Source organism: Meiothermus sp. (genome assembly GCF_026004115.1).
In the GTDB taxonomy this organism is placed as follows: Bacteria; Deinococcota; Deinococci; order Deinococcales; family Thermaceae; genus Meiothermus.
Window position 1 is genome coordinate 1,573,282 of the sequence record NZ_BPIM01000001.1, and the last position, 52,468, is coordinate 1,625,749.

At 60.7% G+C, this 52,468-nt stretch carries 66 protein-coding genes and 2 tRNA genes (2 of these 68 running past the window's edge); 24 read left to right on the forward strand and 44 right to left on the reverse strand.

The window, feature by feature from the left end; all coding sequences use genetic code 11:
* Positions 1–3: the final stretch of a DUF3422 family protein gene (locus tag Q0X23_RS07515; protein WP_297859731.1), read on the forward strand. It extends 1,326 nt beyond the left edge of the window; only the last 3 of its 1,329 coding nucleotides appear in the window; its start codon lies beyond the left edge, outside the window; the stop codon is at positions 1–3.
* Between the two features lie 120 nt (positions 4–123).
* Here the strand turns inward: Q0X23_RS07515 and Q0X23_RS07520 are convergent, their stop codons facing one another.
* From Q0X23_RS07520 to Q0X23_RS07535, 4 genes are all read right to left on the reverse strand, one after another.
* Entirely contained in the window at positions 124–558 is a 435-nt protein-coding gene (locus Q0X23_RS07520; protein WP_297859732.1) for a hypothetical protein, read from the reverse strand.
* A 40-nt stretch (positions 559–598) separates the two neighbouring features.
* A complete protein-coding gene (locus tag Q0X23_RS07525; RefSeq protein ID WP_297859733.1) occupies positions 599–1,129 on the reverse strand; it encodes a type II toxin-antitoxin system HicB family antitoxin in 531 nt (176 codons plus the stop codon).
* Positions 1,126–1,365: a type II toxin-antitoxin system HicA family toxin gene (locus tag Q0X23_RS07530; RefSeq protein ID WP_297859734.1), complete on the reverse strand. Its 240-nt coding sequence runs from the start codon at positions 1,363–1,365 to the stop codon at positions 1,126–1,128. The genes Q0X23_RS07525 and Q0X23_RS07530 overlap by 4 nt, the downstream gene beginning before the upstream one ends.
* Positions 1,366–1,487: 122 nt before the next feature.
* Positions 1,488–2,381, reverse strand: a complete 894-nt coding sequence (locus Q0X23_RS07535) for a LysR family transcriptional regulator (RefSeq protein ID WP_297859735.1) — start codon at positions 2,379–2,381, stop codon at positions 1,488–1,490.
* 85 nt (positions 2,382–2,466) lie between these two features.
* Here Q0X23_RS07535 and glpX point away from each other — a divergent pair, with 85 nt between their 5' ends.
* The 9 genes from glpX (at position 2,467) to Q0X23_RS07580 (ending at position 10,125) form a co-directional block, all read left to right on the forward strand.
* The gene (glpX, locus tag Q0X23_RS07540) at positions 2,467–3,456 is read left to right on the forward strand and encodes a class II fructose-bisphosphatase (RefSeq protein WP_297859736.1); all 990 of its coding nucleotides are present in this window, start codon (positions 2,467–2,469) and stop codon (positions 3,454–3,456) included.
* Positions 3,457–3,469: 13 nt separating this feature from the next.
* Positions 3,470–4,924: a form I ribulose bisphosphate carboxylase large subunit gene (locus tag Q0X23_RS07545; RefSeq protein WP_297859737.1), complete on the forward strand. Its 1,455-nt coding sequence runs from the start codon at positions 3,470–3,472 to the stop codon at positions 4,922–4,924.
* 15 nt (positions 4,925–4,939) lie between these two features.
* Positions 4,940–5,362 carry a ribulose bisphosphate carboxylase small subunit gene (locus Q0X23_RS07550; protein ID WP_297859738.1) on the forward strand — a complete coding sequence of 141 codons (423 nt, stop codon included), beginning with the start codon at positions 4,940–4,942 and terminating at the stop codon, positions 5,360–5,362.
* Positions 5,363–5,423: 61 nt separating this feature from the next.
* Positions 5,424–6,335, forward strand: coding sequence for a CbbX protein (cbbX, locus tag Q0X23_RS07555; protein WP_297859739.1), 912 nt, complete (start codon positions 5,424–5,426; stop codon positions 6,333–6,335).
* Positions 6,325–7,293 (forward strand): phosphoribulokinase, encoded by a 969-nt coding sequence (locus tag Q0X23_RS07560; protein ID WP_297859740.1) that lies wholly within the window; start codon positions 6,325–6,327, stop codon positions 7,291–7,293. Before cbbX ends, Q0X23_RS07560 begins: the two co-directional genes overlap by 11 nt.
* On the forward strand, positions 7,286–7,960 hold the full coding sequence (gene rpe, locus Q0X23_RS07565) for a ribulose-phosphate 3-epimerase (RefSeq protein ID WP_297859741.1): 675 nt from the start codon (positions 7,286–7,288) through the stop codon (positions 7,958–7,960). Before Q0X23_RS07560 ends, rpe begins: the two co-directional genes overlap by 8 nt.
* Positions 7,941–8,864: a class II fructose-1,6-bisphosphate aldolase gene (fba, locus tag Q0X23_RS07570; protein WP_297859742.1), complete on the forward strand. Its 924-nt coding sequence runs from the start codon at positions 7,941–7,943 to the stop codon at positions 8,862–8,864. Before rpe ends, fba begins: the two co-directional genes overlap by 20 nt.
* A gap of 225 nt (positions 8,865–9,089) precedes the next feature.
* Entirely contained in the window at positions 9,090–9,569 is a 480-nt protein-coding gene (locus Q0X23_RS07575; RefSeq protein WP_119340045.1) for a YqhA family protein, read from the forward strand.
* Between the two features lie 130 nt (positions 9,570–9,699).
* The gene (locus Q0X23_RS07580) at positions 9,700–10,125 is read left to right on the forward strand and encodes a cytochrome c (protein ID WP_374707471.1); all 426 of its coding nucleotides are present in this window, start codon (positions 9,700–9,702) and stop codon (positions 10,123–10,125) included.
* A gap of 73 nt (positions 10,126–10,198) precedes the next feature.
* Here the strand turns inward: Q0X23_RS07580 and Q0X23_RS07585 are convergent, their stop codons facing one another.
* The 18 genes from Q0X23_RS07585 to Q0X23_RS07670 all read right to left on the reverse strand — a co-directional run bounded on the left by Q0X23_RS07585 (position 10,199) and on the right by Q0X23_RS07670 (position 24,289).
* A complete protein-coding gene (locus tag Q0X23_RS07585; RefSeq protein ID WP_297859744.1) occupies positions 10,199–10,717 on the reverse strand; it encodes a DsrE family protein in 519 nt (172 codons plus the stop codon).
* 142 nt (positions 10,718–10,859) lie between these two features.
* Positions 10,860–11,156 carry a metal-sensitive transcriptional regulator gene (locus tag Q0X23_RS07590; RefSeq protein ID WP_297859745.1) on the reverse strand — a complete coding sequence of 99 codons (297 nt, stop codon included), beginning with the start codon at positions 11,154–11,156 and terminating at the stop codon, positions 10,860–10,862.
* Between the two features lie 13 nt (positions 11,157–11,169).
* Positions 11,170–11,838, reverse strand: coding sequence for a cytochrome c biogenesis CcdA family protein (locus tag Q0X23_RS07595; RefSeq protein WP_297859746.1), 669 nt, complete (start codon positions 11,836–11,838; stop codon positions 11,170–11,172).
* Between the two features lie 3 nt (positions 11,839–11,841).
* Entirely contained in the window at positions 11,842–13,089 is a 1,248-nt protein-coding gene (locus Q0X23_RS07600) for a hypothetical protein (RefSeq protein ID WP_297859747.1), read from the reverse strand.
* A 51-nt stretch (positions 13,090–13,140) separates the two neighbouring features.
* On the reverse strand, positions 13,141–13,866 hold the full coding sequence (locus Q0X23_RS07605) for a Rieske 2Fe-2S domain-containing protein (protein ID WP_297859748.1): 726 nt from the start codon (positions 13,864–13,866) through the stop codon (positions 13,141–13,143).
* A 10-nt stretch (positions 13,867–13,876) separates the two neighbouring features.
* Positions 13,877–14,440 (reverse strand): c-type cytochrome, encoded by a 564-nt coding sequence (locus Q0X23_RS07610; protein ID WP_297859749.1) that lies wholly within the window; start codon positions 14,438–14,440, stop codon positions 13,877–13,879.
* The gene (gene soxC, locus Q0X23_RS07615) at positions 14,440–15,735 is read right to left on the reverse strand and encodes a sulfite dehydrogenase (RefSeq protein WP_297859750.1); all 1,296 of its coding nucleotides are present in this window, start codon (positions 15,733–15,735) and stop codon (positions 14,440–14,442) included. Before soxC ends, Q0X23_RS07610 begins: the two co-directional genes overlap by 1 nt.
* Positions 15,736–15,793: 58 nt before the next feature.
* The gene (locus tag Q0X23_RS07620) at positions 15,794–17,074 is read right to left on the reverse strand and encodes an FAD-dependent oxidoreductase (RefSeq protein WP_297859751.1); all 1,281 of its coding nucleotides are present in this window, start codon (positions 17,072–17,074) and stop codon (positions 15,794–15,796) included.
* Positions 17,075–17,201: 127 nt separating this feature from the next.
* Positions 17,202–18,068: a DUF302 domain-containing protein gene (locus Q0X23_RS07625; RefSeq protein WP_297859752.1), complete on the reverse strand. Its 867-nt coding sequence runs from the start codon at positions 18,066–18,068 to the stop codon at positions 17,202–17,204.
* 9 nt (positions 18,069–18,077) lie between these two features.
* Positions 18,078–18,509, reverse strand: coding sequence for a rhodanese-like domain-containing protein (locus Q0X23_RS07630; RefSeq protein ID WP_297859753.1), 432 nt, complete (start codon positions 18,507–18,509; stop codon positions 18,078–18,080).
* 9 nt (positions 18,510–18,518) lie between these two features.
* Positions 18,519–19,316: a sulfur oxidation c-type cytochrome SoxA gene (soxA, locus tag Q0X23_RS07635; RefSeq protein WP_297859754.1), complete on the reverse strand. Its 798-nt coding sequence runs from the start codon at positions 19,314–19,316 to the stop codon at positions 18,519–18,521.
* Between the two features lie 4 nt (positions 19,317–19,320).
* Positions 19,321–19,851: a sulfur oxidation c-type cytochrome SoxX gene (soxX, locus tag Q0X23_RS07640; RefSeq protein ID WP_374707472.1), complete on the reverse strand. Its 531-nt coding sequence runs from the start codon at positions 19,849–19,851 to the stop codon at positions 19,321–19,323.
* A 60-nt stretch (positions 19,852–19,911) separates the two neighbouring features.
* The gene (gene soxB, locus Q0X23_RS07645; protein ID WP_297859756.1) at positions 19,912–21,618 is read right to left on the reverse strand and encodes a thiosulfohydrolase SoxB; all 1,707 of its coding nucleotides are present in this window, start codon (positions 21,616–21,618) and stop codon (positions 19,912–19,914) included.
* Between the two features lie 55 nt (positions 21,619–21,673).
* A complete protein-coding gene (soxX, locus tag Q0X23_RS07650) occupies positions 21,674–22,252 on the reverse strand; it encodes a sulfur oxidation c-type cytochrome SoxX (RefSeq protein WP_297859757.1) in 579 nt (192 codons plus the stop codon).
* Positions 22,253–22,261: 9 nt separating this feature from the next.
* Positions 22,262–23,053, reverse strand: coding sequence for a sulfur oxidation c-type cytochrome SoxA (gene soxA, locus Q0X23_RS07655; RefSeq protein ID WP_297859758.1), 792 nt, complete (start codon positions 23,051–23,053; stop codon positions 22,262–22,264).
* Positions 23,054–23,062: 9 nt separating this feature from the next.
* Positions 23,063–23,389 carry a thiosulfate oxidation carrier complex protein SoxZ gene (gene soxZ, locus Q0X23_RS07660; protein WP_297859759.1) on the reverse strand — a complete coding sequence of 109 codons (327 nt, stop codon included), beginning with the start codon at positions 23,387–23,389 and terminating at the stop codon, positions 23,063–23,065.
* An 11-nt stretch (positions 23,390–23,400) separates the two neighbouring features.
* Positions 23,401–23,862, reverse strand: coding sequence for a thiosulfate oxidation carrier protein SoxY (gene soxY / locus Q0X23_RS07665; RefSeq protein ID WP_297859760.1), 462 nt, complete (start codon positions 23,860–23,862; stop codon positions 23,401–23,403).
* Complete coding sequence (locus Q0X23_RS07670) at positions 23,855–24,289, reverse strand: thioredoxin fold domain-containing protein (RefSeq protein WP_297859761.1); 435 nt, start codon at positions 24,287–24,289, stop codon at positions 23,855–23,857. Before Q0X23_RS07670 ends, soxY begins: the two co-directional genes overlap by 8 nt.
* A gap of 460 nt (positions 24,290–24,749) precedes the next feature.
* Between Q0X23_RS07670 and Q0X23_RS07675 the strand changes: the two genes are divergently transcribed.
* Positions 24,750–25,229, forward strand: a complete 480-nt coding sequence (locus Q0X23_RS07675) for a TlpA disulfide reductase family protein (RefSeq protein WP_297859762.1) — start codon at positions 24,750–24,752, stop codon at positions 25,227–25,229.
* Positions 25,230–25,331: 102 nt separating this feature from the next.
* Here Q0X23_RS07675 and Q0X23_RS07680 read toward each other — a convergent pair whose 3' ends face one another.
* The 8 genes from Q0X23_RS07680 to Q0X23_RS07715 all read right to left on the reverse strand — a co-directional run bounded on the left by Q0X23_RS07680 (position 25,332) and on the right by Q0X23_RS07715 (position 31,241).
* On the reverse strand, positions 25,332–25,784 hold the full coding sequence (locus Q0X23_RS07680; RefSeq protein WP_297859763.1) for a CZB domain-containing protein: 453 nt from the start codon (positions 25,782–25,784) through the stop codon (positions 25,332–25,334).
* Between the two features lie 165 nt (positions 25,785–25,949).
* A complete protein-coding gene (locus tag Q0X23_RS07685; RefSeq protein WP_297859764.1) occupies positions 25,950–26,714 on the reverse strand; it encodes a sulfite exporter TauE/SafE family protein in 765 nt (254 codons plus the stop codon).
* Positions 26,705–27,070 (reverse strand): rhodanese-like domain-containing protein, encoded by a 366-nt coding sequence (locus Q0X23_RS07690; RefSeq protein ID WP_297859765.1) that lies wholly within the window; start codon positions 27,068–27,070, stop codon positions 26,705–26,707. The genes Q0X23_RS07685 and Q0X23_RS07690 overlap by 10 nt, the downstream gene beginning before the upstream one ends.
* Positions 27,070–27,411 carry a rhodanese-like domain-containing protein gene (locus Q0X23_RS07695; protein WP_297859766.1) on the reverse strand — a complete coding sequence of 114 codons (342 nt, stop codon included), beginning with the start codon at positions 27,409–27,411 and terminating at the stop codon, positions 27,070–27,072. The genes Q0X23_RS07690 and Q0X23_RS07695 overlap by 1 nt, the downstream gene beginning before the upstream one ends.
* Complete coding sequence (locus tag Q0X23_RS07700) at positions 27,408–28,070, reverse strand: rhodanese-like domain-containing protein (protein ID WP_297859767.1); 663 nt, start codon at positions 28,068–28,070, stop codon at positions 27,408–27,410. Before Q0X23_RS07700 ends, Q0X23_RS07695 begins: the two co-directional genes overlap by 4 nt.
* A gap of 11 nt (positions 28,071–28,081) precedes the next feature.
* Positions 28,082–28,390, reverse strand: coding sequence for a rhodanese-like domain-containing protein (locus tag Q0X23_RS07705; RefSeq protein ID WP_297859768.1), 309 nt, complete (start codon positions 28,388–28,390; stop codon positions 28,082–28,084).
* A gap of 66 nt (positions 28,391–28,456) precedes the next feature.
* Entirely contained in the window at positions 28,457–29,899 is a 1,443-nt protein-coding gene (locus Q0X23_RS07710; protein ID WP_297859769.1) for a rhodanese-like domain-containing protein, read from the reverse strand.
* A 67-nt stretch (positions 29,900–29,966) separates the two neighbouring features.
* The gene (locus Q0X23_RS07715) at positions 29,967–31,241 is read right to left on the reverse strand and encodes an FAD/NAD(P)-binding oxidoreductase (protein ID WP_297859770.1); all 1,275 of its coding nucleotides are present in this window, start codon (positions 31,239–31,241) and stop codon (positions 29,967–29,969) included.
* A gap of 119 nt (positions 31,242–31,360) precedes the next feature.
* Here Q0X23_RS07715 and Q0X23_RS07720 point away from each other — a divergent pair, with 119 nt between their 5' ends.
* Positions 31,361–32,281, forward strand: coding sequence for a LysR family transcriptional regulator (locus Q0X23_RS07720; RefSeq protein ID WP_297859771.1), 921 nt, complete (start codon positions 31,361–31,363; stop codon positions 32,279–32,281).
* A gap of 153 nt (positions 32,282–32,434) precedes the next feature.
* Here the strand turns inward: Q0X23_RS07720 and Q0X23_RS07725 are convergent.
* Both Q0X23_RS07725 and Q0X23_RS07730 read right to left on the reverse strand, forming a co-directional pair.
* A tRNA-Phe gene (locus tag Q0X23_RS07725) sits at positions 32,435–32,510 on the reverse strand.
* Positions 32,511–32,535: 25 nt separating this feature from the next.
* A tRNA-Asp gene (locus Q0X23_RS07730) sits at positions 32,536–32,612 on the reverse strand.
* A gap of 74 nt (positions 32,613–32,686) precedes the next feature.
* Here Q0X23_RS07730 and Q0X23_RS07735 point away from each other — a divergent pair.
* Positions 32,687–33,037: a hypothetical protein gene (locus Q0X23_RS07735; protein WP_297859772.1), complete on the forward strand. Its 351-nt coding sequence runs from the start codon at positions 32,687–32,689 to the stop codon at positions 33,035–33,037.
* On the opposite strand, the gene Q0X23_RS07740 is transcribed toward Q0X23_RS07735, so the two are convergent.
* The 3 genes from Q0X23_RS07740 to Q0X23_RS07750 form a co-directional block, all read right to left on the reverse strand.
* Positions 33,001–33,618, reverse strand: a complete 618-nt coding sequence (locus tag Q0X23_RS07740) for a phosphoribosylanthranilate isomerase (protein ID WP_297859773.1) — start codon at positions 33,616–33,618, stop codon at positions 33,001–33,003. The two genes, Q0X23_RS07735 and Q0X23_RS07740, sit on opposite strands and share 37 nt — an antisense overlap.
* A 242-nt stretch (positions 33,619–33,860) precedes the next feature.
* Positions 33,861–35,255, reverse strand: coding sequence for a LutB/LldF family L-lactate oxidation iron-sulfur protein (locus Q0X23_RS07745; protein ID WP_297859774.1), 1,395 nt, complete (start codon positions 35,253–35,255; stop codon positions 33,861–33,863).
* A complete protein-coding gene (locus Q0X23_RS07750) occupies positions 35,252–35,980 on the reverse strand; it encodes a (Fe-S)-binding protein (protein WP_297859775.1) in 729 nt (242 codons plus the stop codon). The genes Q0X23_RS07745 and Q0X23_RS07750 overlap by 4 nt, the downstream gene beginning before the upstream one ends.
* 304 nt (positions 35,981–36,284) lie before the next feature.
* Here Q0X23_RS07750 and Q0X23_RS07755 point away from each other — a divergent pair, with 304 nt between their 5' ends.
* Positions 36,285–36,623, forward strand: a complete 339-nt coding sequence (locus tag Q0X23_RS07755) for a heavy metal-binding domain-containing protein (protein ID WP_297859776.1) — start codon at positions 36,285–36,287, stop codon at positions 36,621–36,623.
* A 171-nt stretch (positions 36,624–36,794) separates the two neighbouring features.
* On the opposite strand, the gene Q0X23_RS07760 is transcribed toward Q0X23_RS07755, so the two are convergent.
* Complete coding sequence (locus tag Q0X23_RS07760) at positions 36,795–37,877, reverse strand: DUF418 domain-containing protein (protein ID WP_297859777.1); 1,083 nt, start codon at positions 37,875–37,877, stop codon at positions 36,795–36,797.
* A 37-nt stretch (positions 37,878–37,914) separates the two neighbouring features.
* Here Q0X23_RS07760 and Q0X23_RS07765 point away from each other — a divergent pair, with 37 nt between their 5' ends.
* Both Q0X23_RS07765 and Q0X23_RS07770 read left to right on the forward strand, forming a co-directional pair.
* A complete protein-coding gene (locus tag Q0X23_RS07765; protein ID WP_297859778.1) occupies positions 37,915–38,421 on the forward strand; it encodes a DinB family protein in 507 nt (168 codons plus the stop codon).
* Positions 38,422–38,577: 156 nt separating this feature from the next.
* Positions 38,578–39,753: a M28 family peptidase gene (locus tag Q0X23_RS07770; RefSeq protein ID WP_297859779.1), complete on the forward strand. Its 1,176-nt coding sequence runs from the start codon at positions 38,578–38,580 to the stop codon at positions 39,751–39,753.
* A gap of 23 nt (positions 39,754–39,776) precedes the next feature.
* Here the strand turns inward: Q0X23_RS07770 and Q0X23_RS07775 are convergent, their stop codons facing one another.
* Positions 39,777–40,691, reverse strand: coding sequence for a threonine/serine dehydratase (locus Q0X23_RS07775; RefSeq protein WP_297859780.1), 915 nt, complete (start codon positions 40,689–40,691; stop codon positions 39,777–39,779).
* A gap of 94 nt (positions 40,692–40,785) precedes the next feature.
* Here Q0X23_RS07775 and Q0X23_RS07780 point away from each other — a divergent pair, with 94 nt between their 5' ends.
* The gene (locus Q0X23_RS07780) at positions 40,786–41,262 is read left to right on the forward strand and encodes a hypothetical protein (RefSeq protein ID WP_297859781.1); all 477 of its coding nucleotides are present in this window, start codon (positions 40,786–40,788) and stop codon (positions 41,260–41,262) included.
* Between the two features lie 42 nt (positions 41,263–41,304).
* Positions 41,305–42,609 carry a MiaB/RimO family radical SAM methylthiotransferase gene (locus Q0X23_RS07785; RefSeq protein WP_297861183.1) on the forward strand — a complete coding sequence of 435 codons (1,305 nt, stop codon included), beginning with the start codon at positions 41,305–41,307 and terminating at the stop codon, positions 42,607–42,609.
* On the opposite strand, the gene Q0X23_RS07790 is transcribed toward Q0X23_RS07785, so the two are convergent.
* Entirely contained in the window at positions 42,606–42,971 is a 366-nt protein-coding gene (locus tag Q0X23_RS07790; RefSeq protein ID WP_297859782.1) for a hypothetical protein, read from the reverse strand. The two genes, Q0X23_RS07785 and Q0X23_RS07790, sit on opposite strands and share 4 nt — an antisense overlap.
* Before the next feature lie 115 nt (positions 42,972–43,086).
* Between Q0X23_RS07790 and Q0X23_RS07795 the strand changes: the two genes are divergently transcribed.
* Complete coding sequence (locus Q0X23_RS07795; RefSeq protein WP_297859783.1) at positions 43,087–43,413, forward strand: HIT domain-containing protein; 327 nt, start codon at positions 43,087–43,089, stop codon at positions 43,411–43,413.
* A gap of 30 nt (positions 43,414–43,443) precedes the next feature.
* Here the strand turns inward: Q0X23_RS07795 and Q0X23_RS07800 are convergent, their stop codons facing one another.
* Complete coding sequence (locus Q0X23_RS07800) at positions 43,444–44,205, reverse strand: metallophosphoesterase (RefSeq protein WP_297859784.1); 762 nt, start codon at positions 44,203–44,205, stop codon at positions 43,444–43,446.
* Positions 44,206–44,218: 13 nt separating this feature from the next.
* Positions 44,219–44,650, reverse strand: a complete 432-nt coding sequence (locus Q0X23_RS07805; RefSeq protein ID WP_297859785.1) for a bifunctional nuclease family protein — start codon at positions 44,648–44,650, stop codon at positions 44,219–44,221.
* Positions 44,651–44,725: 75 nt separating this feature from the next.
* Between Q0X23_RS07805 and Q0X23_RS07810 the strand changes: the two genes are divergently transcribed.
* The gene (locus Q0X23_RS07810; protein WP_297859786.1) at positions 44,726–45,268 is read left to right on the forward strand and encodes a phosphoribosyltransferase family protein; all 543 of its coding nucleotides are present in this window, start codon (positions 44,726–44,728) and stop codon (positions 45,266–45,268) included.
* Between the two features lie 137 nt (positions 45,269–45,405).
* Positions 45,406–45,942 carry a phosphoribosyltransferase family protein gene (locus Q0X23_RS07815; protein ID WP_297859787.1) on the forward strand — a complete coding sequence of 179 codons (537 nt, stop codon included), beginning with the start codon at positions 45,406–45,408 and terminating at the stop codon, positions 45,940–45,942.
* A gap of 13 nt (positions 45,943–45,955) precedes the next feature.
* On the opposite strand, the gene Q0X23_RS07820 is transcribed toward Q0X23_RS07815, so the two are convergent.
* From Q0X23_RS07820 to Q0X23_RS07835, 4 genes are all read right to left on the reverse strand, one after another.
* Positions 45,956–46,603 (reverse strand): alpha/beta fold hydrolase, encoded by a 648-nt coding sequence (locus Q0X23_RS07820; RefSeq protein ID WP_297859788.1) that lies wholly within the window; start codon positions 46,601–46,603, stop codon positions 45,956–45,958.
* 6 nt (positions 46,604–46,609) lie between these two features.
* On the reverse strand, positions 46,610–48,265 hold the full coding sequence (locus tag Q0X23_RS07825) for a methylmalonyl-CoA mutase (RefSeq protein WP_297859789.1): 1,656 nt from the start codon (positions 48,263–48,265) through the stop codon (positions 46,610–46,612).
* Between the two features lie 289 nt (positions 48,266–48,554).
* Complete coding sequence (locus tag Q0X23_RS07830; protein ID WP_297859790.1) at positions 48,555–50,036, reverse strand: SpoIID/LytB domain-containing protein; 1,482 nt, start codon at positions 50,034–50,036, stop codon at positions 48,555–48,557.
* Positions 50,037–50,047: 11 nt separating this feature from the next.
* Complete coding sequence (locus tag Q0X23_RS07835; RefSeq protein WP_297861184.1) at positions 50,048–50,746, reverse strand: DNA repair protein RecO; 699 nt, start codon at positions 50,744–50,746, stop codon at positions 50,048–50,050.
* A 190-nt stretch (positions 50,747–50,936) separates the two neighbouring features.
* On the opposite strand from Q0X23_RS07835, the gene Q0X23_RS07840 reads away from it, so the two are divergent.
* The 3 genes from Q0X23_RS07840 to Q0X23_RS07850 form a co-directional block, all read left to right on the forward strand.
* A complete protein-coding gene (locus Q0X23_RS07840; protein ID WP_119340102.1) occupies positions 50,937–51,173 on the forward strand; it encodes a hypothetical protein in 237 nt (78 codons plus the stop codon).
* 91 nt (positions 51,174–51,264) lie between these two features.
* Positions 51,265–52,260 (forward strand): P1 family peptidase, encoded by a 996-nt coding sequence (locus Q0X23_RS07845; protein WP_297859791.1) that lies wholly within the window; start codon positions 51,265–51,267, stop codon positions 52,258–52,260.
* Between the two features lie 98 nt (positions 52,261–52,358).
* Positions 52,359–52,468, forward strand: partial view of a M20 family metallopeptidase gene (locus tag Q0X23_RS07850; protein ID WP_297859792.1) — the start only. It continues 1,081 nt past the right edge of the window; 110 of the gene's 1,191 nt are visible here — the first part of the coding sequence; its start codon is at positions 52,359–52,361; its stop codon lies beyond the right edge, outside the window.

The following is a 52,468-nucleotide window of genomic DNA, read 5'->3' on the forward strand; positions in this document are numbered from 1 at the left end:
TAGAGCGCGCTTCGCCTATTTTGAGCCATCTGGCTTTAAGAAAGCTCTGTACTAGACAGAACAGTGGCCGCCCATCCAGAAGGATTCTCAACCCCGCATAGCTCAATCTTTATGAAACGCACTCTACTTTGAGCGGGTTTTTGAGGGGGCTTTCCTGTGGCTTTCTGGTGCCTGCTTTCGCAAGGGCAGGGTGAACGGCGGCCAGTCCATGCGGGCCGTGGTGTTATAGATAAACTCTCTGACAAAGGGCCACATGTTAATGGGCAGGTTGATTTCTTTGAACACCTCGAAGTAGCCAGCAAAGCCTTCGGATTCGGGTTGAAGTTTGCTCGAGTACCAAAAACCAAAACTAACCTCAATGCTACCCTGCTCTGCCTGACTATCCTGGTCTACTACAACCAACCTGAACTGGCCTACTGCCTCGAAACCATCCTCCTCTGGCCGGTAGCTATAACTCTCCTCGAGCCCCACTTGGCTACGGAGTGGGTTAGGGCTGGCTTCCAAGGCTTGTACGCTGGCCTCTATTAGTCGTACCCTCCGCAGCTCCAGGCCGTTCACAAAATGGTTGTACTGCTTTGGGGTAGGCAGTTTGGGTTTGCTAACCTTGGATGGCATAGCCGTTCACTTCCACGCGCGAGTACTCCGTAAAAAACCCCGACTGCTGGCTTCGGTATTCAAAGCGGTAGGCCTCCCAGTCGTCCATGCGCCGTTGCAGGGCAAGCACGCATTCCTGTAAGCTTCTAAGCTCGTGTCGCACAGCACGCAGCGCACTGGCCTCAGAAAGCAAGCCCACAATGTGCTGATTCAGGCTCACCCCCTCGACCTCGGCCCCTTCAGCCAGACGGCGGTGCAGGCTGGGGGGCATCCGCACCAGTACCTTGCCGCCGTAGTTGCGCTCGGTGGAGGGCAGGGGAATTTCGTCGCCGTGCTCGTAGGCCACCTCGAGCCACAACTGACGGGCCTCCTCGATCATAGCCAGGGCTTCTTGTGCGGTCTCGCCCACTGAAACACAGCCCGGTAGATCGGGAATTAGAGCGGTGTAGCCTCCCTCGGCCTCTTTTACCAGGGTAATGGGATAGCGTAAGCCCAGGTAGTACTCCAAAGGCTTGCGCCCAACCTCCATTTTCATTCTTCCTCCTCCCCTATGACCTTTAGAACTTGCTTGAGGTAAGTGGTTTTGACTACCTGACCACCGTGCTTGGGAACGGTCAGCTTCCGGCCATCCGGGTGCCGAAAGATATGGTGGCTACCGTTGGCGCGCTTCTCGATAAAGCCATACGCCCGCAGCACCCGTTCCACTTCCTCATAACGCATCTCAGGTGGCAGACGGCGCATCTTTTCGAGCAGTTTTTCTAGCTGGCCCATCTACCACTTTCCTGCTATGATATTACAAATAATATCACTTGTCTACGCTAACGGACACCCGATGCACAGGAGCATGTTGATATACGGTTGAGCTGCCCGATCAAGGGTTCCCCCGACATAGCCTACGAAGCCAGCATCCCCCGCAGCGCTTCGGCAGCCGGGTTGCCCGCCTCCGTGGGGTAAAACAGCCAGAAAAGCCGCCTGAGTTCCATGCCCTTGATGCGCAAGGCCCGCAGGTTGCCCACCTTTACGTTGGGGCGTACCACCACGTTCGAGACGATGCCCACCCCGGCCCCCTCGAGCACCAGCCGCTTGGTGACCTCGTGGTTGTCGGTGTAAAAGACCGGGTTGACCTCGAGGCCGGCCTGTTCTAGGGCCGAGCCCAGCACCCGGAAGGTCATGGCTCCCGGTTCCCGCACAATCAGCGGAACCTCGGCCAGGTGTTCGGGGGTTATTTCTTCCTTTCGAGCCCAGGGGTGCTCGGGCGGTACAATCACCACCAGCTCGTCTTCGTAAAAAAGCTGCCGCTCGAAGCCCTCGATATGCTCCACTGCCTCTACCACGGCCAGCTCAATTTCGCCCTGCATGAGCCGCTGGGTCAGCCGCTCGGAGCTGCCACTCTCTAGCTTAATGCGAATATCGGGATAGAGCCTTTTGAACTCGGTCAGGTAGCGGGGCAGCACATACACCGCCATGGTGGTCGAGGCACCAATCTCTACCCGCCCGCGCTCGAGGCGCTCCAAAGCCTGTGCGGCCTGCACAAACTCCTCCAGCGCCTGCACGGCCCGCCGGGCTTCGGGCAGCAAGTCCTGCCCGGTTTTGGTCAGCACCAGCCGGCGGCCCTGGCGGTGGAAGAGGGCCCGGCCAATCTGGGTTTCCAGGGCCCGCAGGTGCTGGCTCACACCCGGCTGGGTCATACCCAGGCTCAGGGCGGCCCGGCCCACACTGCCCTCCTGTACCACACACAAAAACACCCGCAAGGCCTGGGGGTTTGGAAAGGGGCGACGTTCAATCATAAGTATATATTATCAAAAAACTTAAATATAAACTTGCACTATTTATCACAAGCTTCTACCCTGAAGCGTACCAGAGGAGGTGAGCATGATCGTCACGGAACGCCCCACGCGCAACCTATCCCTCGATTTGTTGCGCAGCACCGAAGCCGCAGCCCTGGCTGCGGCCCGCTGGGTGGGGCTGGGCAACAAAAACGACGGTGACCAGGCCGCAGTAGATGCCATGCGGCTGCTGCTCGGCACCATTCCCATGCGGGCCCGGGTGGTCATTGGCGAAGGCGAAAAGGACAAGGCCCCCATGCTCTACAACGGCGAGGAACTCGGCACCGGCGAAGGCCCCGAGACCGAGCTGGCTGTAGATCCCATCGAGGGCACCCGCTTGGTGGCCCATGGGCGGCCTGGGGCCATCAGCGTGATTGCCGCTGCCGAGAAAGGAGGGCTGTTCAACCCCGGCCCCGGTTTTTACGCGGCCAAGCTGGTAGTGGGCCCCGAGGCCCGCGAGGCCATTAACCTGGCGGCCAGCCCGGAGGAGAACCTGCGCTCAATAGCCAAGGCCCTGGGCAAGCGGGTGCGCGAGCTCACGGTATTTGTGCTGGACAAGCCCCGCCATGCCCGGCTCATCGACCAAATTCGCCATGCCGGTGCGCGGGTCAGCCTGCACACCGACGGCGATGTGGCCGGGGCATTGGCGGCAGTGCTGCCCGATACCGGCATCGACGTGCTGATGGGCACCGGGGGCACCCCAGAGGGGGTTATTGCGGCGGTGGCCGTGAAGGCTTTGGGCGGGGGCATGCAGATGCGCCTCGACCCCCAGAGCGAAGAGGAGCGCTGGGCCCTGGTGAACAGCGAGTACAGCCCCCAGCGGGTTTATACCTTAGAGGAACTCTGCCCAGCCGAAGACACCCACTTTGCCGCTACCGGCATTACCGACGGGCAGTTTTTGCGCGGGGTGCGCTACCGCGACCACCACGCCATCACCCACAGCCTGGTGATACGCGGTCACACCGGCACTTTGCGCTATATCGAGTCTTACCACCGGTTGGAAAAGCTTCGCGCGATAAGCGGGGAGCTTTACTAAAAAAGGAGGCAAAATGGCACTGGGATACGCAGGTAAAAGCACTGGAAAGTACGCTAAAGCAGGCGTGCGCGAGTACCGCGAGATGGGCTACTGGCGGCCCGACTACGAACCCAAAGAGACCGATACCCTGGCTTTGTTCCGCATCACCCCCCAGCCTGGAGTGGAGCCCGAAGAGGCTGCCGCAGCAGTGGCTGGGGAGTCCAGCACCGCAACCTGGACGGTAGTCTGGACCGATCGCTTGACCACCCTCGAGCGCTACCAGGCCAAGGCCTACAAGGTCGAGCCGGTTCCTGGCAACCCCGAGCAGGTCTTCGCCTACATCGCCTACGACCTGGCCTTGTTTGAGGAGGGTTCCATTGCGAATATGACCTCCTCCATCATCGGCAACGTTTTTGGTTTCAAGGCAGTTAAGGCTTTGCGGCTCGAGGATTTGCGTATTCCGGTGGCCTACCTCAAAACCTTCAAGGGGGCTCCCCACGGTATCCCGGTAGAACGGGATATGCTCAACAAATACGGTCGCCCCATCCTGGGCGCTACGGTCAAACCCAAGCTGGGTCTTTCGGGGCGCAACTACGGGCGGGTGGTCTACGAGGCTTTAGCAGGCGGCCTCGACTTTACCAAAGATGACGAAAACATCAACTCTCAGGCTTTTATGCGCTGGCGCGACCGTTTCTTGTACTCTCAGGAGGCAGTCATGCGGGCCGAACAGGTCTCAGGCGAGCGCAAGGGCCATTACCACAACGTAACCGCTGCGGATATGGAGGAGGTGCTGCGCCGGGCCGAGTTCGCCAAAGAGATAGGCTCCATCATCATCATGGCTGACCTCACCATGGGCTATACGGCCTTGCAGACCCTCTCCAACTGGTGCCGCAACAACGGGATGATCCTGCATCTGCACCGGGCCTCGCACGCCACCTTTACCCGCCAGAAAAACCATGGCATCAATTTTCGGGTGCTGGCCAAATGGATGCGGATGCTGGGTGTAGACCATATCCATGCCGGTACGGTGGTGGGGAAGCTCGAGGGAGATCCCAATCTAACCAAAGGCTATTACGCCATCTTGCGTGAACAGTACAACCAGTACGACCCTGTGCGCGGTATTTACTTCGACCAAGACTGGGGCTATCTGCCGGGCGTTATGCCAGTGGCCTCGGGAGGTATTCATGCAGGCCAGATGCATCAGCTCTTGGATCTTTTCGGCGACGATGTGGTCTTGCAGTTCGGCGGAGGAACCATCGGACACCCCATGGGCATAGCGGCAGGGGCTACAGCCAACCGGGTAGCTGTAGAGGCCATGGTAATGGCGCGCAATGAAGGACGCGACATCCTGGTGGAGGGCCCTGAGATTCTGCGCCAGGCTGCAAAACATTCGCCTGCTCTGGCGGCAGCCCTCGAGGTTTGGAAAGATATCACCTTCGACTTTACCTCTACGGACACCCCCGACTTCGTACCCACACCGACGATGTAATAAGGGAGGTTCTAAATGCGTATCCACCAAGGTACTTTTTCTTTTCTGCCCGATCTGACCGATGAGCAAATCGAGAAACAAATTGCCTATATCATCCGCAACGGTTGGGCAGTTGCAATCGAATACACGGATGATCCGAACCCCTACAACACCTATTGGAACATGTGGGGCTTGCCCATGTTCGACTTGGAAGACCCCGCAGGGGCTATGTACGAGTTCAAAAAGTGTCGGGAGGCCTTCCCCAAGCACTATATCAAAGTTAATGGTTACGACTCATCGCCCATGTGGCAGGCCCAACGCGTGAGCTTTATAGCTCACCGGCCTACCTCAGAGGATCCCGGCTTCCGCTTGAACCGCCTGATCTGGTCGGATGGTCGTGTACAGAAATATGGCCTCGAGCCTTACGTGATCGATAAGCCAGAAGGCGAGCGGTATTGAACTTTTCTAGCCCGTCCTTTGGCCCCGGGCCAGGGACGGGTTCATTCTAACGGGAGGCTCTATGACCGATACTGTGAACACCGCCGACCTCAAGGCCTTGCTGCGACAGACCGGGGTACCCGAGGTGCTGGAGCGCCTGGAGCGGGAGTTGGTGGGGTTGATTCCGGTCAAGACCCGTATCCATGAAATAGCAGCTTACCTGGTGGTGGATAAGTTGCGCCGTGAGCTGGGATTGGAGGCGACCCGCCCGGTGTTGCACATGGCTTTTACGGGCAATCCTGGTACTGGCAAAACCACCGTGGCCATGCGGATGGCCACCATCCTGCACCGGCTGGGCTACATCCGCCGCGATCACCTGGTGGTGGCCAGCCGCGACGACCTGGTCGGCCAGTACATCGGCCACACCGCCCCCAAAACCAAGGAGATCTTGAAGCGGGCCATGGGCGGCGTTTTGTTCATCGACGAAGCTTACAGTCTCTATCGCGCCGAGAACGAAAGAGACTACGGTCAGGAGACCATTGAAATTCTACTGCAGGTAATGGAAAACCAGCGGGAGGACTTGGTGGTGATCCTAGCCGGTTATGAAGACAAGATGGAGCAATTTTTTGCGCTCAACCCTGGAATGCGCTCGCGTATTGCTCACCATATTCGCTTTCCCGATTACACCGAAGAGGAGCTAGTGGCCATCGGCAAGCTGATGATTGCCGAGCAGAACTACTACCTGGATGAATTGGCAGAGCGAGCTTTCGTGGAGTATGTGCGGTGTCGCAGGATGCTGCCCAACTTTGCCAATGCCAGGAGCATTCGCAATGCTATCGACCGCTTTAAGCTACGTCAGGCCAAACGACTCTTCGAGCAGGCGGGCCAGGTTACTGCGGACGACCTGCGTCGCATAGCTGTGGAAGACATACGGGCCAGCGAGGTTTTTCGCGAGTGTCAGGAGTTAGAGAAAGGAGGGGAGCATGCCCCATAGACCTTTTATGCTGGGCATCGCAGGTGACTCGGGGGTGGGCAAGACCACCATCAGCAGCGGCATCGCCCGCTTGCTGGGGCAGGAGCGCACCACCAACATCTGCGTGGACGACTACCACAAATACGACCGCAAGCAGCGGGCCGAACTGAAAATCACCCCACTCAACCCCGAGTGCAACTACATGGACATCATGGAGCAGCACGTGCGGCTACTGTCATTAGGTGAGCCCGTCCTCAAACCTGTGTACAATCATGCTACAGGTACCTTTGATCCCCCCATTTACATTCCACCCCCAAGGGCCATCAAAGATCATGCTCGACTGATTCCTCGAGCGGTCGTTTTGGAGGGCTTGTTGACCCTCTTTTCTGAGCCCATGCGCGAGCGCTACCACCTGAAGGTCTATTTAGACCCCGAGGAAGACCTGCGCCGGGAGTGGAAGGTCAAGCGCGATGTGGCCAAGCGGGGCTACACCCCCGAGCAGGTAGTGGCCGACATCGAGCGGCGGATGCCCGACTCCAAAGCCTTCATCTGGCCCCAGAAGGAGTATGCCGATATCGTCGTGCGTTTTTACCGGCCCGAGGGCTACGACCCCGAGAAGCCCAGCACCCTCTCGGTGCGCATCACCCTCAAGCGCAGCCTGCCTAAGCTCGACCTGACCGAAGTGCTGCACTCGGCTTACGAAGACGAACCCTCGGTGATAAGGCTCGAGGCCCGCAAAGAGGCCGATATCCTGGATATTTCCGGGGGTATGGAACCAGAGCGGGCAGCGGTCTTCGAGCGGCTTATCTGGGAGCAGCTCGGCCAGCACGCCGAGCACTTTAACCCCGAACTTATCGGTACCTTCTGGGACAAAGGGGGGCAGAGCTACCCGCTGGCCCTGACCCAGCTCGTCATCGCGTATTATCTGGTACATATGCGCGAGCAGGCTATCCAAAAAGGAGCCCTGGCCTATGCCTAAACTGCGGGTGGCCCCTTCCATCCTCACCGCGGACTTTGCCCGTCTGGGTGAGCAAATCCAGGAGGCCGAGGCGGCAGGGGTGGACTGGATTCACCTCGATGTGATGGACGGGCGCTTTGTGCCCAATCTGACCTTTGGCCCGCTGGTGGTGGAAGCCATCCGCAAGGTCACCGGGCTGCCCCTGGATGTGCACCTGATGATTGTGGAGCCCGAGCGCTACCTGAAGGACTTTGCCCAGGCCGGTGCGGACTGGATTACCGTGCATGCCGAGGCCACGCCCCACGCCCACCGGGCGGTGCAGCAAATCAAAGAACTAGGCAAGAAGGCCGGACTGGCCCTCAACCCGGCCACGCCGCTGGAGGCCATGCTGCCCTTGCTGCCCGAACTCGACCTGGCCCTCCTGATGAGCGTGAACCCCGGCTTCGGCGGGCAAAAGTACATCCCCGCCAGCACCGAGCGCATCCAGCGCCTGCGCGGCCTGCGCGATCACCTGAACCCTGGTTGCCTGATCCAGGTCGATGGGGGCATCAAGCCCGAGAACGTGGCCACGGTCTATCGGGCCGGGGCCGATGTGGTGGTGGTAGGGAGCGCTTTGTTCAACAAGCGGCCGGTGGCCGAAAATATGGAGAAACTGCTAGGAGAAGTGTATGCCGTTGGTCCTAGGTAAAGACGTCCTCGATAAGGCGCGGCGTGAAGGCTATGCTGTGCCCAGCTTCAACACCAACAACTTAGAGACTACCCAGGCCATCCTCGAGACCGCCGAAGCCCTCAGGGCCCCGGTCTTCATTCAGGTTTCCGACGGTGCCCGCAAGTATGCGGGGCTGGAAAACCTCTCCAACCTGGTGCGCGACATGGCCAGCCGGGTGAGCGTGCCGGTGGCGCTGCACCTTGACCACGGGGCCGACTACAAGATGGTGCTTCAGGCGCTGCGGGCTGGCTTCACCAGCGTGATGATTGACGCCTCGCACCACCCCTTTGAGGAGAACGTACACGAGACTAAAAAGTGCGTGGAGGCCGCCCATGCGGTGGGGGTAAGCGTAGAGGCCGAGCTCGGCCGCTTGCAGGGTATCGAGGATAACATCGTGGTGGAGGCCAAAGATGCTTTCCTCACCGACCCTGAGGAGGCCGTGCGCTTTGTGGAGGCCACCGGCATCGACTACCTGGCCATTGCCATCGGCACTTCGCACGGGGCCTACAAGGGCAAGGGGCGGCCCTACATCGACCATGTCCGGCTCGAGCAGATTGCCGCCCGGGTCTCCATTCCCCTGGTGCTGCACGGCTCTTCTGGTGTGCCGCAGTGGCTCAAGGACAAAATGCGCGCCACCGGGGCCGACCTCGGCGACCCCACCGGCATCCACGACGAAGACGTGCGCAAGGCCATTCCCAACGGCATCGCTAAAATCAACATCGATACCGACCTGCGCCTGGCTTTTACCGCTGGTATCCGCGAGGTGGTGGTGGGTAACGCCAAGGAGTTCGACCCGCGCAAACTGCTGGGCAAGGGCCGCGAGTACCTGAAGCAGGTCATTAAGGAAAAGTTCGAACTGATGGGCACGGTGGGGCGGGCCTAGACTTCGCTCTAGCCTTATGCAGGAATAGAATCTCCTGTAGCTGGCCGACATGGCTATCTGGATGTAATACCGGATTCAAAAAGATAGTCATTCAAACTAAAAAATCCAGAGGCTATCTTTTTGAATCCCAGAGCACTCCTTTCAGTCGGGTTAGTTCGTCACTGTTCAGTAACGAACTAACCGAATCTGGTATAACGTAGGGGAGTCCTTAGGGCGGGCGTTTTGATGAGTCGTGTTGAGCAGTTGATCCAGAGCGTGCTCTGGCAGGCCCGCTGGGTCATGCTGATACCGGTGGTGGGGCTGCTGGCGGGTGCGGTCTATTTTGCGGTGCAGACCGGGATCGAGGTATGGCGGGCGCTGGGCTCGGGTAGCCTGGAAAAGGCCCTACCCATGATGGTGAGCGCGGTAGATTTGGCTCTCCTGGCCTCGGTGCTGATCATCTTTGCCCTAGGGCTCTACGAACTCTTCATTGCCGAGGTAACCCGGCTCGAGGGTAGCCTGAATAACGTACTGCGGGTACGTAGCCTCAGCGATCTCAAGACCAAGCTGGGCCAGGTCATTCTGATGATTTTGGTGGTGAAGTTCTTCGAAAAAGCCCAGGCGTTTTCGCCCAAGGTGGCGCTGGACTACTTCTTCTTTGCTGGCGCGGTTGCCCTTCTGGGGGCGGCCTTGTGGCTGGTACAGGCCGAAAAATCCGGTAAATAACCTTTAGTTATCGTTCAGATAACCCGGGGTGGCTTGCAAACCGATTTTTAGGGCGCATACTATAGGGTGGAGGTGATATAACTTGCTCAAGCGCAATATTTCCTTTCTTTCGGCTGTTTTGCTGTGGGGCCTGGTAGGCTACCTGTTTAGTGCTCAGACTGCTGCGGCCCAGGCCAGCCCCCTCTATGCCCAGTGCCAGGGCTGCCACCAGCCCACCGGTGCCGGCATCCCGGGGGTCTTTCCACCGCTGGCGGGCCATGTGCCCGATATTCTGGCCGCCAAAGGGGGCCGCGAGTTTCTGATTCAAGTGCTGCTTTACGGCCTGCAAGGCCAGATTACCGTCAAGGGTGCCAAGTACCAGGGCGCTATGCCGGCCTATGCGCAGCTCAAGGACGAAGAGATTGCCGGCCTGCTCAACCACATCTCGACCCAGTGGGGCAACAAGTTTCCTGCAGGCCAGCAAGCCTTCACCGCTGCCGAGGTTAAGGCCCAGCGGGCCAAGACCATGACCGCGGCGCAGGTGCTCGAAGCCCGCAACAAGCTCGGTCTCAAGTAGCTACACCTTGAAACTAAGCCCGGACATTTCTTCCGGGCTTTTTTGTATGTTCTGCCAGAGCGGGTCGCGCGGGCTATCCGGCCTTGATATAGGCATAGCCCTTGGCTTGCAATTCGGCCACAGCCCCGACCCCCGATGGCACCCACTTGATGAAATCGTCCGAGCGCAGTTTGCTTTCAGGAATGTTGTTGCGGGCGAAAGTGATCTGGCAGACGTAGTACTCCACCCCCAGGGAAGCCAACTGTTTGATGCGGCTGAAGATGGCCTCCTGATCGAACTTTTCGGCTGTCCAGGCCTGGGGCAGGCCCTCGAGGTCTTTCAGAAAAAACTTGATCCCCTGCCCGTGGACTACCATCACCAACTTCAGCTTGAAGGGGTCGTTGTCGTAGACCGACAGGTGGTTGCTCATGTTGGTCAGGGTCTGGGCAAAGCGGTCTGGCGTGCCGTAGTCGCAGTGATAGAGGGCGGCCATGGGTGTTTCTTTTTTGAACTGGCTATAGTTGAGCTTATCGTTGGCCTGGGCCTGGAACAAAGGCAGGGCACCCAGCCAAGCAGCCATCCGAATCAACCCGCGGCGATCCACAGACTTCATACCTATACCTCCTTTGTGTATAAGGGCATACTAGAACGATGCAGAGTACTGGTCAATAGCAGCGGCTCGCAGTATAGCCAAAGAAAATCGGTAGGGCGTAAAATTGGCCCTACCGTTTCTAAATTGTGCTTGAAAAGCGTAATCAGATGATCTTACGCAGAATCATGGCAATCTGGCCCTTGCTTAGCTCCGTATCGCCTGCAGCGGCCTGGGTCTCCCAGGCGTTCAGGTACTCTTCCAGCACCACGCTGGCCACCGAGTCCATGGCTTTGCGGGTGGCCTGAATCTGATCTAAAAGTTCATCAAAGGGCCGCCCCTTCTCGGCCATGCGTTGCAGGCCCCGCACCTGGCCCTCGATGCGCTTGAGGCGCCGGAGAATCCCCTCCAGGGTTTCGGGGTCGGTGAAGGTGCCATCTAGCTTGGGTTTTCCCGGGGTCATGCCGCCCCTCCGCTCACAGCCGCTCTTGCAGCCACTCAGGGGTAATTTTCAGGAAGAAGCTATTGAGCTGGGTGTAGGTGCCGGTGAGTAAGAGAAGTCCTACCGCAATCAGCACCACCCCGGCCACAATCTCCACCGCGTGGGAAAGCCTGGATGCGCGCTTGAGGAAGGCTCGAGCCCGTTCGGCAAAAAAGGCCACCAGCAAGAAGGGCACGGCCAGCCCCAGGATGTAGGCCACCAGCAGGTGCACCCCTCCACCGGTTGCGGTAAGGGTTAGGATGCCCCCCAGAATGGGGCCGATGCAGGGCGTCCAGCCCAGCCCCAGCACGATGCCCAGCACAAAAGCCCCCCAGGGGCGGTCGGTAGGGCCTTCGTAACGCAGGTTCACGCCCCACTTGGGCTTGAGGCCCAGCATATAAAGCCCCAGCAGAATCAGCACCCCACCCCCAATGCGGCCCAGCAGATCGCGATGCTCAAAGAGCAGTCCACCCAGCAGGGTGAAGGGCAATCCCAGCAAGAAGAAGATGGCTGAAAAGCCCAGCACAAAGAAAACCGCATTGCGCAAAGGGCGACCCTGCTGGCCCCCCAGGTATAGCAAATAGGTAGGCACCAGAGGAAGCACGCAGGGCGATAGGAAGGAGAGGATGCCTGCCAGAAACGCGATGGGAAGGCTCAGAGTCATAGGTTAGGCTCGAGGTAGTTCTTCAAACAGGTTGGTCCAGACATTGACCACCTGGCCGCCCCCGCTGGTCTGACCGGTTTCAATGGTTTTGACCACCTGTAGAGAGCGCATGTCCAGCTTGTACAGGTTGCCGTCGGCATTGGATACATAGCCAAAACGGCCGTCTCGGGTAAAGACCACGTGTCCCATACGGCCCTTACCGATAACCAGATCCTTAAGTGTTCGCAAGCCCGCAATGTCAATCACCGTGATCACGTTGTTGCCATAGTTGGTAGCAATAGCCCGCCTACCATCGGGGGTGTTGTAGGCGTGTCCTACCCCCGTGCTGGCGCAGCTCACCCGGTGAAGCAAACGCTTGCTGCGGGCGCTGTAAAAAGCCACTTCCCGACCTCGCAGGTTGTTGCCCGGGCCTCGGTTCAGGGCCATAAAGTAGCGACCGTCTTGTGTAAAGTTGCCGTGATGTGCTTCGACGGCCTCTTCACCGATCAGGGGCATATCCATCTGGGCTATCACTGGCAAGTCGGGTTTGGTCAGGTCATATACCACAATGCCGGGCTTAACCTGGTTACTGCCCTCATGAATGAGCCAAAGCTCCTTCCCATCCGGGCTAATACAAGGGTAGTGAGGTACGCTGGGCGAGCGGAAGGTGCGTGCGGACCAGTCGGTTGTGTCTACCACAATGAGCCGGTCGTCCACCCGATCTACGCTGTAAAAGTAGCGGCTGTCCCAACTCCAGGCATTGTGCATGGAGGTGACACCCTTGGGCTGGTTCTGCACCGGTATTTCCAGCACCTGCTCGATGGTGTCGTCGGCGGTTCGGATAAAAACCAGGCGGAGTTTGCCCTCGCTCAAGCCCCAGTGATCGACCCCTACCCGCTGGCCATTGGGGCTAACCAGGCCATGTTTGGGGCGGTTGCCGGTTTGTAGCACCTTGGCTACACGCAGGTTTTGCAGGTCGAGTACCACCACCCGGGTTTCCCCCTCCGCTGCCCCACTTACGTAGACCTTTTGGGCATCGGGGGTCATGCTACCCAGGGTTGCGCCTCGAGCAGTATCAAGGCTGGCCACCACCTGATCGGTGCGGGTATCCACCACGTAGGCCTTGGCGTTGGCGTTGAGGAAGACCACGTAATCCGACCAAACCACCGGGGTGGCCTGGGCCTGGGCTTCTTGTCCAGACTGCGCCACAGCAAGGCCAGCAGCGGTCAGCCCAAGGGTTTTTAAAACTTCACGACGGTTGATCTCGCTCATCTGACCTCCTGAACCTCGGCTAGGTTTTATCCGAACCAGAACAAAAAAAACTTATCCCAGCACCGGACAGCTGGTGGGCACTTTGGTGTGCTCGGCGTAGGGGAGAACGGTGGCTTTGGCCACTTCCTCGCGGGCCCGGGCGGTGGTGCGGAACAGGTCACGCAGGTTCTGGGCCTGGGCCCGGAAGAACTCGTCGAACTGGGGGTTGCCCAGGAAGCCTGTGGCGTAGGCTTCGTCCTTGGCAGGGTCGTACTCGAGGACCACCGCCGCCAGAGCATGGGGAGCCGGCCCGCCCTTCACCTCGCCGCCTTTGGTCACATCAAAGGCTGAAAGGTGCGAGCAGCAGACCATGCGGGCCCCCCGGTTTCCCTCGGGTTTGTAGTAGCCCATGGCCCCCAGGTTGGGGGCAGCGTAGCTGTAGGCGTGGGGGCAGATGCTGGTGTAGGCTACCACGCTCTTGCGCGGCCCCACCCCGCCCGTCCAGCGGTAGTTTTTGCCGTCGGGCATTTTAACGTCTACCGGCGCGAGCTCAGCGTCCACATTGACCAGGATGTTGGGGGTGGCCGCGAAGGGGTAGGCGAACACAAAAGGCTCGTGGGGCTTCAGGCTGCTCAGTTTGAAGGGGTTGCCGGCTTTGTCTACCAAAAGCGCCTTGGGGAAGGGGTTGGCGCTGCTTTGGGCCCGGACGAACTCGAGCATCCCCAGCGGCGAGAACTTGAGCAAAAGGCCCAGCGAGGTGCCTCTGGCTAGTAAATCAAGAAAGTTGCGACGGTCCATGCAAATACCTCTAGGGGAGCTTGAGCCAGGGGAAGCGCTTCTGGGTGCCGGGATCAAGCTCCAGCAGGGCTCGGGCTGGCATCTGCACCTTGGGCAGGGTCTGCGCGTTCATGGGCTCGCTTTCGTCAATAACGCCATTCTGGTAAAGAATGTAGGCCACCACCGCATACACTTCATCGTTGCTCAGGATGCCGGGGGTGGCAAAGGGCATGGCTCGGCGGGTGTAGTCGAAGAGGGTGGTGGCGTACTGCCAGTAGTTGCCAATGGCAAAGTCCACCGAGTCGGTTTCTTTGGTAATGGGGAAAGGCTCGGAAACCAACCGGGTAAAGGCCCCGCCCTCACCGGTTGCACCGTGACAGCCTGCACAGTGGGTGGCATAGACCTTGGCCCCCTCGTCTACGGTTCCCTGGCCTGGGGGGAGTCCTATGCCATTAGCCAGAATGGAGGGCCGGATGTTCCACTCCTGCACCTCTTGCTCGTTGAGGGGGGTGCCGATCTGGTAGCGCCCCTGGGCCAGCACCAGGGCCGAAAGGGCCAGGGCCGAAAGGGCCAGGTAGAACCACTTGCGCCGCATCAGGACTCACCTCCACAGCCGCCCCGGCCCACTGCGCCGAGCTGGGCGGGTGCACCCGCTAAGGTCTTGTCGCCGTTGACCACCTTGCCGTCGGCGCCAATCCGCCAGGCCTGGATGGCGTTGTAGTGGTAGCGGTTGTTGCGGGCCCACTTGGCAAAGAACTCCTCCTGGGTGGGCTGGGTATTGCCTTTTTCGTCCCAGGCCCGGCTCATAATGACCGTTTCCTTACCGTCCCAAACCCAGTTGTACTTAAAGCGCACCACCGATAAAGCGTCGGGGGCGGGCTCGAGGCTGGCTTGCTTCCAGGATTTACCGCCGTCCAGCGAAATTTCCACCCGGCGAATGCGTCCGTGGCCGCTCCAGGCCAGGCCGCGAATCTCGTGGAAGCCCCGCTGAATCTGCTGCAACCCCGAAGGATAAGTGATGATAGATTCCGGATCCATCACCCAGGTGAAGGCGTAGATTTTGCCATCGGCCATCACATCGGTGTACTCCGAGGTTTCGTCCTTGCTCATGACCGGAGTATCGGTCACCTGGATGCGCCGCAACCACTTGACCTGGATGCTCCCCTCCCAGCCCGGCACCACCAGCCGCACCGGGTAGCCCTGCTCGGGCCGGATGGCCTCGCCGTTCTGGGCGTAGGCTACCAACACGTCGTCCAGGGCCTTTTCCAGCGGCAGGCTGCGGGTGTAAGCGGCGGCGTCCTGGCCTTCGGGAATCAGCCAGCGCGCTCCTTCCTTGAGGCCGGCCTCTTTGAGCAAAATGGAGAGGGGCACCCCCGTCCAGGAAGAGTTCGAGACCAGCCCCCGGCTGCGGGTGGCGGTGAGGGTCATGTCGGGAGGGTTGCGGTAACCGTTTTGCCCATTGCCTGCGCACTCGATGAAGTAGGTGCGGGTTACTGAGGGGAAGCGCTTGAGGTCTTGCAGGGTGAACATTAAAGGCCGCTCGACCATCCCGTGAATTACCAGCCGGTAGTCCGCGGGGTTCACGTTGGGCACCCCGCCGTGGTGCCGCTCGAAATGCAGCGAGCTGGGGGTGATGATGCCCTCGAGCTTCTCCAATGGGGCAAAGTCGGCGCCGGTGTGGCGGCTGCGCAGGTTGGGGGAGATGTAGCGAATTACATCCTTCTCGAACTCACTGCGCTCTCCGTACTCGCGCAAGGTAGCTCCCAGCACCTTCATGGTATCGGTGGCGCCCTGGGGAATTTTGCTCTGGGCCTGGCCCCCAGAGAGCTTGACGAAAGCTCCGGCAGCCGCCCCTTTGCTCAAGAGTTGCAACAGCTTACGACGATTCATCCGGTGTGTTCTCCTATAGCGGGGTGGGACGGGGCCCGTTCCACCCCGGATTGCAGGCTCAGGCGCCTGGGCCAAACATGTCGCCCCACAGGCCCCTGGCCCATTCAAAAGCGAGGGCCCCATTGGGCTTGGAGCGGTTGTTGTCTACGGTGGATTGTTGCCGAACCTGGCGGGCAGCTTCGTCCCAGTTGTGCTTATGCGAGACCCAGATGGACTCCTCGCTGCTCACAAAGCTATAGCAGATGTTGTCGGGAAGTGGGTTGGGAATCTCGGCTACCTGCTTGCCCGCAATGCGCTGGGCGATGTGGTCGGCAATGATCTTGCCGTCGTTGTAGGCCACCTGCCCGCTCTTGGGGTAGGGCACGTTGCCGATTACGTCGCCAATAATGTAGACCCGGTCGTCTCGGTCAGAGAGGAAGGTAGGCAGCCGCACGTTGGCCCAGCGGTCGCCCAGCCCGGCCGTGCGAACAATGTCCCCAGCCTTCATGGGCGGGATGATGTTGGCCAGGTTGAACTTGAACTCACCCAGCGGGGTTTTGACCTCCTTCTTGGCGTAGTCAATGGCCGTGACCTCGGCCTGGGGGATGTACTGGATGTAGTCTTTGTAGAGGTCGTTGTAGGCCGCGGTGAAGCCTGGGCCCTTGGAGATGGGGCCAGGGTTGGCGTCCAGCACGATCACCTTGCCCTTGATCTGGTTGGTTTTAAGGTAGTACGCCAGCATGGCCGCCCGCTCGTAGGGGCCAGGGGGGCAGCGGTAGGGGGGCTTGGGAATGGCCAGCACCAGGTCGCCCCCTTCAAAGTTGTCGATCTGACGCTTGAGGGCGATGTGCTCCCAGGGTTTGAAGCCCACTGGCATGAACTGCTTGACTTCGTTGTAACCCTGGATGGCCTCATACATGTAGTCGATGCCCGGCGAGACCACCAGGTAGTTGTAGAAGATGATGCCGCTGGTGGTGCGCACGTAGCGGCCGGCCCGATTAACCTCGATGGCCCGTTCGTTGACGATGGTGACCCCGGCCTTGGCCACGTTGGCGTAATCAAAGACGATGAAATCGAGGTCTTTGACCCCCCCCAGGTACAGGTTGCTCATGGGGCACGACATGAAGGCGGGGTTCTTCTCGATCAACACCACCTCGATGTTGGGGTTTTTGCGGCGCAGGTGGCGGGCCGTGCTGATCCCCCCCCAGCCCCCGCCGATAATCACCACCCGGTTGCCCCGGGCTGGCCCCAACACGCTGCTGGGCTTGCTGAAGAACTCCTGGGCAAAAGCGCTACTGGCTGCAGCAGCTCCCGCTACCGCACCTGCCTTGAGAACCTTCCGACGCGTTACCTTGCTCATGCTTCCTCCCATAACCCGAGCCATCCCGGAGACGGCACCTCCGGCAACTTTCGCAAGCTTGGGCTTAGCCTTCAGTTTATCAGATACAGTCCAGACCTGCGAAAGCCATAACGGGCGGTTATATCACTTATTGCTGGGGGCGATAGGGTTGGCCACCCACCCCCTCCAGAATCTGGCTCATAACCCGCCGGGCCTCCTGGAGCATCCCCATCGTGGTCTGGTTTTGGGCCACCCCGGGCATGATGCCCATCAGCATGGGTTCAATGGCCCCCACCAGGGCTCCGCCGGGCATGGGCGCCACGAAGAAACGGCAAGGCGCGGCAAAGCCGCCGGCGGGCTGGGTCATGAACATGTGGTAGGCCCACTCGCTTTTGCAGGGCTGGATGCCCACCACGTTGCCCATCTTGACCGAGGGCAACACGTTGAGGCCATTGTTGCCGAGCTCGCTCTCGATGAGTAGGGTGAGTTCGTCCACGTTGCCGCCCTCCACCATGTACATGAGGGCCGGCATCATGCCCGAACTGGGATCAGGCATCATGGCCGGTGCCACTTTGCGGGGCAAGCCCAGGCTGGCGATAACCGCTTTGAGCTTGGCCCCCAGCAGACGGCTTTTGGTATTTTTGACCCCCAGCATGGCAAACATCAGGTCGGGGTCGAAGGTACCCACCGTTACCACACCGGGCCTGGCCGCGTGCACGTAGATGGTAGGCGGCAGGATGATGGCGGTCATGACGTTTTCCTGCACGGCAGCCAGTGCCCCGGCTTCGGGCTCCAGAACCAACAGCAGGTAATCTGGGAAGTCGGCCTTGAAGTTTTTGACCTGGCCGCCCAGGTTCAGGGTACGGGCGACCTTGAGCCCCTGGGCACTCACAGCCGCCTCGACACGGGCCTGGGTATCGGCTACGCTTACCCCACGCAGGGTGGTTTCCAGTGATTGTGCCAGCGCTGACAGGGACAGGATAAAACCGAATAGCAATAACCACTTGACCTTCATATGCCTCCTCTATGGCTTTTGGACAGGCAGATTCTGCTCGAGCCAGCTACGAAAGCCACCGTTGAGGTTCTTTACCTCTTTGTAACCCAATGCCCGCAGATAGGCGGCGGCTACCGCGCTCACGTGCCCGCTGCCGCAGTAGACCAGGATGGGCTTGTCCTTTTCTTTGGGCAGTTCGCTCAGACGGTCGGGGAGCTGACTGATGTGGATGTGCACTGAGTTGGGTAAGAAGCCCCTCGAGCGTTCCTCGGTGGTGCGAACATCCAGGATAAAAGGCTCAAAGACCTCCACAAAATCTTTGGCCTCGGCGGCGTAGAGCAGGTAGCTGGCGGGGTTAATCTTCTTGATGAAATTGCCCATGTCCTGCAGCGAGGAAGGGGCCATCTCCTGGGCAAGGCCCAGGCTTCCCAGAAGCACCAGCAGTATCCAACCTCTACGCATATACACCTCCTAACGGGTAAAGCCCGGCAGCTCGGTGAACTTGTTTTTGCCCTTGGTGGCCTCGGCCAGCATGTAGGTGGAAAGGGCAATCATGGGCTCGGAGTAATGGTCGGGTGGGTGAATGCCCACCGACTCGTAGCAGAAGGCAATCCGGTCTTGCAGGGTATAAAGTTTATCGGCCTCGAAGCGGTAGGCCGGCCACTCGTTGGAGAGGCCCTGGCGCGGGCTGCGCACCGGGGAGAGCCGCACTTTACCGCCGGCGTAGCTGTCGTGGCAGATGGCACAGTTCATGTCGCGGTCGCCGGCCCGGTGGTACCAGAGCTCCCGGCCCAGGTTGTACATGGCGATCTCCTGCGAAGTTTTGGGCACCACGTTGATGGGCATCTCGGTGGACTTGGAGGCCACGAAAGCGGTGAGGGCCTTCACGTCTTCGCGCTTGATGTCTTGCGGGCGGAAGCCCTGAAGATTCACCATGCAGCTCACGATGCGGGTCTCGAGGTCTTCTACCCGCCGGGTGTCGGCAAAGTAGCGGGGCAGTTGGGTCAGGGCGCCCTCGAGCTTCCCCGGCCCCAGGCCAAAGTCGCAGGCCTCGAGGCTCGCGTTCTTGGGGCCTCGCTTCTGAGCGAACAGCTCCTCGCCCTGGGCGGCATACAGTTCGCCCGGTAGAATACCGGCGGTCTGACGGAACAGCTCCCGCTGCCGTTCGGCTTCCTTGTAGGGGTCTACCTCTTGCTGCTGGGTGAGGGCGATGCTCAAGCCCAACCCCAGCGCCAACAAAAATCCAATCCACAGGCTGCGGTTGCGCATGGTTTCACCTCTTGGCGTTCACCGGCGAGGCCGGGTCGAGCAGGAACGCGGTTACGTGGGCGGTTTCTTCCGGGGTCAGGATGCCGTGGTGGCCGGCCCGGTACATCAGCGAGCAGGGCATGGTAGCCCAGGCGTTGTAAATCTTGTCGTAGGTGTACTTGACCACCGCTTCGCTGGTGCCGCGCTGCCCATAGCCCACCAGTCCTGGCCCCATGCGCCCGGCCCCGGCCTCTTTGGGGTCGCCCGTGTGGCAGGCATAGCAGTTGCCCTTGCGGGGGTTGGTGAACAGGGCCTCACCCTGCTTCCAGTCGCCCATCAGTTTGCCGTCGGCGGGGTATTTGATGAGGGCCCGCTGGCGCTCGAGGAAGGCCCCCACTTCCTCCGGGGGCAGTTTGTCACGGTACTGCGAACACAGCGCCTGGTCACGGTCTTGCTTCATGGTTTCGGCAAACTTGCTACCGCCGCTGTTGATGGCCTGCTGAACGCGCTGCTGGAAGGGCCCCTGCTGAGACAGGGTGAGCCCCACGAGCAGCATGGCCAGTAACCCAATAAAATATCTGGTTTTCACCTATAAGCCTCCTTCTTTTATCCTGTTTTATCCTGGTAACACATAGCGCTGATCCAGTACCCGCATGCTGGGGCGCGGGGGGATGCGGACAGTTTTGACCTGCTTGAGGTACTCGGCTATCAGGTCGTAGATGGGGCGGGGGGTGTATTTTTCCACCAGGGTGCCGCTGCGCTGCAGGCGTCCACCAAAGGAAGCCAGGGTGTACTCCCGGTTGGGGTCGAGGCGGCGGCCCCGAATGGCCACATTGCGTATGCGCTGGCCGGTGGGGGCATTGACCGCCAGGTCGTAGGAGAGCCCAAAAACCCGGCTCATGTCCCCGCCTTGCTGGTAGAAGGGGTCGGGGTTGAAGGTGTTGGCCGCCACGTCCTCGAGTACTGCTTGCAAGCGGTCGCCCTTGAGCTTGAATACGTAGACCTCAGGGTAGGTGAAGCCGGTGTAGGCCAGAATTTTATCCATGGTGATGGGTTGGCCCGGCAGGATGGCCGTGCCCCAGCGGGTGCCGGTGCTAAAGGCTACATCCACCTCCGGGTAGGCGGCCTGTACCGCTCTACCGGCCAGCTCGTCGAGGGTGGAGTAGGTGGAGTCGCGCTTATACAAAAGGGTTTCGGTAGTGCCCAATACCTGATCCAGGTAGTCCAGGTGTGGGGCGTAGGCATCGCGGATGAAGGCCTCGAGCTCTGGGTCGGGTTTGATCAGTTGGGTGGCTACCGGCAAGGTTTTAGCGCGCAGGTCTGCAATGCCACCTTTCCTCATTTGCAGATCTATGCGGATAACGGCCTTGCCCGCCGAACCACCGGCCACCAACCAGGTGTTGCCTACCCGGATGGGGGCGGGGGTGAAGTCGTGGGTATGGCCGGTGAGAATCAGGTCAAGGCCCTTGATGCGCCCGGCCAGGGCCAGATCCAGCGGTACGCCGTTGTGGGAGAGCAGCACCACCGCGTCTACGCCCTTGCTGCGCAGCTCGTCCACATATTTCTGCAGTTCGTTTTCCCGAACCCCAAAGGATAACCCCTCGGAAAACTCCTCTGGATGTGAAACTTTTACATAGGGGAAGGTAGAACCGATGATGCCCAGGCTGTAGCCCCCGATTTCGTGGATGACATAGGGCGGATAAACGGGGTCGCCAAAGAGGTCATCGACAATATTGAAGCTGATAATCTGGGCTTTGAGCGCCTTGACCAGCTCCTCCACTCGCTCGCGGCCCAGGGTGTACTCCCAGTGGAAGACCATGTGGTCGAAGCCTACCCGGTTCATCCAGTCCACCATCACCTGCCCTTTGGTGCGCAAGGAGATGCCGGAGTTGGTCCAGGTATCGCCGCCGTCCAGCACCAGGGTACGTTTTTCACCCGCCTGGGCTTTCTGCTGCTTGATAAGGGCACCGATATAAGCCCCGCCCCCCATGGGCCCAAAGCGCTGGGCCAGCGCCGCGAAGTCTACCGAGGAGAACGCATAGGCCTCGAGGCTGCCCCGCCGAAGGCCGTAGTAGCGCAAAAAGGCCTCGCCGGTCAGGTAGCCGGGTTTACCCTCCAGGGCTTTGGCGGCCAGCAGGTTGGGCGGTTCCATAAAGTAGTGGGGCCGCAGCTGGCCGTGCGTGTCGGTGTTGAAGAGGAGGGTGACGTTGCCAAAGGGGGGCAGGTCGTAAAGCTGCTCGGGGCGTTCCATGGCCTGGGCAAAGGCTTTAGGGGAGGTCATGCCCAGGGCCAGCAAGAGTTGTACCAGTTCACGTCGGGTCATAGCGCCTCCTTTCCCAGGCCCAGGTGTTCGCCGGGGAGCGATGAGATTCGAGAAGTTAGCGCTTCAGCGCCGGTTTGGTGTTGAAGTCTGAGGCCGGGTCGAGCAGGTAGGCCACCACGTGGGCAATCTCCTCCGGCTTAAGCAGACCGCCGTGACCGAAGCGGTACATCACGGTGCAGGGGAAATAAGCCCAGGTGTTGTAGATCACCTCGTAGGTGTACTTCTGAACAGCTTCGGAAGTGCCCCGCTGACCATACTTTTCCAGGCTGGGCCCGACATTACCCCCAATGTTGAGGGGGGAGCCCACGTGGCAGGAGAAGCAGTTACCTCGAGCCAGGGTGTTAAAAATGGGTTCGCCCTGTTTCCAGTTGCCCATCAGCTTGCCATCGGCGGGGTATTTGATGCTCTTGCGCTGCTCTTCGATGAAGGGGCCGAGCACCTCGGCCGGTAGCTTGTTGCGGTGGATGGAGCAAAGGGCCTGGTCGGGGGCCTGCCGCAGCAGGGTGTTGGCGTAGTTCTGACCCCCATCCTGGATCAGCCGCTGGAGTTCGGTGTCGATGTAAGATTGGCCGGTTTGACCACTGGCTAGGCCCAGAAGCAAGAGAAGCAGGGTAGGTAGATAGAATCGCCGCACAAGACCTCCCTAGCGTATGAAACCGGGCAGATCCATCCGCGCCCCGTTGGCCTGCACGTTCATGAAGAGGGTCAGGGCGATGATGGGTTCGGAGTAGAAGTCGGGCGCAGGCATGCTCAGGTTGCTGTAGCAAGCCCGGATGCGGTCGGCCATGGTCCAGGCCTGGTCGTTGGAGTAACGGAAGGCCGGCCAGTGGCTAACTGCGCGCTTATCCTTGAGGATGTCGGAATAGGGGAGAACGCCGGCCCGCTTGCCCACATAGGTGACGTGGCAGGTCGCGCAGCCCATGTCACGCGGGCCGGCCCGCAGGTAGAAAAGCCGCTCCCCTAGCTCGTAGAGCTTCTTTTCCTGGGGCATTAGGGTTCGCACCGTCACCGGCTGCTCGTTGGAAAGGGAGGCCAGGTAAAAGGCAATCGCCACCACCTCGCTGCGCTTAATTTCCTGCGGCTGGAAGCCCTGCAGCCGGATCATGCAGGTGCGGATGCGCGAGTCGAGGTCTTCCACCCGGCGGGTGTCGAAGAAGTAGCGGGGCAGCCGCCCCACCACACCTTCAAGTTTCCCCGGCCCCCGGCCAAAATCGCAGGCCTCGAGGCTCACCTGCTTGGGTCCACGCTTGGCCTTGAACAGTTGTTCGCCCTGTTCAACGTACAGGTCGCTGGGCAGAATACCCCCGCTCTGCTCGAGGAGTTGCTTCTTTTGCTTTTCGGCCTCCTTGACCGGATCGTCTTCTTCCTGGGCCAACACAAACAGGCTGAAGAGGGCCAGAACTGCCGCCCCTACCAAACGCCAGAAGCGACCCATCGGCACCTCCTAAGCCAGCGTCAGGTCTGCGGTCTTTTCACCGGTTTGGCCGTTGAGGTCTTTGCAGGTGACCTTGAGCTGGCCCGCCTTGGTGGCCTTCATCTTGAAGGCAAACAGCGGGTTGGCGCTGGTGCCGGGGCCCGGCTTGACCTGGGCAATAACCTGGTTGTCCATCAGCACGTTGACCTCGTTGATGTAATCGGCAGGAATTTGCTTGCCGCTGGCGTCCCGGCGGGTACCGGGTTCCATGGGGTGCTGAACCACAATCTGTACGCGAACCTCGTCGCCGGCTTTAGGTTTGGCCGGGTTGAAACGAACCAAAATGTTAATCGCCATCGCATGCCTCCTTAACCGCAACCGCCTACCGTGACCCGCACCGACTGCGAAGCCATCAGGAACTTACCGTCTTTGGTCTCGACCACTGCCCGAACCGGGGCCGTTTCGGCCACCCGCACACGGGTTGCGTAGTAGGGCAAGACCCCGTTCAGCACGACGGTGAAGAGCAGGGGATTGGCGTTCTTATCGCTGAAGCAGTGAATGGCCTTGACCTGATCGGCCGGCAGGCTGGCCTCAATTTCTACCGGTACGTTCGCGCCCGACTCGGCGATGGTAGGGGCAACCAACTTAACCTGCTGCGAAGGGGTTAGATCTTTAAAGCCCTTACCCAACACCTGCTGCAAGCCTTTCTCGAGGTTGGCGACGTCTTCGCCCTCGAGGCCCCCCTGGGCCAGCGCCGAAGTCAGTTGGTTGGCCAACATGCTTCCGGCGACCGCACCGGCCGACGCTTTTAAAAATGTCCTTCTATCCACAACCTTCACCTCCTACTTTCGCACAGATCTGCCGAAGTTCGCTCAGAAACTGCGCACGGGTGCGGCTACCGAATAGCCGGCCCGCCTCTTTCCACGTACCCCCCTGGGGTACGAAGAAGACAAAACTAGGGGTACCCAAAGCCCGCATTTGCGTGCTGAGGGCGCGTCCCTCTGGGCTCTGGCTGTCCACGCTGGCCACCACAAAACGCTGGCGCAGAGTTTTAGAGACAGCCTCGTCGGAGAGCACAAAAGTATTCATTTGATCGCAATACGGGCAGGCATGGCTCCAAAAGTAGACCATTAAAATGCGCCCGTGCGACTGGGCATACTGGCTGGCCTGGCCATAGGGATACCAGCGGTCAAAGTCCACTTCCTGGGCGCTGACCATAAGTAAAGATCCAACCAGTACCAAAAGCATGTAACGCATATTGCACCGTAATTTTCGGTTACCTATTAGTACTACCTGGGGGTATGAATGTCAACCCTGCGTCCAACCATCTTGATGATCAAAAGAAAACAGCTCAGCAAACAAAATATTGCATTTATAGCCCATAAAAGAATAAGTTATTGTAATAATGCAATAACTTATTGCTCTTGGATATAACCCTTATTACTATTTTGGGATTGGACGTGCAGGAGCGGTGCATAAAACAAACCACCCCCTCCTCCAATGGGTGAGGCCAGGTGGGGGTCTGATACCCAGCCAGGTCGCCTGCCTGCAAGCATAATACCGACGGTCTAAAGCCCACCTGGCCAGGGTTGGTGCGTGAACCCTCGCAAACCCTGGCCCCGAGATTGAATCCCCACCTCTTGTCTTTGTAGACTATTATGCTATTTAATTTATAGCTAAATACCCGCTATAGGTATCGATTCATCAGGGGGAAAACATGAACCGTTGGTTGGCAATCTTGGCTTTGCTCGCAATTGTTCTGGCAGCCTCGCCGGGACAGATGGCCCCGGACTTTCGCTTGCGCGATGCGTCGGGGAAGGCATACTCCCTGGCCAGCTTCAAGGGCCGGCCGGTGGTGATTACTTTTTGGGCCAGCTGGTGCCCTGTCTGCCGGGCTGAGTTTCCCAAACTGCACCAGCTTGCCCAGGAATACAAGGTGCCCTTTGTGGTGATCAGCCGCGAGCCGCGCGACACCGAACAGGTGGTGCGGGACTACATGAAAAACTACCCCCGCTTCCTTCCGCTATTGGCCCAGCCTGGGGGGGATAACCCGGTGGCCGTTGCCAACCGCTACAAGGTACTGGGCCAGCCCTGGACTTTTGTTTTGGATGGCGAGGGAAAAATCGTCAACCTGTATGCCGGCAAGGTGGAGGTGGAGTCCCTCAAGGATGACCTGGCCTTGGCCGGGTACGAGTGAATCTGGCGTGGTGAGCCGGGTGGTCGTTCCCCGTCCCCCCAGGTTGCGGGACGGGGTAAAGCAAACAGCGCCAGCCGGGATGCGCGGCTTCTGCGAGCGGGTTTAGTTCAGCGTACGCTCTTTGTGCATGAGGGCGGCGAGGTTAAACACGATGTCTTTGGATAGCCGGTCGAAGTCGGCCTCGAGCATGGCCTGAGCCGCCTCCACCCCGCGCATGCGCAACGTTTGTACCACCCGGGCCGCATATAGGTGAAACGAGCGGTGCGCTTCGCGTAACGTGGCAAACTCGGGGTGCAGGGCCAGGGTGCTACGGGCTGCCTGGCCATAGAGCCACTGGCCCAGCATGCACTGGTTGTCCTGCATGATTACACCAATATCGAGCTCTTCGTTGGAACGGCCCAGAATCGAGTCCTCGAGCCGCTTGCGCCAGGCCAGGTGGGCGTTGATGACGGCCTGCACGTCCAGGCCCAGAAAATGCTGCTCGCCTTCATCCAGTTGGGGGGCTTCCTGGGGTTGTTTGCGGCCCCAACTCCGGAGCCAGTCCAAAAGGTTCATAGGTGGTATATTATGGTTCAATTGTGGAACAGGTGTGCAAAATAACCTTTAGCAACGCGTTATAACCGTTACACCGGTCGAAACCTTAGCTTTTCAGTGGCTTTTTAATGGAAAGCCTCCACCCAGCGATGGTGTGTGGAAGTAAAGGGGGTGTTTGACAGCGGTCTACCCGTGCAGCACTCTGGGCAGGTTCTGCCAGAGAATAAAGACCCCCATCACCACCAGAAACCCGGCAAAGCCGCGTCGCAGGGTTAGCTGGGGGATGGATGCGGCCACGCGTCCTCCAAACAGGCTACCCGCAATGCCAAGTGCTGCGAAGATCAGCACAACGTCCCAGTGAACCGTGTAGCCCTGCGCCGGCAGCAGGTGCAAGTACTTGTAGAAGCCACTGGCCGACTTCATAGCGACAATCAGCAGGCTGGTGCCCACCGCCAGGTGCATGGGGAGACCGCCCAGCAAGACCAGGGCGGGCACTATCAGAAAACCGCCCCCCACGCCCACCAGGCCGGTCAGTACCCCCACGGCCAGGCCATCCAGAACAATCTTGATAAAAGAGCGCTTCTTGGGGGTGGCCTCGAGTCGGGGCGGGCGGAACATCATGTAAGCCGCCAGCAGCATCACCACCGCAAACAGCCCCAGTTGCCAGACCCCTGGCACCCACTGGGAAAAATAGGCCCCCAGGTAGGTTCCGGCCATACCGGGCAGGCCAAAAAACAGCACGTTGCGCCAGTCAATCAGGCCCCTGAGGGCATAGGGCAGGGCCCCTACCAGGGCAATCAGGCCCACGATGGCCAGGGACTCGGCGATGGCCAGCTTGTCGGGTTCGCCTACCAGGTAGACCAGGATGGGCACCGTCAGGATGGAACCCCCCGATCCCAGCATGCCCAGAGCCAGGCCAATCAGAATGGCGCCCATCCAGGCTAGGAGCATGGGGCCTCCTCGGGCTTGAACGGGGCCTCAACCGCTCTTTGGCTTGGGGTAGGGGAAGTAGAGCGCTCGAGCCGGTATCCCTGGGCTGCATACCCCTGGATACCACTCACCAGCTTGCCTACCTCAAAACCCTCGTATTCCAACACCTCCGCCGCCAGCCCAGCCCGGCTGCCGGTAGCACAGATGGTCACGAGGGGGCTTTTGAGGGGGCTGAGATCATCCAAAAGGCGCTCCAGAGGCAGGTTGAGTGAGCCAGGAATGTGCCCGCTGGCGTACTCTTCCGGCGAGCGCACGTCCAGCAGCAGGGCGCCTTTCTTTTGCCAGAGAGAAAGCTCGTTGGGGAATACGTCGTGCATCACTTCACCGGTAGCTTGTGCCGCTTCCAGGCCTCGAGGCCGCCCACCAGGTTGTAGACCTGGAAGCCTTTTCCGGCCAGAAAGCGGGCCGCGCTGGCGCTGCGGCTTCCGCTTCGGCACTGGCAGATAATCTCTTTGTTCCTGGGCAGTTTCTCCCACTCGAGGGCCAGCTTGTCCAGCGGCAGGCCTTGTGAGCCAGGGATTTTGCCCTCCTGGCGCTCCAAGGGGGTACGCACATCCAGGATGAGGGCCCCCGCTTTGGCCTTTTCGTAGGCCTCTACCGGGCCAAGGCGGCCCACTGCGGCCCCGCCGCCCAACAGGTTTTTGAGCCAGCCGATCAACGCTCCACCTCAAACCCGGCGCTCATCCAGCCGTAGGTACCGCCTTCCAGGTTGCCCACCTTCTCCTTGGCGAAGCCGTGCCCCACCAGGTACTCCGAGGCCTGGGACGAACGCCCCCCCGAGGCGCAGACCACGACCAGCTTGCGGTCTTTGGGCAGCTTGCCCACCTCTGCAGTAAAGCGCCCCAGGGGAATGTTCACAGCGCCAGGTACGTGCCCCATGGCGTACTCGTAGGGTTCGCGCACATCTACCACATACGCACCCTCCTGAATCCACTGCTGGGCCTCGTGGGGGGTCAGCTCGGTGAAGGCGGTGTCGTGGTAGGTTGCTTCCAGGGGCTCTGTATCCAGCGGCAGCCCGGCCTGGTACCAGGCCATGATGCCCCCATCCAGGTTCAGCAGGTTGCTGTACCCCTTTGCCGAGAGCCAGCCTGCCGCCTGGCCGCTGCGGTTGCCGCTGCGGCAGTAGAGCACCACCGGTTGATCTTTGGGAATCTCCGAGAAGCGCCCGGCGAACTCGGACAGCGGAATCAGCCGGGCGCCTTCGATGCGCACCTGGGCATACTCCTCGGGTTCACGCACATCCACGAAGAGAACGTTTTGCTCTTGCAGCTTACGGGCTTCGGCGGCGCTGATGTCTTTGTATGGAACGGTGAGCATGGTTTTCCTCCCTAGACGGGGCTTGCGCAGGGGATGCCGGCTTCGCACCAGGCCTTGATACCCCCCTCGAGGTGCCAGACCTTTTTGTGGCCCAGGTTTTGTAGTGTTTTGAGCGCTTCTTGTGAGCGGTTGCCGCTGCGGCAGTAGAGCAACACCGGCTGGTCGTGCCCCAGGTACAAAGGGGCCAGGGCCTCGAGCCGGGACAGCGGCAGGCGCAGGGCCCCCGGCAGGAGGCCGCTGGCCCATTCTTCGGGTTCGCGGATGTCCACCACTTGAAAGCGCTCCAGGGTTTGATAGGCAGTTTTGACGCTCAGGTTCATATTCTTGGTTTCGTGGGGGAGCCCCCAGCCAGAGCCAGGGGCTCGTTTGTAGGGTTCAGTCCTGTACTAGGCCTCCACCAGCTCGCGGGCCGGGCCTTTCTCTACCGGGAAGCCTTCCTGCTGCCAGGCCCGGATGCCACCGGTGAGGTTGATCAGGTTGCTGAAGCCTGCCGAGAGCAGGGCGCTGATGGCGGTGGAGGAGCGGTCGCCGCCCAGGCAGTGCACCACCACCGGCTTGTCCTTGGGAATGCGGTTCAGGTTGTTCATCACCCGTCCGGCGTGGATATTCAGAGCGCCGGGGATATGGCCGGCTTGGTACTCGTCGGCCCCGCGCACGTCCAGGATGGCTGCCTCGCCTTTTTCCCACAGGGCTTTGGCCTGGGCCGCGGTGATCTGCGGCACGGTCTCGAGCTCGCCCTGCACGTAGCCCTCGAGGCTGGGAATATAGCCCACCACCCGGTCCAGCCCGATACGGATGAGCTGCTTGACCAGCTCGGGCACCCGCTCGGGGCCGGCCAGCAGAATCAGGTCACGGTCGTAGGGCAGCAGCCAGCCGGCCCAGGTCGAGAAGCTCTTGCCCGCCGGGATGTTGATGGCCCCTTTGAGGTGCCCCCCGGCGAAGGCCAGCTTGTCGCGGGTGTCTACCAGCAAAGCGCCTTCGGACAGCTTTTGCTGGAACTGCTCTAAGGTGAAGAGGTGTGGCTCTTTGAGGTCGCCCAGAATGGGCATGCCGTCGCGGTTGAGCCGCTTCATCTGGGCGAAGTAGTAAGGGGCCTCGGGCTGGCCGGACAGCAGCGCCTTGACAAAGCCTTCCTCGTCATTGTTGCGCAGGTAATCGGCCCACCAGGCAAAGCGGCGCTCATAGCCCACGGTGGTGCTGGCGACGGCCCCCAGGCCCTTGCCGCAGGCGCTACCGGCCCCGTGGCCGGGCCAGACCTGCACGTAGTCGGGCAGGGTGAGGAACTTTTCCTTGAGGCTCTTGAACATGCGGCGTGCGCCGGGCTCGGCAGTGCCCATGATGCCCGCGGCCTCTTCCAGCAGGTCGGGGCGGCCAATATCGCCCACAAACACAAAGTCGCCGGTCAGGAAGAAGCCGGGTTCTGTGGCAGCAGCCCCATCTTGCACCAGGAAGCTGATGTGCTCGGGGGTGTGGCCGGGGGTGTGTACCACGGTAAGGGTGATGTTGCCCAGCTTGATCTGGTCGCCATCTTTCACGAGCTGGTAGTCGAAGCCCTCGAGGCCCTTGTACTTCCAGTTTTCGTCGCCTTCGTCGCTCAAGTAGAGCTTGGCCCCGGTGGCCCTGGCCAGCTCGCGGGCTCCCGAAAGGTAGTCGGCGTGGATGTGGGTCTCAGTTACGGCCACAATTCGCATCCCGTTCTTCTGGGCTTCGTCCAGGTACACCTGGATATCGCGCCGGGGGTCGACCACCACCGCAGTACCGGCCGACTGACAACCGATAAAGTAGCTACCCTGTGCTAGTCCTTCCTCGTAGATTTGCTTGAAAAGCATGTACGAACCTCCTGGCTCGTAGAATATATCCCTGGGGGGTATTTTGTCAAATACCCCCCCATGATATTTAGGCCAGCCCCTTAAGCATCAGGTTCCAGTACATGAAAGGCAGGCCGTACTTCTTCAGGAGCCACATGTCGTAGCGCTCCTTCTGGGTGTTGATGGGCAGGGTGGGGTGCCACTGGTTATCGTAAAGGAACTCAGCCAAAAACATTTTGCCGTAGGCGGTAACCAGCGGGCAGGAGGTGTAGCCGTCATACTGCCGGGTGGGATCTTGACCCTTCATAACCGACAGGAGATTTTCCACCAGCACCGGAGCCTGCTTGCGCACGGCCGCACCGGTTCTGGAGGTGGGCAGGCTGCTGGCATCGCCCAGGCTAAAGACGTTGGGAAAACGGGCATGTTGAAGGGTGTGCTTGTGCACCTCTACCCAGCCCAGTGGTGTGCTGGGGTCGGCCAGTGGGCTTTGTTTGATGAAATCGGGGGCGCTTTGGGGAGGAACCACATGGAGGAAGTCAAAAGGAACTGTGATTCGGGGCCTCGGGGTATCCGGTGCGGCTTTGACCGTGGGATGGTTGGCGGTTAGCTCGAAGGTGGCCTCTTTTTTATGACCATCAACCGCTACGAGTTCGTGATGAAAGCGGGTATCGATGCCGTAGCGCTCGATCACCCGATCCAGCACCGCTTTTATTTCTGGTACAGCAAAAATGGTCGTTCCTGCTGAACCGAAAACCACCTCGAGGTCCCTGGCGAAACCACGACGTCGGGCGTAGTCGGCGGTCAGGTACATGATTTTTTGGGGGGCTCCACCGCACTTGACCGGTGTACTGGGGGCACTAAAAAGGGCCACGCCCCCTTTTAGTTGCTGCATGAAGGCCCAGGTTTTGGGTGCGAGGTCGAAGCGGTAGTTGCTGCTCACTCCATTTTGCCCAAGGGTTTCCTCCAGCCCCTCGATCTTATGCCAGTCGAGCTGGATACCTGCTGCAACCACCAGAAAGTCGTAGCCAACCTCACGCCCACCACGGGTGTGTACCACCTGCTTGATGGGGTCAATTTCCTCGGCAGCGTCCTGAATCCAGCGAATCCCCGGGGGAATCTGGCGTTCTTCAGGTCGCACCGTGGCCTCGGGGCGATAGGCTCCCGCGCCCACCAGCGTCCAGGCAGCCTGGTAGTAGTGCTTGTCGGAGGGCTCGAGCACGCCCACATCCTCTACCCCTTTGCGCCTTAGCTGGGCAGCCACGGTCAGGCCTGCCGTCCCGCCGCCGACAATCAGGATTTTGTGATGGAGCCGCTCCTTGACCTGGCTCCGTACCGTAATTGTTTTTTCCTCCCTTATAATCATAAAAAACCTTCCTTGGAGCTTGGCATCTTTCAGACCAGGGTAGGTATAACTTTTTGTTAAAGCAAATAGCTTTTGGTTATATTTTTCATCACATCGGGGTATGATTGTCCCAATCAGCTATGCGTCTGAACCCTAGGTATCTGGTGGTATTTTGTGTGGTGGCCGAATTGCGCAGCCTGAGCCGCGCCGCCGAGGTATTGAACCTGAGCCAGCCCGCCGTAAGCAAAACCCTGAAGGCCCTCGAGGATGCCGTGCGGCAGCCTCTTTATGAGCGTACGCCCCAGGGCATTGCCCTGACCGAGGCCGGAAAGGCCTTACTGCCCTACGCCTGTGCGGTTAGCAGGAGCCTGGCCCAGGCCACCCGCTTTATCGAAGAAAAGCGGCATCAGCGTATCCCCAGCCTCGAGGTGGGTCTGGCCTGGAGTCTGATTCCGCGTTACCAGGTGACGTTTTTAGACTGGGCCAGGGCGCAAAAGGGCCGTTTCGAGCTTCAACTGACGCACGGCACAACCCTCGAGCTCATCGCCCAGGTGTACCAGCGCGACCTGGATGGTGCGCTGGTGTTGGGCGGCAGCGAAGCCTTGCCGGAGCCCCTGGAGGCCCGCCGCCTGACCACCGACGAGGCCGTGCTGGTAGTTGGCCCTTCGCATCCCTGGGCAGACATGGGGGGGGTTGCCCTGGGGCTACTGGAAGATATGCCGGTGCTGGTTCCCCAGCGCAACTCGCGTTTGCGCTTGCGCCTCGAGCAGTTCCTCGAGCGCTACGGCATTGTGCCCGCAAGTCTGGTGGAGTGCGGCAGTTTGTTTGGGGTCAAGGCTGCTGCCGCTGCTGGGCTGGGGGTGGGGATTGCCGCCCGCTCCTTTGTCCAGCCCGAGGTAGAGGCCGGCACCTTGCGGGCTTTGTTCATCGAAGACCCCGGCTTCTCGCTGGGGGTGCACTGGATTACCCACCCCGAAGCCTCGTTGGGCATTGCCACCCGTGAACTGCTGGGGCAGTTATGGCGCTCGCTTAGCTTGGCCCAGGGCCTCGAGAAGGTTTGAGCTGATACCCCAAAAAAACCAGAACCCTGTTGCATTGGGGTTCTGGTTCGAACGCCAAACCAAACTTAGGGGTACTCGTAGGTGACTTGAAGATACGGTTTGTTGCTTGCGGCGTTGCTGGTTTAAAAGTGGCGGATTCTTGATGTTTTGAGCTGGTGCCAAGGGGCGGAATCGAACCGCCGACACTGCGATTTTCAGTCGCATGCTCTACCGACTGAGCTACCTTGGCAAGAGGCCGCCCGCAGGCGGCTTGGTGGCGCTCCGGACGGGACTTGAACCCGCGATCTCCCACGTGACAGGCGGGTATGTTAACCAACTACACCACCGGAGCAGATTGTTGCGCAGCGTCGGAGTCGTCCGAACGGGCACATAGGATAATAGCGGCTGGCCTACTGGGTGTCAAGCATGATGACCTGGAAAGAGGTGCTTGCCCAACACAAAACCCTGCGGGGCATTGGGCAGCATAGCCTGCTGGTAGACCGGGGCGAGTCGGGCTACCGCAACCGCTTCTTGCCCGACGGCGCCATTCTGTACCCGGGCGAGGGGCTTGCGGGCCACCAGCAGCCCACCGGGGGGAACCGGATTTTGCTCGAGGCCCTCGCATCCCAAACCCCCTTGCGGGTTTATGAGCGCTTGAAGCCCAACTGCTGGCAGGATCGGGGCCCGTACCGGGTCGAGGGTGTGGAATACCGGCTGGAAGAGGCCGAGCGCCGCTATGTCTACTGGTTCCGGCTGGTGCCGCTCGCTGCTACCTGAGCCAAAAACCGCCGCAGCTTGAGGGGGTCTTTGAGGCGGGGCGCTGCTTCCACCCCGCTGCTTACGTCCACCGCATACGGCTTCAAGTCGAGTATGGGTTGCAGGTTGTGGGGGGTCAGGCCTCCGGCAATGATGAGCCGGGGGTGTGGCTTCAGGGGTACAACCCAGTCGAGGGGATAGCTTTGCCCGCTCCCGGGACTGACCCCATCCAGCAAGAGTGCGTCGGCAGGATAAGAAAGCCACTCGGGTTGGGCCGGGCCGGAGAGCTTGAAGGCTTTGATGACCGGAAGGAACCGGCGGATATGCTCGGCCCACTCGGGGGGTTCGCTCCCGTGAAGCTGGGCCACCTGGAGCCGGGCCGTCTGCATATGATCGAGAACCACCTCCGGGGGGGTGTCGACAAACACGCCCACCCGCACCACAAAAGGCCCCAGCGCCTCCGCAATGGGACGGATTTGCTCGGGCTCCACATAGCGCTTGGTGCCAGGGGCCAGGATGAAGCCCAGGGCCCAGGCCCCTAGCTCTTCGGCCAGGAGGGCGTCCTCGAGGCGGGTGATACCACAGATTTTGGCGCGGGTCATAGGGGTCTCGGGTTGGGGGTTTTTCCGGGAAATGTGAAGCCCAGTGTCTTTTTTTGTCTTACTACGGTCAATAGATCTATAGATCTTATAGACTATAGACGATCGGCTTTAACTTATACCGGATTCAAAAAGATAATCATCCAAACCAAAGATTCCCAGAGGCTATCTTTTTGAATCCTAGAGCACTCCCTTCGGTCGGGTTAGTTCGACGCCATCCGGCGCCGAACTAACCGAATCTGGTATTACACTTCCCCATCCTCCCACATCTGCCGAAAGCTCTTGGGGCTGGGCTTCAAACCTGCCCGGCCTTCCGTCCAGGCTTTGAGCACCGGCACCACCGTGTTATCCAGGGCTTTTTCGGGCAAGAGGCGCACGGCCTTGGAGGCCAGGCGGTAGGCCCAGGGCTGGGTCATGGCCAGGGCATAACCCTTGATGGCGGCGACCTCAAACCGAGGGGTCAGCCCTTCTTCCACCGCCCGGTTGCGCCAGGTGAGCAGCAGCTTGGGGATGGGAATCCGTACCGGGCAGGCCTGGAAACAAGCCCCGCACAGAGAGGAGGCGTAGGGGAGGGGTTTGGTCTCCGGGAGGCCCAGTAGCCCTGGGGACAGGATGGCCCCAATGGGCCCACTGTAGACGTAGCCGTAGGCGTGGCCGCCGGTCTGACGGTAGACCGGGCAGGCGTTCAGGCAGGCAGCGCAGCGCAGACAGCGCAGGGTCTCCCAGGCTTCGGGGTCGGCCAGCACGCTGCTGCGCCCATTGTCCACAAAGACCACGTGCACCTCTTCGGGCCCGTCGGGTTCATCGGGCTGGCGCGGCCCCTGGATGAGCGAGACAAAGGTGCCGATCCGCTGTCCGGTAGCAGCACGGGCGGTGAGCGAAAGGAAGACCGAAAGATCGGAGAAGCGGGGCAGGAGTTTTTCCAGGCCCACCAAGGCCACATGAATGCGCGGGGCCGAGGTGGAGAGCCGAATATTTCCTTCGTTTTCAATCAGGGCCAGGGTGCCGGTCTCGGCGACCACAAAATTGCCCCCCGAGATGCCCATATCGGCCCTCAGAAACCCCTCGCGCAGCAGCTTGCGGGCTGCGGCGGCCAGGTGGTCGGGGCTGGCGTCCAGAGGGGTTTGGAAGCGCTCGTGGAAGAGCTGGCGGATTTGCTCCAGGTTCAGGTGAATGGCCGGGCCCACGATGTGCGAAGGGGGCTGCTTCAGCAGTTGGATGATGTACTCGCCGAGGTCGGTCTCGAGTACTTCCACCCCCATCCCCTCGAGCATGGGGTTGATGCCCAGTTCTTCCGAGACCATGGTCTTGGCCTTGACCACCTTCCTGACCTGGCCTGTGCGGGCAATGTCGGCCACAATGCGCCGGGCGTCGTCGGCGTCCTCGGCCCAGTGCACCTGCACGCCGTTTTTCTGGAGGTTGGCTTCGGCTTCCAGCAGGTACCTGTCCAGGTTGGAGAGCACATGGTTCTTGACGCCTTCGGCCCAGTGCCGCCAGGTTTCGGCATCCACCTCGGCATAGGCCTGCCGTCTTTTGCTATCGAAGTTCAGGGTGGCCCCGGTGACCGAGTCGCGTACATGGGGCTCCTCGCGCAACACTCGAGCGGCTTCCTGGGGGTACTGGTTGGCGGTGACTTTCATTGCGTGGCCTCCCACAGAACCGAAGCCAGGGGCCTGACCGCCAGGCCCAGACCCCGGTTTTCGATGCGGCCCGCGAGGTGAAGTATGCAGCCGCCATCGGCGCTGGTAAGGAAATCAATCTGGCTTTGGGCTGGCAGGGTGGAAAGCTTGCGGTCGGCCATGCTCAGGGCCACCTCGGGCAGCTTGACCGAGAACAACCCGCCAAAGCCGCAGCACTCTTCGGTGGCGGCCCAGTCTACAATTTCGGCCCCGGCATTGCGCAAGAGCGTGAGGGGCTCTTGCTTGATGCCGAGTTCGCGCAGGGCATGACAGCCGTGGTGGTAGGCAATACGCCGGCCTTGCAGGCCCTGGCCCAGGTGGTTGACCCCCAGCACCTTCACGATGAACTCCGCAAGCTCAAAGGTCTTGTGGCTCAGGGCCTCGGCCCTGGCGAACATGCGGGGCTGCTCGCGGTACAGCTCGGGGTAGAAAGCCCGCAACATGGTGGTGCAGGAGCCCGAAGGCAGCACCACGTACTGGGCGTTTTCGAACACCCCCAGGGTGTATTCGGCCACCTGGCGGGCCTCGGCCCAGTAGCCGGCGTTGTAGGCGGGCTGGCCGCAGCAGGTCTGGCCCTGGGGAAACTCGACGGTGCAGCCCAGGTGACGAAGAAGCTTTACGGCGGCCACCCCGGCCTCGGCGAAGAACTGGTCGGCCAAGCAGGTGACGAAGAAGGTCACTTTCATGTTGAATGGATTATATCCAAATACGTGGCCCAATATGGGGGGTTATGACAGGGCCGGCGCGAAGTAAAACCTCTCCTACCTCCCCCAACGGGGGAGGTCAGGTGGGGGCCTAATACCCGGCCAGGTTGCTTGCTTGCAGGCAATTTTTGCAACACCGGCTGTCTAAAGCGCACTTAGCTAAGGTTTGCGGGGGTTTGCGTACCGACCCTGGGGGGTTATGAGCAAGCCAGGACATAACCAGGTAAAGGCTTTCTGAAAGGGTCGAGGCCCTGGGTGCGCTATGCTTAAGGCTGGAGGTTCTCAGATGCGGCGGAAACTCATCCTGAGCACCTCGAGCCAGCTCGAGGGCTACCAGATCACCGAGTACCTGGACGTGGTGTTTGGCGAGGCCATTGTGGGGGCCAACATCTTCCGCGACCTGCTGGCCTCGGTGCGCGACATTGTGGGTGGGCGGAGCGGGGCCTACGAGGCTGAGTTGCGCAAAGCCCGCGAGATAGCTTTGGGGGAGCTCGAGCAGGCGGCCATGGCCCGTGGGGCCGATGCCGTGATTGGCATTGACGTGGACTACGAGACCGTGGGACAGGGCAATATGCTGATGGTGACAGCCTCGGGGACGGCGGTAAAAGCAAGCAAACGGTACTGAACATGGTGCTTTGTGGGGATGATTGTCGGTCTATCTGCGACCACTGCCGATATTTCAAGCCTATCTACGACAACGAAGACGCAAGGGACGGGTATGGCTGGTGTGAGCGGCATCAAAAAGAAACAGACCGCCTCTCGCTCTGCGACGAGTTTCACTGCTGGCGGGCGATTCCTACGCTCGAGGCCCAGCGCGATAGGTAAAACTGCGCCACAGGGCCTCGAGGGGCCCCCGGCCAAAACGCCCCAGCCACCACCGGCTAAGGATGACCTGCAAGGCCACAAACCCTACTGCTATCAGCGGAAACCACAGAGGGTGTACCTGCCCGTATAGCCCCAGCCCATAGCCATAGAAGACTGTACTCATCACGGCAGACTGGAGCAGGTAGTTGCTGAGGGGCATCCGGCCTGCGTACTGCAAGCTGTGAAGCCAGCCCAGCCGGGGCCAGGCCAAGCGAAAGAGGGCCATGTACACGAGGGCAAAGGCCAGCCCGCCCAGTCCGCGCAAGGGTTGGAGGTCGGGGTGCTGGGCGTTGTAGAGGTTGACCGGAATTCCCACCAAAAGCCCCACGGCCACCACCCGCCACAGCGTGGCCTGGCCAAAGGTCTGCCAGCGCGGGGCCAGGTACATCCCCAACAAAAACAGGCCCACCAACTCGGCCCCAAAAACCAAAGAGGCCAGGGGGGTGTTGTAGAGCCAGGTCTCGAGCCGCACCCCACTCACTTCCCTGAAACTCCCATGGGCAAAAACCTCGTCGCTGCCGACAGCGGGCATCTGAGCGCGCAAAGAGGTGCTGAACCACCACATCAAGACATAGCCGGCCAGCAGGAACCTGGCAATGTTCCAAGGCTGTTGTTTCTGACCCAGATAGCGCAGGGCGAAGAGGCCCAGAATGGCATAGGTACCCAGGATGTCGCCGTCGAACAAAAAAATACCGTGCAGCGCCCCCAGCCCCAGCAGCCAGCCCAGGCGACGCCGCAGCAGCGATAGGGCATCCTGGCCGGCTGCCACAAAACGCTGGTATTGCAGGGCCAGCCCCAGCCCAAACAGAATCGAGAAGATGGTATAAAACTTGCCGCTAAAGAAAAAAGCCAGCACTTCACGGCCCAGAAGGTAACTTTCCGAGACCCCATGCCGGGTGGCATAAAGCCCCACCCCGGCCAGGTGTTCCAGGTTCACCGCCAGGATGCCCACCAGCGCTAACCCCCGCACGGCATCGAGGAAAGCATCACGCTCTACCGGGGGCAGCGGCTGCACCAGCTGATTGTACGGGGATTGCTTTAGAATCGGGTATATGCAAACGCCGGTGCAAATACCCCCCTTTTTACGGGGCGACGTGGAAGGTGTCCACCTGATTGTTTCGGTTTGGTTGCGCAGCCTCGAGGAGGTTGAGGAAATAGTGGCCAGGTGGGCTTCCGACCTGAGCCCCGCAGGCTTCTGGTGGGTGCCTGCGCCGGGCACCAACCCCATTGGGGGTCTGGTGCGGCATATCGGGGGTTCGTCTTACCGCTTGATGTTGCGTGGAACCGGCCAGGAAGTGCCCGAGGCCATTCGCATTCGCCCAGCCGAGGAGATGGCCCCCTCTGGACGCGATCCCCAGGAGGTGTTGGCCGAGTTTGCCGAGCATATGGTCAAAACCAAAGCCGCGCTCCGAACCCTGACCATGAGCGACCTCGAGCGGGTGGTTCGGTTTGTCCAGTACGAAGTCAAGGCAGCCTATGTGCTCGATCATATTGCCGCCCATGCCCAGCACCACGCCGGCCAGATCATCACCACCCGCAAGCTGTGGAATGCGCAGTGATGGCTAATCAGAGCCGATACTCCATGGTCTATAGTCCATAGGCTATGGTTCATTGACGATAGCCAGGGAGGTTTGGTTGGGCCCTGGGAGCATGGGCGCGATTTAAATCCAATCTGGAACCCATCCAACTCATGCGCCGGATGGCAAGATTGGGGCATGGGCAAAACTTTGTTTTCCAGGGCAATCTTGGGGCTGCTGGCTTTGGGGCTGCTGGCACTGGTACAGGCCTTTTCCACCGAACGGATGCAGGCCGACCTGCAGGCCCTGCAGTCCCAGGGGCCGCGGGTGGCGGGTACCCCGGCGGTGGCGGCGGCGGGCGAGTATCTGGCCGCAGAACTGCGCAAGGCGGGTTACACGGTGGAGTTTTTCCCCTTCACCTATAGCCGCACCCGCGACCAGGGCTCGAGCCTGGCGGTAGGCAGCACTGCTTTCCCCGTCAACAGCGTATCGGGCAGCCCGGGCCGGCGGGTAGACGGGCCCCTGGCGGTGGTGCCGGGGGCGGGGCTGGCCGACGACTTCGCGGGCCTGAACCTGCAAGGCCGCATTGCGGTGGTGCGCCGGGGGGGGATTCCGGGCCTCGAGAAAGCCCGCTTGGCCGCCGAAAAAGGTGCCCTGGCCATCATCCTGGTCACCGAAGAACCCAGCAGCACCCGCTTCACCTTTGGCGGCAGTAGCCCTATTCCGGGCGTGACCCTCTCCCGGAGTGACGGCGAGGTGCTATTCAACCAGGCTGGGGCGCGAGCGGTGCTGGAGACCCGCATCGTGACCGAGGAAGTCCAGGGGCGCAACGTGATTGCCAAACGGGGCAGCCAGAACCCCCTGGCCATTGTGGGTGCACACTACGACTCGGTGCCCGGCAGCCCAGGGGCCAACGACAATGCCTCGGGAACCGCGACGGTGCTCGAGCTGGCCCGCCAGCTTGCCGCTAGCCCCCTTTCCGAGCGCATCTGGTTTATGTTCTTCGACGGTGAAGAGGACGGGCTGTGGGGCTCGAGGCGCTTCGTGGAGCAAAACCCCGAGCTTGTGCGCGGCCTCAAGGCCATGCTCAATCTGGACATGGTGGGGGTGGACGTGAACGGCAGCCTGGGCATCGGGGGCAGCAACCAACTGCGGACCCTGGCCGACTGCAATGGCCTTCAGGTGGCCTGCGGCAGCGCGCCGGGCGGGGGCAGCGACCACGTGCCCTTTGCCCAGGCCGGGGTGCCGGTGCTCTTCTTCTTCCGGGGCCTCGACCCCAACTACCACCGCCCCACCGACACCCTCGCCGACCCGGTGCTCCTGGCCCAGACCGGACAGGTGGTGCAGGGCATTCTGGAGCGACTCTTGCGTTAGCACAATCCCCAAAGCGGGGCTTCTTACGGCATCCAGTTACCGCCGCACACAATCACCGCCAGGCGCTCGGGCAGGTCGTAGTCCATCAGCACGGGCCCCAGGGCCAGCCCGGCGGTGGGCTCCACCACCTGCTTGAGGCGTTCCATCAACAGGCGCTGGGCTTGCAGGGTTACCTCGTCGGGCACGGTCAGGATGCGGTCTACGTGGTTTTGCATCACCGGGAAGGTTTTCTCCCCAATGACCAGGGTGCGCACCCCGTCGGCCACGGTTTTAGGAGCCTGCATCAGCTTGACCCGTACCCCCACCTGAAGGCTCTGCTGGGCATCGTTGGCACCCTCGGGCTCCACCCCAATCACCGCTGTCTCGGGCCGCAGGGTTTTGACGACGGTGGCAATGCCGGAGATGAGCCCACCGCCACCCACCGCAACCAGTACTGCGTCTAAAGCAGGCACCTGCTCCAGGAGTTCCAGCGCCTGGGTACCTTGCCCCGCCATGACCCGCAAATCGTCGAAGGGGTGGATGAGCTCGTAGCCGGTCTCCTCGGCCAGTTTGCGCACCACCTGCTCGCGGTTTTCCACCGTTACGCCCTGGTCGTAGACCAGGGCCCCATAGGCGCGGGTGGCGGCTTTTTTGGTGGGGGAGGCGTCCTGGGGCATCACCACCAGGGCCGGAACCCCAATCACCTGAGCCGCATAGGCCACCCCCTGGGCGTGGTTGCCGGAAGAAACACCGATCAGGCCTTTGGGGTCTTGTAGCTGTAGGGCTGCGTTGAGGGCGCCACGGGCCTTAAAGCTGCCGGTTTTTTGCAGGTGTTCTGCTTTGAAAAAGAGCTTCTTTCCCAGCAGCCTGTCCAGGCCTGTGCTGGCCAGCACCGGGGTGCGGTGAATGTACGGGCCAATTCGGCGGGCAGCGCTCAGGATGTCTTCCAGGGTCAGCACAGCCCCATGCTAACAGGCAGGTGCGTAACGCCCAATGTCTGCGTAACGGCTAACACACCCATTATTTGTAGGCAGCATGGCCTACAGTGAACCTATGCAGCTGCTCGCCGAGGCCCTTTATGAACTCGAGCCAGGTCAGATGCTGGTTGGCCAAACCCCTACCGTGCGCGAACTGCTCAAGCTCTGGATACGTCGGCACGAAACAGGTTTCGATCTGTATGTGACCGCCATCATAGAGCCGGGCGAACCAGCGCCAGAAAGGGCGCGCAACACGGTGGGGCGCGATTTCGTCTCCTGTATGGAGGTGCTGGAAGCCCTGCACTGTCTCGAGGATGTCTATCCGGTTGCCCCTCATGTGCTAAAAAACCTGCCGGTAACAAAGCGCGCAGCGACCCCAGAGCTATTGCAGCTCCTCGAGGAACAGCTATTTCGTGTGGCCCAGAGTACCACCACTGGCGAGTTTGGCCCCGACGACCCGCCGGCCCAGGTGGTGCAGCTCAAGCCCGTATGCGCGATGGAAGCCCCCGAGTCCGACGAAGACATTACCGATCTCATCCTTACCGACCCTTGACCGAACCTCACCAGCTGCCCCACAATGCCCCTGATGGAAGGTGTGCGGCTAGCGGTCAAAACCTTGGGTTGCAAGGTCAACCAGGTTGAATCGGATGCCCTGGTGGGCCTTTTGCGGCCTCTGGAACCCGTGGTGGTGCCCCTCGAGGCGGGCGCCAATCTGGTGGTCATCAATACCTGCGCCGTTACCACCAGCGCCGAGGCCGACGCCCGCAAAGAGGTGCGCAAAGCCCGCCGGGCCAACCCGGCGGCCTTCATTGTGGTTACGGGCTGCTACGCAGAGCTGGCCCCGGAGCAACTGGCCCTGCTGGGGGCCGATGCGGTCATCCCCAATCGCCGTAAAGCCGAGCTGCCCGGCGTAATTTTGCAGCACTTTGGCCTGCCGGCCGATCCCCTCACCACCCCCCCCAACGAGTTCTGGGGGGCGGGCGAGCGGGGCCTTTTGAACAACTATGTGCGGGCTTTCCTGAAGGTGCAGGACGGTTGCAATGCGGGCTGTGCTTACTGCGTCATCCCCCGCCTGCGCGGGCGGGAGCGCCACCGCGAGCACCGAAGCGCCTTGCAGGAAGCCGAGGCCTTGCTGGAAGCCGGGGTACAGGAGATTGTGCTCACCGGGGTGCGGCTGGGCTCCTACCGGGGCCACCCCCGTGGGATTGCCGGGCTGGTAGAGGAGCTGGCCTTGATGGGGGCTCGGGTGCGCCTATCGTCCATCGAGCCTGAGGACACCGAGGAAGAACTTCTCCAGGTGATGCGGCGTTTCGCTCCCCAGGTGCGTCCCCACCTGCACCTCAGCTTGCAGACCGGCTCGGCCCGCCTGCTGGCCCTGATGGGCCGCCGCTACGACAAAAACTACTACCGCGCCCTGGTACAGAGGGCCTATGCGCTTATCCCTGGCTTTGCCCTCACCACCGACGTGATTGCGGGTCTGCCCACCGAGACCGAGGAAGAACATCAAGAAACCTTGGCTTTCCTGGAGGAGGTGCGTCCCAGCCGGGTACATGTTTTTACCTACACCCCCCGCCCCAAAACCCGCGCGGCCTCGCTACCGCAGGTGCCCATCGAGGTTCGCAAACGCCGCAATAAAGAGCTCCAGGCCAAGGCGGCCCACCTAGCCGAGGAACGCATACGCCCGCTGCTCGGCCAGCGGGTAGAGGTGCTGGTCGAAAGCTTTCGGGGCGACCAGGCCTATGGCCACACCCCGGATTACTACGAGGTCGAGTTTGGCGGGCCTGCCCGTGTGGGCCAGACCGTCTGGGTGCAGGTGGAGGCGATTGAAGGCTATACCTTGCAGGGAAGGCTCGAGTCCATCCAGGAAGAACCCGCCCGCCTGCTGCTGCCGGTGCTCTAGGTTTTGCGCCGGGTTTCTACCAGGTAGCGCACCACAAACCCCAAGCAGATGAACACCGTGGCGAACTGGGCTAGAGTGGCTACCGGACGCTCTACCGTGCCCCCTGTGAGCAGGGTAACGAAGTCGGGCACGCTTCGCAGCGAGCCCACAATTCCAAGTACCGCCAGCACAAGGGCCAGGTTCAGTGCCTGACGGGCCTGAGCAGGGCGTTTGTCGGCCCAGATGCCCAGGAGGGCTATAAAGAGCCCCAAAAGCCCTGGAATCAGGGCAGTGGGGGTAAGCTTGGAGCCCATCACCGCCAGGGTGGATATCAGAATCAGGAAGACCCCCGTCCATAAGGCTCTAGCGCTCAGGCTACCCATACCGCACCTTGAGAGAAGTCATGAACTTGGTCATATTTGTATTCTCGTTGACTGGGGCCGCAAATTCTATTTGCTGGGCTACGATATCTGTGCTTCGGCAGATATAGTAAGCGACATGGAGAATCCCACTGTTTTTGGCAAAATCATCCGCCGGGAGCTGCCCGCCGATATTGTGTACGAAGACGAGGAGTTTATCGCCTTCAAGGACATCCGCCCACGCTCCAGGGTGCACATTCTGGTCTGCCCCAAGGAATACATCCCCACCCTGGCCGACTACCCCCAGACCGAGGAGGGGGCCCTGAAACTGGGCAAGCTGATGCTGACCGCCAACAAAATTGCCCAGCAGATGGGCTTGGAGGGCTACTTCATCCGTATCCACGTGGGAGAGAAAGGTGGGCAGGAGGTTTTTCACGTGCACGTGCATCTGCGTTCGGATGCTTGAGGTGGATTTGGCCAGGAGCGGCAACGTAATCTATTTCTTGATCTCCACTTGGTCAATGGCGGTATTTTTTTCATTGTAGGCGACGACTCGTAACCGTTCTGCGGTGGCCTCCAGGATGAGGAAGTTTGGGCTTTGAAGCCGTACTTTGCTTTGCGGGTGCACGCTTGCGAAGCCGCGCAACCAGGCGCCTCCACCCCCGGTCACGATATGGACGATACCATTGGCCTCGAGCCGCTCGTAGCTGTGTTCGTGGCCGGCCAGCACCAACGACACGCGGTACTGGGTAAGGAGGGGCTCGAGGGTCTGCCGCAGGCTGCGGGCGCCGCCATGCAGCCCGGAGGAATATAGGGGGCGGTGAAGCGCAACGATTTTCCAGGGGGCCCTGGAGGTACTTAAAGCTGCTTCCAGCCAGCGTCGCTGGGCCTGACTAAAGTCTTCCGAGTAGAGCACAAATACTTCGATGTTTTCCACCCGCACGCTGTAATAGGGCCTCTCGACCCGAAAGAACTCGAGCTGCTTGTTCAGGGCCGGTACATCGTGGTTGCCAAAAGCCGGAAAGATGCGTACCGGAGGCAAATCGCTCACATAACGCAGGATAGGCTCTCCCGAGGGGTAAAAGTTATCGCCAACGGTGAGCAAGGCCTCGAGGGGGTTTTGCCGGTGTTGCGCATTCATGGCCCCGGCAATGAGGGGGCGGTGCGGGCTTTCTGCACCCCAGTCCCCAATCACCGCCAGCCGCTGGGCAAAAGCGCTCAGGAAGCAAAAGAGCAGCAGCCAGGGCAGTTTACGCATACCACTTTGCCGGCTAGGCCTGGGGGGTTCCGCCCTGAGGGTTGATTTTCGACTCGTTGATGCCGGCTACCTTAAGTACGTCCTCGGCAATCAGAATGGGGGCATTGGCTCGAATGGCCAGGGCCATGCCGTCAGAGGGGCGACAGTCTATCTCGTACTCCAGCCCACGCTGCTCCAGCACTAACCGCCCGTAAAAAGTGCCCTCCTTGAGATCAACAATCTCCAGCCGCAACACCTTTACCCCCAGCAAATCCAGGGTGTTGTAGAACAGATCGGGCCCCAGCGGCCTGGGGGGTTTCTCGCCGGAAAGGTGAATCATGATGTTCTGCGTCTCCAGGGTACCAATCACCACCGGCAGAAACAGGTTGTTTTCGGCCTTGAGCATCACGATCAAGTTTCCGTTGCCGGGGTCTACCCCCATACCTTCGATGTGTGCAGGCACCATACCTTGAGTATACGAGCCCAGCCTGAGGGGGGCTTGAGCCTACCCCTGTCCGGGGCTTGGTGAACCCGATAGACTATGGGCGTGAAAACGCATCCTGTGGATATTGCGGGGGTACATCGTGAACTACCCGTGGTTCAGGTAGGCCCCGAGGTCTCGGTGGCTTTGTTCAACATGTTGGGCGATACCGAAGTGGTTGAAAAGGCGGCAGAAGCCCTGGCCGAGCGAATGCCCCCCGATATCGATACCCTGGTGACCCCCGAAGTCAAGGCGGTGCCGCTGGCCCATGCGCTATCGCGCCTGACCGGAAAGCCCTATGTGGTGGCCCGCAAGACCGAAAAACCCTACATGATTAACCCGGTTTCGCGCACGGTAATCTCCATCACCACAGGCAAGCCCCAGCTCCTGGTGCTCGATGGCACGGACGTCCCTTTGCTCAAGGGCAAAAAGGTGGCCATTGTGGACGATGTGGTTTCCACGGGCAGTACCCTGAAGGGGCTCTCCGACCTCATTACCGACGTGGGTGGTGTGGTGGGGGCGGTGATGGCGGTGTTTACCGAAGGTTCCCCTCGAGAGGATGTGGTTGCGTTGGGCCACTTGCCACTCTTCAAGCCAGAATAGCCGCTATCTCCAGACCCCCATAGGCTTTCCAGCGGGGTCTATCGGAGCCCAGATAACCCTTTTATGCGACTATTCACACGTATACTCATGGTGTTCGAATAGTCTATGTCCTTGGTGTAGCAAGGGAGTGCAAACTTATGGAAACCTATCCCATCACGATTGGCAAAATTACCCGTCATGTGCCTGTGGTCGAGACCTTGCCGGGTGTTCACATCCCCCTGATTGAGCTGATGGGCGATGTAGAACTGGTGCAAGCGGCAGCGGAAGCGCTGGTCAAACATTTGCCGCCCGAGACCGATACCCTGCTGACCCTCGAGACTTCCCCCATTGTGCTGGCCCACGCTATGAGCGCCATTTCCGGCAAACCCTACGTAGTGGTGCGCCGCAAACGCCGCCCCTACATGCAAGACCCCATCATCCAGGAAGTGGAGTCGCTGACACTGGGCGTTACCGAGACCCTCTGGCTCGATAGCCGCATGGCCGAGAAGCTCCTGGGCCAGAACGTGGCCCTGGTCTTCGATGTGGTCTCGTCCGGGGGTACCATGATGGCTTTGGAAAAAGTCGCCAAGAAAGCGGGGGCCAACGTGGTGGCCCGGCTGGCGGCCTTCCACCAGGGCAGCAGCAAGCTCCCCATCACCTTCCTTACGGAAATCCCCATTTTGCAGACGGCTTGAAGAAAGCCGGGGGTCATTTGCGCCGCTGGGCAAATAGCCAGTGAATGAAGTCGGGTTCTCTGTAAACCCGGTTCCAGACATGGTGTTTTTCCGTGGGGTACTCGCTGAAGCGGGCCTGGGTGTTGCCCGCTTTGGCCAGCGCATCGGCCAGGGCGCGGGAAAAGCTGACCGGTACGACCTCGTCGGCGGCCCCGTGAAAGTTCCAGACCGGCACCTTGGAGAGCCGTTGCCAGACCCAAAAAGGGTCGGCGGCTCCGCAGATGGGCGCAACGGCAGCAAAGCGTTTGGGGTGCTCGCAGGCCAGGTTCCAGCTGCCGTAGCCGCCCATCGAAAGGCCCGTCAGGTAGACCCGGCGGGGGTTGGTTTGGTGCTGGGCTTCAACCTGACCCAGTAGCTTGTAGGCTCGGTTCAGCGGCTCTCCTCGCCACTGTTCATCTTTGGGGCACTGAGGCATAAGCACCACCGCAGGCCAGGCTTTGGGGTTTTCTTCAATGGCCGGGCCCAGGCCTGCTGTGACCTGCTTTTGGCCATCCTGGCCGCGTTCGCCGGAGCCGTGCAGAAACAGGATTAGCGGCCAGCCGCCCCTGGGGGGTTTGCCAGGGGGGACATAGAGGGCATAGGGCAGTAGAGCGCGGGGTTTGTGGTAAGTGAAAAGGGACATGCCCTGTTATACCAGCACCGGCTCCTCATAGACCCCATACACCGCCCTGAGTTCATCCATCATCTCGCCCAGGGTGCAGTAGGCCAGGGCGCACTCCACAAAGTGTGGCATGGTGTTGCGGCCTTCTTTGGCGGCTTGCCGCAAACCTTCCAGGGCCATCTGCACCGCGATGGGGTCGCGCTCACGCCGTACCTGGGCCAGCCGCTGGTTTTGTACCTGCTCTACCGCCGGATCAATCAGCTGGATGGGCACCTGAAGCCCTTCGTCCTGGAAGGCATTGACCCCCACGATGATGCGCTCCCCCCGCTCGACTTCCTGCTGGAAGCGGTAGCTGGCGTCGGCAATCTCGCGCAGGAAGTAGCCCTCGTCAATGGCCCGAACCACCCCGCCCATCCGGCGGATTTCGGAGATAATCTGCATGGCCTGGGCCTCCATCTGGTCTGTGAGCCACTCCACGTAGTAGCTGCCGGCCAGGGGGTCGGCGGTGTGGGTCACACCGGTTTCGTAGGCGATGATCTGCTGGGTACGCAGGGCAATTTTGGCAGATTCCTCAGTAGGTAGGGCTAAAGCCTCGTCGTGAGCGTCGGTGTGCAGGCTGTTGGTGCCGCCCAGCACGGCGGCCAGGGCCTGGATGGCTACCCTCGAGATGTTAATCAAGGGTTGCTGCGCGGTGAGTGAGACCCCGGCGGTCTGGGCGTGGGTGCGCAGCATCCAGCTCAGTTCCTTTTTGGCCCCGTAGCGGTGCCGCATCTCCTTAGCCCAGATGCGCCGGGCCGCACGGAACTTGCAGATTTCCTCGAAGAAGTCGTTGTGGGCGTTGAAGAAGAAGGAGATGCGGGGGGCAAACTCGTCAATGTCCAGACCGCGCTTTAAGGCCCACTCCACGTACTCGAAGCCGTCGGCCAGCGTAAAAGCCAGCTCCTGCACGGCGGTGGAGCCGGCCTCGCGGATGTGGTAGCCCGAGACCGAGATGAAGTTCCACTTGGGTACGTGTTTGGGCCCCCACTCGAAGGTGTCGATGACCAGCTTGACCGAAGGCTCGGGAGGGAAGATGAATTCCTTTTGGGCGATGAACTCTTTCAGGATGTCGTTCTGGATGGTGCCGCCCAGCTTCTCCCAACGGTAGCCCTTCTTTTGGGCGGCGGCCAGGTACATGGCCCAGATGGCATTGGCAGGGGAGTTGATGGTCATGGAGGTGGTGACCTCTTCCAGGTTGATGCCCTCGAAGAGAATCTCCATGTCGGCCAGGCTGCTTACCGCTACGCCGCACTTGCCCACCTCGCCCTTGGAGAGCGGGTGGTCGGAGTCGTAGCCCATCAGGGTGGGCAGGTCGAAGGCGGTGGAAAGCCCGCTCTGTCCGGCGGCCAGAAGCTTTTTGAAGCGCTCGTTGGTCTGCTCCGCAGTGCCAAACCCAGCAAACATGCGCATGGTCCACAGCCGGCTGCGGTACATTGAGCCATACACCCCACGGGTGTAGGGGTACTCGCCGGGGTGGCCCAGTTTTTCCTCGTAGTTGAAATCCTTCAGGTCTTCAGGGGTGTAGAGCGGCTCGGGGGCAATGTCCGACAGGGTCTTGTGCGCGACCTTGCGCTCGGGCATTTTTTGCAGCGACTTCTGGTAGGTTTCCCGCATCCAGGCATGCTTGGGTCTGGGCTGTGACATACTGCAATTATATAACGCATTTGATGCAGGAAAGTGTTATTTCGTTAGGTTTTTACGGAAGTACCAGGTCAAAACTACGCCAACAAGGACGGATGAGACCGGATTCAAAAAGGCAGCTTACAAAACCAAAAACCCCAGAGGCTGTCTTATTGAATCCTGGTGAGTACCCTTCCAACGGGCGGTATCGCCTTCCGCTAAGCGGATAACTTGGTTGGGTTGATTCGTTGCCGAACCGTAAAGAATCAACCGAATCTGGTATAAGTCCAGGGCCATAGCGCCCGGCGGGTGTTTAGCGCAGGGTCTCGAGCTTTGCGCCCGGATAGAAATGCTCCAGAATCTGCCGATAATCGTAACCCCGCAGGGCCAGGCCCAGCGCCCCGTACTGGCTCATGCCCACCCCATGCCCAAAGCCCCCGCCCCAGAAGGTGATGTACAGCAGTTGGCCCTGGGCATCGCGCTCTTCTTGTAGGGCAAAAGCTGCGCTGGGGAGGGTCGGGAAATTCAAGCGGGGCCCGCCCTGCCAGCGCTCGAGCGCCACGTCGCTCCCACCGGTAAAGGTTTTGCTTGGACGCAACAGATTACGGATGTGCGACTCGCGCCGCACCCGGTAGCGCCCGGTGGAGGTCTGGATTTCCAACTCGGTCACGTAGCCGCCGGAGGTGCGCTTGAGAGCCCGGATTTGTTGCAGGGTTCCCAGCGCAAACCCCGGCGCGTCGGGGGAGAGGGGGCCTTCGGGGGTAAGCACAAACGGGGGGGCGGTACGGGCCCTTTCGGGTAGGGTGCGGCTGAGCAGGGCTTCCAGCTCCTCACGGGTCAGGCGCAGTTTCCAGCGCCAGAAGGGCGAGGCGGCATCGTAAAAACCCTCGGGGTTCCAGTTCTGAAAAAAAGCCAGTGCCTCGGCCTCGTTGCGAATCGAGACGGTGAGGGGGTTGGTCTGGGTGCGCCCTTGCAGGTAAGGCACTGCAGGCCGCTCCATCCAGACCTCCTCGATGCTGGCCGTGGCACCGGGGCTGGTGGAGAAGAAAAAGCTCTGGATGGGGGTTCCCTGAAAGGTCAGAATCTGATTGCGGGTAGCGTCCACCGCCGCGTTGGTAGCGGGATGGGTGCGGGTGTTGTTATAGACCTGCTCGCTCACCGAGTCGTCTACATCGGCCCCAAACTGGTTCCAGAAGGTGCCGGCTTGCTGCCTGGCAAAAGCATAGGTGCGGGCCGCCACGGCCTGGGCCTTGAGGGCTTCCGGGTGGAAACTGACCGGCATCTCGCTGGGCAGCACCCGCTTGAGGTAGTCCTGAAAATCTACGCTATTGACCACCAGCAGGCCGCTGCCTCGGTTTTCCAGCCACAGCTCGCCGGGGTACTCGAGAAGGCTCTCCCGAGGGGTAGAGAGCAGGCGGTACTGCACGGGGCTTGTGGGGTCGGCGGGTTTGAGTTGAACGAAGGCCTCGAGGGCCAGCGACAGTCCTTCAAAAGTAGCTACCAAGGTTCCGTTTTGCAGGTTGAAATTCAAGGGCTTGTCGGCCAGGACCGTGGCGACGGGCTGAAGGTTCTCGCGGCTGGGGCCACTCAAAACCTGTACACTTCCCCCCTGGGGCAGAATCATCAGGTCTGGGAAAAGATACTGCGTCTCAAAGGAGCCTGCCCCCATCCGGTAGGAAAGCAACACCCGGATGCTCTGACCGCTGGGCAGCGCAGGTGGAGGCTGGTTTTGCTGGAGGGAAGCCAGCAGCAAGCCCACGCCCAGGGAGGAGGCCAACACAAACGCCCACTGCATCCGGGTCATTCTCACCCTTTTGCATGAGAGGGGGCCAGGAGCTGGGCTGAGCCGAGCTCCCCCACGGTATAACGCGCGTGGGCCAGCAGGGCTTGCTGCAAGCGTTCCAGCGGAGCGTTTTCTTCCAGTACGGCTATAGCCTCACTTCCAGGCAGCCGTAAAATGGCGGCCAGGGCCTCCATCCCGTCCAACCCCAGATACACTCCCCCGCGCTCCACCCGGTCGCCATCCAGTAAACAAAGCCCCTCGCCGCTCAGGTTGGGGGCCAGCCCCGCCGCTTTAAGTATGCGCCACCCGGCCCAGAGGAGGGCGATACGGGGGCGCTGGTGTTTGGCAATCCCCTTTAAGCCCGAGGTGAGCAGGGGCCAAATTTTCCCTGCTACTTCCGGCGAGGCGATGCGAAAGGCCAGCTCGGCCAGAAAGCTGGCATAGGGAAAGCGTCCCGGAGCCTCCAGACCCTCGAGCCGCCCCACCAGCTCAACCTGCGTAAGCGTGGGCAGGTCGCCGCCGGGCTTCTGGTAGACCTGGTACTTCAGGTGATGAAATAGCGAGAGCCTGCCGCTGCGTCCGGTGGGCCGCAAGGCTTTGCGCGCGATGGCCTGGGCCGCTCCTTCCGGCCCCACAAACGAGAGGATTACGTCCCCTGCCGGAAGCGGTTTTCGCCCCACCACCAGTCCTTCGCTGAGTCGGTAGCGCTCCACTACCCCCATGGTACGGGAATCGGCCTGATTGCAATGGGCCTGGGGGAGGATTCCGGCCGAACCCGAAACTTGCAAAAACACTGCCAGGACAAGGCTTTGCTGAAAGCCAGGCCGGGAGAAGAAAAAACCCCTGGCTTGTCTAAACCGATTCCTCCAAAAGAGGGATGTGCGCGCAGGCCGTTGTGCTATCCTGAAATCTATGAACGAGCGTTCGCTGCAGGACATCCTCGAGTGGGTGGTGTTGGGCCTCTTGATTGCCGTGGCGGTACTGGTGGTGCTGTGGGTGGGCGGCTGGCTCTTTACTTTTCTGGGTGCCATTCTCAAAGGGCTGGCCGGTTTTGTCTGGGCGCTCCTGCGGGTGCTGGTTCCGGTGCTGATTGTGGTGGCGGTGGTCTATTTCGTATTGCGCTTTGTACAAAAACCCAAAACGGCTTGAAACAGCCTTCTAACCAGCCCCGCCCCAGCCCAGGGCGGGGTTTGTTGTACGGGTAGAGTACCGGCTGTTTTTGTTATGCTAGGCCTCACTTATGAAACCTGGTTCACATAACGCCATCACCGATGTTCCGGGTATCCAGGTCGGCCACTATACCGATTTAGAAAACCTCACCGGGGTTACCGTCATCTTCCCAGAGGATGGCGCGGTGGCAGGGGTGGATGTGCGCGGTAGCGCGCCGGGTACGCGCGAAACCGACTTGCTAAACCCTGTTAACCTGGTCGAAAAGGTGCAGGCTATTGTGCTGTCGGGCGGGAGTGCTTATGGTCTCGAGGCCGCCGCGGGAGTCATGCGCTGGCTCGAGGAACACCGCCAGGGCTACCCGGTCGGCAACGCGAGCACCCAGGCGATTGTGCCCATCGTGCCCGCCGCCGTCATTTTCGACCTGCTGGTGGGCAGCGCCACCGTGCGCCCCAGCGCCGAGTATGGCTACCGGGCGGCCCAGAACCTAAAAGCTGGCCCGGTTGAACAGGGGGTGGTGGGGGTGGGCACGGGGGCCCGCAATGGGGGGCTCAAGGGAGGGGTGGGCACGGCCAGCCTGGCCATGCCGGGTGGGGTGGTGGTGGGGGCCCTTGTGGCGGCCAACGCCCATGGCCGGGCCCACGACCCGGTGACGGGTGAAATTTATGCGCGGTTCCTGGAACAAAACGGCGAGTTTGGGCTCAAACATCCCCCCAAAACCCCTGCCACGCCCGACTATACCGACATCTTCAACGATTCCTTTGTCCGCAGCAACACCGTGATTGGATGTGTGGCCACCAACGCCAAGCTGACCAAGGCCCAGGCCCAAAAGGTGGCCCAGATGGCCCACGACGGCATAGCCCGGGCGGTCTTTCCGGCCCATACCATGTTCGATGGCGACGTTATTTTTTGCCTGGCCACCGGCGAGGTGGAAATAGAGGGCCCCGCCGAGCTCAGCCGCATTGGCGCGGTGGCCGCCGATGTGTTCACCCGGGCCCTGGTGCACGGGGTGCTGCATGCCTACTCGGTGGGAGGGTTGGTTTCTTACCGCGACCTGTACGATGGCTGAAAGCGCAGGCAAGGCCGGTGAAACCCCCATCGCCCTAGACGCCAGCCCGAGCTTTGACTTTGCCACGCCACGCTTGAGAATCGCAAGGACGTGCTGAAATGAATAAGCATCAACTCGCCCAAAGAGCTGCCCAGGAAGTAGATGTGGACGAAGTAGTGCGCCTGACCCAGGCCCTGGTTCGTATCGAGAGCTACTACCCGGGGCCCGG

Coding starts and splice junctions, on each gene's coding strand:
- Q0X23_RS07610 (WP_297859749.1), bottom strand. CDS start 14,440: ATGCGGCGCAAGTGGTTCTACCTGGCCCTTTCGGCCCTGGCCCTTTCG.
- Q0X23_RS07690 (WP_297859765.1), bottom strand. CDS start 27,070: ATGCACGACGTATTCCCCAACGAGCTTTCTCTCTGGCAAAAGAAAGGC.
- Q0X23_RS07525 (WP_297859733.1), bottom strand. CDS start 1,129: ATGAAAATGGAGGTTGGGCGCAAGCCTTTGGAGTACTACCTGGGCTTA.
- Q0X23_RS07805 (WP_297859785.1), bottom strand. CDS start 44,650: ATGGTGCCTGCACACATCGAAGGTATGGGGGTAGACCCCGGCAACGGA.
- Q0X23_RS07605 (WP_297859748.1), bottom strand. CDS start 13,866: ATGGACCGTCGCAACTTTCTTGATTTACTAGCCAGAGGCACCTCGCTG.
- Q0X23_RS07595 (WP_297859746.1), bottom strand. CDS start 11,838: ATGACTCTGAGCCTTCCCATCGCGTTTCTGGCAGGCATCCTCTCCTTC.
- Q0X23_RS07620 (WP_297859751.1), bottom strand. CDS start 17,074: ATGAGCAAGGTAACGCGTCGGAAGGTTCTCAAGGCAGGTGCGGTAGCG.
- Q0X23_RS07845 (WP_297859791.1), top strand. CDS start 51,265: ATGAAACCTGGTTCACATAACGCCATCACCGATGTTCCGGGTATCCAG.
- Q0X23_RS07575 (WP_119340045.1), top strand. CDS start 9,090: ATGAGTCGTGTTGAGCAGTTGATCCAGAGCGTGCTCTGGCAGGCCCGC.
- Q0X23_RS07600 (WP_297859747.1), bottom strand. CDS start 13,089: ATGAGCGAGATCAACCGTCGTGAAGTTTTAAAAACCCTTGGGCTGACC.
- Q0X23_RS07745 (WP_297859774.1), bottom strand. CDS start 35,255: ATGAAAGTCACCGCCAACCAGTACCCCCAGGAAGCCGCTCGAGTGTTG.
- Q0X23_RS07750 (WP_297859775.1), bottom strand. CDS start 35,980: ATGAAAGTGACCTTCTTCGTCACCTGCTTGGCCGACCAGTTCTTCGCC.
- Q0X23_RS07765 (WP_297859778.1), top strand. CDS start 37,915: ATGCAAACGCCGGTGCAAATACCCCCCTTTTTACGGGGCGACGTGGAA.
- Q0X23_RS07825 (WP_297859789.1), bottom strand. CDS start 48,265: ATGTCACAGCCCAGACCCAAGCATGCCTGGATGCGGGAAACCTACCAG.
- Q0X23_RS07560 (WP_297859740.1), top strand. CDS start 6,325: ATGCCCCATAGACCTTTTATGCTGGGCATCGCAGGTGACTCGGGGGTG.
- soxZ (WP_297859759.1), bottom strand. CDS start 23,389: ATGGCGATTAACATTTTGGTTCGTTTCAACCCGGCCAAACCTAAAGCC.
- Q0X23_RS07790 (WP_297859782.1), bottom strand. CDS start 42,971: ATGGGTAGCCTGAGCGCTAGAGCCTTATGGACGGGGGTCTTCCTGATT.
- glpX (WP_297859736.1), top strand. CDS start 2,467: ATGATCGTCACGGAACGCCCCACGCGCAACCTATCCCTCGATTTGTTG.
- soxA (WP_297859754.1), bottom strand. CDS start 19,316: ATGCGCAACCGCAGCCTGTGGATTGGATTTTTGTTGGCGCTGGGGTTG.
- Q0X23_RS07820 (WP_297859788.1), bottom strand. CDS start 46,603: ATGTCCCTTTTCACTTACCACAAACCCCGCGCTCTACTGCCCTATGCC.
- soxC (WP_297859750.1), bottom strand. CDS start 15,735: ATGAATCGTCGTAAGCTGTTGCAACTCTTGAGCAAAGGGGCGGCTGCC.
- Q0X23_RS07625 (WP_297859752.1), bottom strand. CDS start 18,068: ATGAAGGTCAAGTGGTTATTGCTATTCGGTTTTATCCTGTCCCTGTCA.
- Q0X23_RS07800 (WP_297859784.1), bottom strand. CDS start 44,205: ATGCGTAAACTGCCCTGGCTGCTGCTCTTTTGCTTCCTGAGCGCTTTT.
- Q0X23_RS07835 (WP_297861184.1), bottom strand. CDS start 50,746: ATGGGGGTAGTGGAGCGCTACCGACTCAGCGAAGGACTGGTGGTGGGG.
- Q0X23_RS07535 (WP_297859735.1), bottom strand. CDS start 2,381: ATGATTGAACGTCGCCCCTTTCCAAACCCCCAGGCCTTGCGGGTGTTT.
- Q0X23_RS07630 (WP_297859753.1), bottom strand. CDS start 18,509: ATGCGTAGAGGTTGGATACTGCTGGTGCTTCTGGGAAGCCTGGGCCTT.
- Q0X23_RS07585 (WP_297859744.1), bottom strand. CDS start 10,717: ATGAAGTCTGTGGATCGCCGCGGGTTGATTCGGATGGCTGCTTGGCTG.
- Q0X23_RS07590 (WP_297859745.1), bottom strand. CDS start 11,156: ATGACCCCGGGAAAACCCAAGCTAGATGGCACCTTCACCGACCCCGAA.
- Q0X23_RS07810 (WP_297859786.1), top strand. CDS start 44,726: ATGGGCGTGAAAACGCATCCTGTGGATATTGCGGGGGTACATCGTGAA.
- Q0X23_RS07700 (WP_297859767.1), bottom strand. CDS start 28,070: ATGCTCACCGTTCCATACAAAGACATCAGCGCCGCCGAAGCCCGTAAG.
- Q0X23_RS07705 (WP_297859768.1), bottom strand. CDS start 28,390: ATGAACCTGAGCGTCAAAACTGCCTATCAAACCCTGGAGCGCTTTCAA.
- Q0X23_RS07840 (WP_119340102.1), top strand. CDS start 50,937: ATGAACGAGCGTTCGCTGCAGGACATCCTCGAGTGGGTGGTGTTGGGC.
- Q0X23_RS07770 (WP_297859779.1), top strand. CDS start 38,578: ATGGGCAAAACTTTGTTTTCCAGGGCAATCTTGGGGCTGCTGGCTTTG.
- soxB (WP_297859756.1), bottom strand. CDS start 21,618: ATGACCCGACGTGAACTGGTACAACTCTTGCTGGCCCTGGGCATGACC.
- soxX (WP_374707472.1), bottom strand. CDS start 19,851: ATGCTGCTCGTGGGGCTCACCCTGTCTCAGCAGGGGCCCTTCCAGCAG.
- soxA (WP_297859758.1), bottom strand. CDS start 23,053: ATGGGTCGCTTCTGGCGTTTGGTAGGGGCGGCAGTTCTGGCCCTCTTC.
- Q0X23_RS07530 (WP_297859734.1), bottom strand. CDS start 1,365: ATGGGCCAGCTAGAAAAACTGCTCGAAAAGATGCGCCGTCTGCCACCT.
- Q0X23_RS07795 (WP_297859783.1), top strand. CDS start 43,087: ATGGAGAATCCCACTGTTTTTGGCAAAATCATCCGCCGGGAGCTGCCC.
- rpe (WP_297859741.1), top strand. CDS start 7,286: ATGCCTAAACTGCGGGTGGCCCCTTCCATCCTCACCGCGGACTTTGCC.
- Q0X23_RS07670 (WP_297859761.1), bottom strand. CDS start 24,289: ATGCGTTACATGCTTTTGGTACTGGTTGGATCTTTACTTATGGTCAGC.
- Q0X23_RS07550 (WP_297859738.1), top strand. CDS start 4,940: ATGCGTATCCACCAAGGTACTTTTTCTTTTCTGCCCGATCTGACCGAT.
- Q0X23_RS07715 (WP_297859770.1), bottom strand. CDS start 31,241: ATGATTATAAGGGAGGAAAAAACAATTACGGTACGGAGCCAGGTCAAG.
- Q0X23_RS07685 (WP_297859764.1), bottom strand. CDS start 26,714: ATGCTCCTAGCCTGGATGGGCGCCATTCTGATTGGCCTGGCTCTGGGC.
- Q0X23_RS07780 (WP_297859781.1), top strand. CDS start 40,786: ATGCAGCTGCTCGCCGAGGCCCTTTATGAACTCGAGCCAGGTCAGATG.
- Q0X23_RS07710 (WP_297859769.1), bottom strand. CDS start 29,899: ATGCTTTTCAAGCAAATCTACGAGGAAGGACTAGCACAGGGTAGCTAC.
- Q0X23_RS07830 (WP_297859790.1), bottom strand. CDS start 50,036: ATGCAGTGGGCGTTTGTGTTGGCCTCCTCCCTGGGCGTGGGCTTGCTG.
- Q0X23_RS07680 (WP_297859763.1), bottom strand. CDS start 25,784: ATGAACCTTTTGGACTGGCTCCGGAGTTGGGGCCGCAAACAACCCCAG.
- Q0X23_RS07735 (WP_297859772.1), top strand. CDS start 32,687: ATGATGACCTGGAAAGAGGTGCTTGCCCAACACAAAACCCTGCGGGGC.
- Q0X23_RS07815 (WP_297859787.1), top strand. CDS start 45,406: ATGGAAACCTATCCCATCACGATTGGCAAAATTACCCGTCATGTGCCT.
- Q0X23_RS07720 (WP_297859771.1), top strand. CDS start 31,361: ATGCGTCTGAACCCTAGGTATCTGGTGGTATTTTGTGTGGTGGCCGAA.
- cbbX (WP_297859739.1), top strand. CDS start 5,424: ATGACCGATACTGTGAACACCGCCGACCTCAAGGCCTTGCTGCGACAG.
- Q0X23_RS07755 (WP_297859776.1), top strand. CDS start 36,285: ATGCGGCGGAAACTCATCCTGAGCACCTCGAGCCAGCTCGAGGGCTAC.
- fba (WP_297859742.1), top strand. CDS start 7,941: ATGCCGTTGGTCCTAGGTAAAGACGTCCTCGATAAGGCGCGGCGTGAA.
- Q0X23_RS07740 (WP_297859773.1), bottom strand. CDS start 33,618: ATGACCCGCGCCAAAATCTGTGGTATCACCCGCCTCGAGGACGCCCTC.
- Q0X23_RS07545 (WP_297859737.1), top strand. CDS start 3,470: ATGGCACTGGGATACGCAGGTAAAAGCACTGGAAAGTACGCTAAAGCA.
- Q0X23_RS07675 (WP_297859762.1), top strand. CDS start 24,750: ATGAACCGTTGGTTGGCAATCTTGGCTTTGCTCGCAATTGTTCTGGCA.